The organism is Azospirillum mesophilum, assembly GCF_053470405.2.
Map to the genome: position 1 here is coordinate 1 of NZ_JBPXMQ020000017.1, position 57,671 is coordinate 57,671.

Annotated in this window: 44 protein-coding genes and 2 pseudogenes (1 of these 46 running past the window's edge); 31 read left to right on the forward strand and 15 right to left on the reverse strand. The window is 67.3% G+C overall.

Features of this window, described 5'->3' with window-relative positions; translation table 11 throughout:
• Both ACSVC7_RS17475 and ACSVC7_RS17480 read left to right on the forward strand, forming a co-directional pair.
• On the forward strand, window positions 1-477 hold a 477-nt coding region (locus ACSVC7_RS17475), incomplete at its 5' end, for a transposase (protein WP_483508468.1).
• 23 nt (window positions 478-500) lie between these two features.
• Window positions 501-809: a transposase gene (locus ACSVC7_RS17480; protein WP_483508489.1), complete on the forward strand. Its 309-nt coding sequence runs from the start codon at window positions 501-503 to the stop codon at window positions 807-809.
• Here ACSVC7_RS17480 and ACSVC7_RS17485 read toward each other — a convergent pair.
• Window positions 773-1,144 (reverse strand): hypothetical protein, encoded by a 372-nt coding sequence (locus ACSVC7_RS17485; RefSeq protein ID WP_448205594.1) that lies wholly within the window; start codon window positions 1,142-1,144, stop codon window positions 773-775. The genes ACSVC7_RS17480 and ACSVC7_RS17485 overlap by 37 nt on opposite strands.
• A gap of 600 nt (window positions 1,145-1,744) precedes the next feature.
• Here ACSVC7_RS17485 and ACSVC7_RS17490 point away from each other — a divergent pair.
• The 5 genes from ACSVC7_RS17490 to ACSVC7_RS17510 are packed head-to-tail and all read left to right on the forward strand — an operon-like array spanning window position 1,745 to window position 6,770.
• Window positions 1,745-3,286, forward strand: coding sequence for an AMP-binding protein (locus tag ACSVC7_RS17490; RefSeq protein ID WP_448205595.1), 1,542 nt, complete (start codon window positions 1,745-1,747; stop codon window positions 3,284-3,286).
• Window positions 3,286-4,449 carry an aminotransferase class I/II-fold pyridoxal phosphate-dependent enzyme gene (locus ACSVC7_RS17495; protein ID WP_448205596.1) on the forward strand — a complete coding sequence of 388 codons (1,164 nt, stop codon included), beginning with the start codon at window positions 3,286-3,288 and terminating at the stop codon, window positions 4,447-4,449. The genes ACSVC7_RS17490 and ACSVC7_RS17495 overlap by 1 nt, the downstream gene beginning before the upstream one ends.
• On the forward strand, window positions 4,446-5,777 hold the full coding sequence (locus tag ACSVC7_RS17500; protein ID WP_448205597.1) for an asparagine synthase C-terminal domain-containing protein: 1,332 nt from the start codon (window positions 4,446-4,448) through the stop codon (window positions 5,775-5,777). The genes ACSVC7_RS17495 and ACSVC7_RS17500 overlap by 4 nt, the downstream gene beginning before the upstream one ends.
• Window positions 5,764-6,054 (forward strand): phosphopantetheine-binding protein, encoded by a 291-nt coding sequence (locus tag ACSVC7_RS17505; RefSeq protein ID WP_448205598.1) that lies wholly within the window; start codon window positions 5,764-5,766, stop codon window positions 6,052-6,054. The genes ACSVC7_RS17500 and ACSVC7_RS17505 overlap by 14 nt, the downstream gene beginning before the upstream one ends.
• Before the next feature lie 32 nt (window positions 6,055-6,086).
• A complete protein-coding gene (locus ACSVC7_RS17510) occupies window positions 6,087-6,770 on the forward strand; it encodes a GNAT family N-acetyltransferase (protein ID WP_448205599.1) in 684 nt (227 codons plus the stop codon).
• A gap of 57 nt (window positions 6,771-6,827) precedes the next feature.
• Here ACSVC7_RS17510 and ACSVC7_RS17515 read toward each other — a convergent pair whose 3' ends face one another.
• The 5 genes from ACSVC7_RS17515 to ACSVC7_RS17535 form a co-directional block, all read right to left on the reverse strand.
• Window positions 6,828-7,928, reverse strand: a complete 1,101-nt coding sequence (locus ACSVC7_RS17515; protein WP_448205600.1) for a GNAT family N-acetyltransferase — start codon at window positions 7,926-7,928, stop codon at window positions 6,828-6,830.
• Window positions 7,929-7,971: 43 nt separating this feature from the next.
• Complete coding sequence (locus ACSVC7_RS17520) at window positions 7,972-9,102, reverse strand: GNAT family N-acetyltransferase (protein ID WP_448205601.1); 1,131 nt, start codon at window positions 9,100-9,102, stop codon at window positions 7,972-7,974.
• A 119-nt stretch (window positions 9,103-9,221) separates the two neighbouring features.
• Window positions 9,222-9,485: an acyl carrier protein gene (locus ACSVC7_RS17525; protein ID WP_448205602.1), complete on the reverse strand. Its 264-nt coding sequence runs from the start codon at window positions 9,483-9,485 to the stop codon at window positions 9,222-9,224.
• A 1-nt stretch (window position 9,486) separates the two neighbouring features.
• Window positions 9,487-10,668, reverse strand: a complete 1,182-nt coding sequence (locus ACSVC7_RS17530; protein WP_448205603.1) for a methionyl-tRNA formyltransferase — start codon at window positions 10,666-10,668, stop codon at window positions 9,487-9,489.
• The gene (locus tag ACSVC7_RS17535; protein ID WP_448205604.1) at window positions 10,665-11,687 is read right to left on the reverse strand and encodes an LLM class flavin-dependent oxidoreductase; all 1,023 of its coding nucleotides are present in this window, start codon (window positions 11,685-11,687) and stop codon (window positions 10,665-10,667) included. Before ACSVC7_RS17535 ends, ACSVC7_RS17530 begins: the two co-directional genes overlap by 4 nt.
• Window positions 11,688-12,415: 728 nt before the next feature.
• Between ACSVC7_RS17535 and ACSVC7_RS17540 the strand changes: the two genes are divergently transcribed.
• Window positions 12,416-13,657, forward strand: a complete 1,242-nt coding sequence (locus tag ACSVC7_RS17540; RefSeq protein WP_448205605.1) for a lactonase family protein — start codon at window positions 12,416-12,418, stop codon at window positions 13,655-13,657.
• Between the two features lie 121 nt (window positions 13,658-13,778).
• Here the strand turns inward: ACSVC7_RS17540 and ACSVC7_RS17545 are convergent.
• Window positions 13,779-14,053 (reverse strand): annotated as a pseudogene (locus ACSVC7_RS17545) (ISKra4-like element ISAzba1 family transposase); the annotation flags it as partial.
• 288 nt (window positions 14,054-14,341) lie between these two features.
• Between ACSVC7_RS17545 and ACSVC7_RS17550 the strand changes: the two are divergent.
• From ACSVC7_RS17550 to ACSVC7_RS17620, 15 genes are all read left to right on the forward strand, one after another.
• On the forward strand, window positions 14,342-14,941 hold the full coding sequence (locus ACSVC7_RS17550; RefSeq protein ID WP_448205606.1) for a contractile injection system cap protein: 600 nt from the start codon (window positions 14,342-14,344) through the stop codon (window positions 14,939-14,941).
• Window positions 14,938-16,146: a hypothetical protein gene (locus ACSVC7_RS17555; RefSeq protein ID WP_448205607.1), complete on the forward strand. Its 1,209-nt coding sequence runs from the start codon at window positions 14,938-14,940 to the stop codon at window positions 16,144-16,146. Before ACSVC7_RS17550 ends, ACSVC7_RS17555 begins: the two co-directional genes overlap by 4 nt.
• Window positions 16,147-16,209: 63 nt before the next feature.
• Window positions 16,210-17,991: a contractile injection system sheath protein gene (locus ACSVC7_RS17560; RefSeq protein WP_448205608.1), complete on the forward strand. Its 1,782-nt coding sequence runs from the start codon at window positions 16,210-16,212 to the stop codon at window positions 17,989-17,991.
• Between the two features lie 39 nt (window positions 17,992-18,030).
• Window positions 18,031-18,480, forward strand: coding sequence for a phage tail protein (locus tag ACSVC7_RS17565; protein ID WP_448205609.1), 450 nt, complete (start codon window positions 18,031-18,033; stop codon window positions 18,478-18,480).
• Window positions 18,481-18,485: 5 nt separating this feature from the next.
• A complete protein-coding gene (locus tag ACSVC7_RS17570) occupies window positions 18,486-19,046 on the forward strand; it encodes a phage tail protein (RefSeq protein WP_448205610.1) in 561 nt (186 codons plus the stop codon).
• 28 nt (window positions 19,047-19,074) lie between these two features.
• A complete protein-coding gene (locus ACSVC7_RS17575) occupies window positions 19,075-19,263 on the forward strand; it encodes a DUF5908 family protein (protein WP_448205611.1) in 189 nt (62 codons plus the stop codon).
• 1 nt (window position 19,264) lies between these two features.
• Window positions 19,265-19,963: a CIS tube protein gene (locus ACSVC7_RS17580; RefSeq protein WP_448205612.1), complete on the forward strand. Its 699-nt coding sequence runs from the start codon at window positions 19,265-19,267 to the stop codon at window positions 19,961-19,963.
• Window positions 19,960-21,762: a type VI secretion system tip protein VgrG gene (gene vgrG / locus ACSVC7_RS17585; protein ID WP_448205613.1), complete on the forward strand. Its 1,803-nt coding sequence runs from the start codon at window positions 19,960-19,962 to the stop codon at window positions 21,760-21,762. Before ACSVC7_RS17580 ends, vgrG begins: the two co-directional genes overlap by 4 nt.
• 22 nt (window positions 21,763-21,784) lie before the next feature.
• Complete coding sequence (locus ACSVC7_RS17590; protein ID WP_448205614.1) at window positions 21,785-22,084, forward strand: PAAR domain-containing contractile injection system baseplate protein; 300 nt, start codon at window positions 21,785-21,787, stop codon at window positions 22,082-22,084.
• A gap of 3 nt (window positions 22,085-22,087) precedes the next feature.
• A complete protein-coding gene (locus ACSVC7_RS17595) occupies window positions 22,088-22,516 on the forward strand; it encodes a gp25 family contractile injection system sheath assembly initiator (protein ID WP_448205615.1) in 429 nt (142 codons plus the stop codon).
• 11 nt (window positions 22,517-22,527) lie between these two features.
• Complete coding sequence (locus ACSVC7_RS17600) at window positions 22,528-26,811, forward strand: baseplate J/gp47 family protein (RefSeq protein WP_448205616.1); 4,284 nt, start codon at window positions 22,528-22,530, stop codon at window positions 26,809-26,811.
• Window positions 26,808-29,342, forward strand: a complete 2,535-nt coding sequence (locus ACSVC7_RS17605) for a contractile injection system baseplate wedge protein (protein WP_448205617.1) — start codon at window positions 26,808-26,810, stop codon at window positions 29,340-29,342. Before ACSVC7_RS17600 ends, ACSVC7_RS17605 begins: the two co-directional genes overlap by 4 nt.
• Window positions 29,343-29,399: 57 nt before the next feature.
• Complete coding sequence (locus ACSVC7_RS17610) at window positions 29,400-30,416, forward strand: hypothetical protein (protein ID WP_448205618.1); 1,017 nt, start codon at window positions 29,400-29,402, stop codon at window positions 30,414-30,416.
• Window positions 30,417-30,467: 51 nt separating this feature from the next.
• Complete coding sequence (locus ACSVC7_RS17615) at window positions 30,468-33,587, forward strand: contractile injection system tape measure protein (RefSeq protein ID WP_448205619.1); 3,120 nt, start codon at window positions 30,468-30,470, stop codon at window positions 33,585-33,587.
• Window positions 33,588-33,605: 18 nt separating this feature from the next.
• The gene (locus tag ACSVC7_RS17620) at window positions 33,606-34,976 is read left to right on the forward strand and encodes an ATP-binding protein (protein WP_448205620.1); all 1,371 of its coding nucleotides are present in this window, start codon (window positions 33,606-33,608) and stop codon (window positions 34,974-34,976) included.
• A 34-nt stretch (window positions 34,977-35,010) separates the two neighbouring features.
• Here the strand turns inward: ACSVC7_RS17620 and ACSVC7_RS17625 are convergent, their stop codons facing one another.
• Both ACSVC7_RS17625 and ACSVC7_RS17630 read right to left on the reverse strand, forming a co-directional pair.
• Window positions 35,011-35,802, reverse strand: a complete 792-nt coding sequence (locus ACSVC7_RS17625; RefSeq protein WP_448205621.1) for a hypothetical protein — start codon at window positions 35,800-35,802, stop codon at window positions 35,011-35,013.
• 413 nt (window positions 35,803-36,215) lie between these two features.
• Complete coding sequence (locus tag ACSVC7_RS17630; protein WP_448205622.1) at window positions 36,216-38,930, reverse strand: hybrid sensor histidine kinase/response regulator; 2,715 nt, start codon at window positions 38,928-38,930, stop codon at window positions 36,216-36,218.
• Between the two features lie 249 nt (window positions 38,931-39,179).
• On the opposite strand from ACSVC7_RS17630, the gene ACSVC7_RS17635 reads away from it, so the two are divergent.
• Entirely contained in the window at window positions 39,180-41,618 is a 2,439-nt protein-coding gene (locus tag ACSVC7_RS17635; protein ID WP_448205623.1) for a putative bifunctional diguanylate cyclase/phosphodiesterase, read from the forward strand.
• Window positions 41,619-41,694: 76 nt separating this feature from the next.
• Here ACSVC7_RS17635 and ACSVC7_RS17640 read toward each other — a convergent pair whose 3' ends face one another.
• Together ACSVC7_RS17640 and ACSVC7_RS17645 are read right to left on the reverse strand one after the other, a co-directional pair.
• Window positions 41,695-45,243, reverse strand: coding sequence for a DEAD/DEAH box helicase (locus ACSVC7_RS17640; protein ID WP_448205624.1), 3,549 nt, complete (start codon window positions 45,241-45,243; stop codon window positions 41,695-41,697).
• Window positions 45,244-45,344: 101 nt separating this feature from the next.
• The gene (locus ACSVC7_RS17645) at window positions 45,345-46,190 is read right to left on the reverse strand and encodes a LysR family transcriptional regulator (protein WP_448205625.1); all 846 of its coding nucleotides are present in this window, start codon (window positions 46,188-46,190) and stop codon (window positions 45,345-45,347) included.
• Window positions 46,191-46,311: 121 nt separating this feature from the next.
• Between ACSVC7_RS17645 and ACSVC7_RS17650 the strand changes: the two genes are divergently transcribed.
• From ACSVC7_RS17650 to ACSVC7_RS17680, 7 genes and pseudogenes are all read left to right on the forward strand, one after another.
• Window positions 46,312-46,722, forward strand: a complete 411-nt coding sequence (locus ACSVC7_RS17650; RefSeq protein ID WP_448205626.1) for an alcohol dehydrogenase catalytic domain-containing protein — start codon at window positions 46,312-46,314, stop codon at window positions 46,720-46,722.
• Between the two features lie 93 nt (window positions 46,723-46,815).
• Window positions 46,816-47,352, forward strand: a complete 537-nt coding sequence (locus ACSVC7_RS17655; protein WP_448205700.1) for a zinc-binding dehydrogenase — start codon at window positions 46,816-46,818, stop codon at window positions 47,350-47,352.
• Window positions 47,353-47,372: 20 nt separating this feature from the next.
• The gene (locus tag ACSVC7_RS17660; RefSeq protein ID WP_448205627.1) at window positions 47,373-47,771 is read left to right on the forward strand and encodes a nuclear transport factor 2 family protein; all 399 of its coding nucleotides are present in this window, start codon (window positions 47,373-47,375) and stop codon (window positions 47,769-47,771) included.
• 190 nt (window positions 47,772-47,961) lie between these two features.
• A pseudogene (locus ACSVC7_RS17665) lies at window positions 47,962-48,199 on the forward strand (hypothetical protein); the annotation flags it as partial.
• Between the two features lie 744 nt (window positions 48,200-48,943).
• The gene (locus ACSVC7_RS17670) at window positions 48,944-50,641 is read left to right on the forward strand and encodes a hybrid sensor histidine kinase/response regulator (protein ID WP_448205628.1); all 1,698 of its coding nucleotides are present in this window, start codon (window positions 48,944-48,946) and stop codon (window positions 50,639-50,641) included.
• 307 nt (window positions 50,642-50,948) lie between these two features.
• Window positions 50,949-51,623: a response regulator transcription factor gene (locus tag ACSVC7_RS17675; RefSeq protein WP_448205629.1), complete on the forward strand. Its 675-nt coding sequence runs from the start codon at window positions 50,949-50,951 to the stop codon at window positions 51,621-51,623.
• Window positions 51,613-54,114: a sensor histidine kinase gene (locus tag ACSVC7_RS17680; protein WP_448205630.1), complete on the forward strand. Its 2,502-nt coding sequence runs from the start codon at window positions 51,613-51,615 to the stop codon at window positions 54,112-54,114. Before ACSVC7_RS17675 ends, ACSVC7_RS17680 begins: the two co-directional genes overlap by 11 nt.
• Before the next feature lie 64 nt (window positions 54,115-54,178).
• On the opposite strand, the gene ACSVC7_RS17685 is transcribed toward ACSVC7_RS17680, so the two are convergent.
• The 4 genes from ACSVC7_RS17685 to ACSVC7_RS17700 all read right to left on the reverse strand — a co-directional run.
• On the reverse strand, window positions 54,179-55,213 hold the full coding sequence (locus ACSVC7_RS17685) for an ABC transporter substrate-binding protein (RefSeq protein ID WP_448205631.1): 1,035 nt from the start codon (window positions 55,211-55,213) through the stop codon (window positions 54,179-54,181).
• Window positions 55,214-55,247: 34 nt separating this feature from the next.
• A complete protein-coding gene (locus ACSVC7_RS17690; RefSeq protein WP_448205632.1) occupies window positions 55,248-56,123 on the reverse strand; it encodes an ABC transporter permease in 876 nt (291 codons plus the stop codon).
• A gap of 9 nt (window positions 56,124-56,132) precedes the next feature.
• The gene (locus ACSVC7_RS17695) at window positions 56,133-56,957 is read right to left on the reverse strand and encodes an ABC transporter ATP-binding protein (protein ID WP_448205633.1); all 825 of its coding nucleotides are present in this window, start codon (window positions 56,955-56,957) and stop codon (window positions 56,133-56,135) included.
• Between the two features lie 548 nt (window positions 56,958-57,505).
• A protein-coding gene (locus ACSVC7_RS17700; protein WP_448205634.1) for a VOC family protein crosses the window boundary here: on the reverse strand, window positions 57,506-57,671 show its 3' portion. The gene runs 305 nt beyond the window's last position; 166 of the gene's 471 nt are visible here — the last part of the coding sequence; its start codon lies beyond the right edge, outside the window — the gene reads right to left on this strand; its stop codon occupies window positions 57,506-57,508.

Here is a 57,671-nt window from a genome sequence, read left to right on the forward strand (position 1 = left end):
CTGGTGAACCTGACGTCCCTGCTCGATGACGCCAAGTGCTACGCGCTGGTGCGCCGGCATCGCTGGCCCGATGGTGTGCGCTGCCCGCACTGCGCCAGTGCGTCGGTGGCCCGCCATGGCTTCGACGACACCCGCCGCGCGCGCCAGCGGTATCGTTGCAAGGCCTGTCAGTCCCGCTTCGACGACCTGACCGGCACGGTGCTGGCCGGCCACCACCAGCCGCTGCGCGTCTGGGTGCTGTGCCTGTATCGGATGGGCCTGAACCTGTCGAACCGGCAGATCGCCCAGGAACTGGACTTGGCGGCGAGCGACGTGCAGGCGATGACCGAGCCGTTGCGCGCCGGTCTGGCCGCCAAGGTCCCGCCCCCGCCGCTGAACGGCACGGTCGAGATCGACGAGGTCTACGTCATCGCCGGGCATAAGGGCCAGCCGGCCGCAGTCGCCAAAAGGGGCGCTCGGGACGGCGCCGCCGGCTGAAGGGCGAGCGCGGCCGCGGCACGCTGGCGAAGGACAAGCCGCCCATCCTCGGCCTGATCCGACGCGGCGGCGACGTGGTGCTGCACATGCTGGCCAACGTCCGGCAGGCGACCATCCGGCCCCTCATTCAGGCGTCCGTCGCCGCCGGCACCCTGATCCACACCGACGAGTACGACATCTACGCCCGTCTGGAGACCTGGGGCCATGCGCGCGCACGGCTCGCCGTTGAGCATCCCTTCACGCGCACGGCGGCGGGTTCTCCACGAAGGGAGAGCCCGCCTGTCCCATCGCCCGGTTACGCGGCCTTCCTCAGATCCTCGTCCACCGGATAGGCGACCTCCTCCACGATCACCGGAACCTCGACGACCGCCGTCTCGACCGGTGCGTCGAAGTGGGCCATCGCCACGACCAGTTCGTGCAGGGTGTTGTCGATGCCGGGCATGCCCATCACCTCGTCGTTCGGCGCGGTAGCGGGGCTTTCCGCCCTCGCCCCGGACGTCGCATACAGCGTCACGTCGCCGATCACGCCGACGCGGCCGTCCACCGTTTCGTAGCGGGCGTAGGCGTTGACGACGTGGCCCGCCACCACTTCCGCCGGTCCGTCGCCGACAAGACCGATGCGGGCGAGGCCGGCCTCGGTACCTGCACTCTTGGATTCCGCCCGCACTGCATGGTCTTGGCGTTCTTGATAACAATTTACAAAAAGCATTTCTTTATATCTGAAATTTCGAATTGTGCGTACGCGAGCGGTTAACCTCGACTGGCGCGTCATATTAATAATAACAAACACGGCGGATCAAAGGAAAGCCGAGATCTGTGCTTTGCTCTTGACTTTGCTACTCACGCTAACGATAATGATTTAATTCATCCATATTGCATATACTCTATCATCAAAAGACAGACACTCCACTCGCTCTCTAGATTTTAAGCGCCGACTTGCTCAAAAATGACGACAATGAAACTGTATGGAAAGCTCCCACGCTGCGGATTTTCAGGAAAATTTCATTCTTTCTGCTCTCCGCAAGCCACCCTTTGCATCGTGCATGAAGTTCTCAGATCGGCAGCTTCGCAATTTCGTTGTCCCGTGCAGGGGCGGGAAGACATCCGGAAATTCCTGCCGTACACGAGCGCGCCGTCTCTTCAAGCAGCCCCGCCTGATCGGCCCAAAGGAGCAGTGCGTCGCGTTTTTCGCGGTGCGGTGTGTCTTTGTCCAAGGCGAACTGATGCAGCGACCTGATGCAGCGACCTGACATGGGGGGGTAGGGCCATGACTACCGCCGACACGCAAGGCGTGGAATGGGGCAACGCCGCGGGGATGCTTGCCGCCGCGGCGCGGCGCTTTGCCGAGCGAACCGCTGTGCTGGAGGTCGCTGAGGGCCGAACGACGGACTTTGCGGAGCTGTGGGGAAAGGCGGCCGGACTGGCCCGCCGCCTGCGGCATGCCGGCATCCGGCCGGGCGACCGCGTCGCGATCCTGCTCGAGCGCGGCGCAATGAGTGCGGCGGCCTATTTCGGCGCCCTCGCGTGTGGCGGGGTGGCCGTCATCGTCGACGAAACGCTGAAGGCTCGGCAAATCGACTACATTCTGCGCCACTCCGAAGCGCGTTTTGTCGTCTGCGCCGAGGGATTGCTCGGCCGTTTGCCGGAGGCTATGCCCCCTGCGGTCGAGGTCATCAATGCCGACGACCCGTCGGAGCCTATGCCCGCCGCCGTGGCGGAACTCGCGCCGCGCACCGGCGCCGATATGGCGCACATCATCTACACGTCGGGTTCGACCGGCATGCCCAAGGGCGTGGTGGTCAGCCACGCCAATGTGTGGGCCGGCATGCGCGCCGTCGTCACCTATCTCGCCATCGACGAACACGACCGGATCGCCAGCCTCCTGCCGTTCAGCTTCGACTACGGGCTCAACCAGCTGCTCTGTGCGGTCGGTACGGGCGCGACGCTGGTCGTCGAGCGGACTCCGGTGCCGCAGCGCATCGTCCAGACACTGTTCACCCGCGCGGTCACGGTGCTGCCGGCGGTACCGCCCCTGTGGCTGCAGCTTCTGAACGTCGCGCGCTTTCGCGAGGAGCGGCTTCCGGCGCTTCGCGTGATGACCAACACGGGCGGCCGGTTGCCGACGGACGCTGTGCGCACCCTGCGTACCGCACAGGCCGGCACCGACCTCGTGCTGATGTATGGGCTCACCGAGGCCTTCCGCAGCACCTATCTTCCGCCCGGTCTGGTCGACCGCAAGCCGGACTCGATCGGCCGCGCGATTCCCGGTGCCGAGATCCTGGTGGTGCGCGACGACCTCACTCCGTGTGCGCCGGGCGAGGTCGGCCAGCTCATCCATCGCGGGCCGACGGTGACGCTTGGCTATTGGAACGATCCCGCGGCGACGCACGCGCGTTTCCGTCCCAACCCGTTGCGGCCGGCCGGCACCCCTGACGCCGAGCGTGCCGTCTTCTCCGGCGATCTCGTGCGCATGGACGAGGACGGCGACCTCTTCTTCGTCGGCCGCGGGGACGCCATGATCAAGTCGATGGGCCACCGCGTCAGCCCCGACGAGATCACCGAGGTGCTTTATGCGTCGGGCGAAATCGTTGAGGCGGTGATCACCACCGAGCCGGACGAGATGCGCGGCGATGCCATCATCGCCAACGTGGTGCTCAAGGACGGGGGCAGCCTCGTCCGGCTGAAGCAGCATGCCGTGCGCGAGTTGCCGCGCTACATGCAGCCGGTGCGCTATGCGGCCCACGGTGCGCTCGCCCGCACCGCCAGCGGCAAGCATGATGCCCGAGCGATGTCCTCGGCGGGCGGGTGATGCCGATGATCCCCGCCCCCATCCTCTCCCTGCTCGAACCGCTGGAGACCTTCGAGGCAATCCGCCGAAAGGCGGCGCGCCTTGGCGACCGGCTGTGCGACCTGTCCTACGCCAACCCCTATCAGGGCGCACAGGAAGGCGCGCTGGCCGCACTGCGGGACGCGCTTGAGGAGCGCCGGCTGCTCAGCCTGCAATACACGCCGTTCGGCGGCCAGACCATCGCCCGCCGGCTGGTCGCCGACGCGCTGCGGCGGAGCCATGCCCTGCCTTTTGCCCATCGCGACGTCATCCTGACGCCGGGCGCGATGGCGGCGCTGCAGATCGCCCTGCTGTCGGCGAACGCGCCCGGCGGCGAGGTGATTGTTCCGACACCCTGCTGGCTCGACTATCCGGTCTATGTCCGGCACGTCGGCGGGACGCCGGTCATGGTGCCGCCCGATCGCGACGCCGGGCTTGACCTCGACGCGGTCGCGGCCGCGGTGACGGAGCGCACACGGGCGGTCCTGCTGTCCCATCCGGCCAATCCGACGGGACGCAACCTCGATCCCGCGACCCTGGCTTCCCTTGCGGAGGTGATCGCGGCACGTGGGAAGGCACTCGGTGCCGCCATCACGCTGATCGGTGACGAGACCCACCGCGACTTCACCGCGCCCGGCAGCTACCACAGCTTGGCCGGCCATTTTGCGCGCACGGTGATCGTTTACTCCTTTGGCAAGTATCATTTCCTGCAAGGCCAGCGGCTCGGCTACGCGGCGGTGTCGCCCAGCCATCCCGAGCGGGACGAGATCGGGCTGGAGCTTGAACGCTGGACGCGGATCACCGGCGTTGCGACCCCAACCGCGCTGATGCAGCAGGCCATCCCGCGGCTTCTTGCGCTCACCTACGATCAGGGTTGGCTCGACCACTGGCGCGGGCGGATGACGCGCGGGCTGCGCGCGGCGGGATACCGGGTGGCCGAGGGCGATTCCACTCTGTTCGTCTATGTCGGGACGCCGCCGGGCTTCACCGACTGGGAGTTCACGAACCGGCTCGCCGCGCGCGGCGTCCTCGTCCTGCCGGCCCCGGTGTTCCACCACACGGGGTGGTTCCGGCTGGCGCTCACCGGCTCGGAACCGATGCTTGAGCGGGCGCTCGACGTGTTCGGGAAGGAGGCGGCCCTGTGAACGGCGCAACCATTCCCGGCGCAACCATCCTCGGCACGCCCGATCCCGTCCTCGGCTGGGACGGCACGCGCGCCTATGTGACGGAAGACGTGGCCGCGGGGGTGCCGCCGCCGGCGCGGCTGGGCGGCATGGCTGCGGCGGTCCAGCGGCTCGGCGGGGGCGGGACGCGCGTTTTTCGCGATCGGCTGGGCCTCGGCAAGCTGTTCTGGGTGCGGGACAGGGAGGGCGTTCCCACCTTCGCGGCCCGGCCGGCGCATCTCGTGCGGGCGGGGCACGCCTTCGACGCCATCATGGCGCTGCCGCGCGGGTGCATGGTCACACTCGACGAGCGCGGCCGTCCCGTCCCGGAAGGGGCGATCATCGCGAAGGAGCCCAAGCCGTCCGCTGGGGCAAGCCTGGCCGAAATCGGCGCGCGGATCCGGCGGGAGCTTGACGCCTACATCGCCGCCGTTGCTGCCGCCTATCCGGGTCGGCGTGCCTATCTGTGCCTGTCCGGCGGTCTGGACAGTTCGACGATCGCGGTGGTCGCGCGGCGGCATTTCCCGACGTTGACCGCGGTGAGCTTCGACCTTGCCGGCTCCGGCCGCAAGGGGAGCGAGGACCGCATGGCGGCGCGGCAACTCGCCGCCGATCTTGGCATCCCCATGGTCGAGACGACCGTGACCGCTGAAAAGCTGTTGTCCTATCTCGACCTCGTGCTGGTCGAGGGGATCGACTGGCGCGACTTCAATGTCCATTGCGGCCTGGTCAACGCTGCGCTTGCCGCTGCGATCGTGGAGGATTGCAAGGGCGACGAGGCGCCGCTGGTCGTCACCGGCGACCTGTCCAACGAGTTTCTCGTCGACTACGCCGCCGAGACCTACAGGGGCACGCTCCACTACGAGCTGCCGCGTCTTGATCCCGAGCGGCTGCGTGCGATCCTGGTGCACGGCCTCGACACCTGCCACCGCGAAGGCGGCGTGTTCGGAGCCTTCGGCCTGACCGTGGTTCAGCCCTATGCCGCCTGCGTCGATGCCTATCTGGACCTGCCGACGGATTTTCTCAGGCTCAACGACCGCAAGGAGCGGCTGGTCCAGGAAATCGTCGGCTCGCAGTTGCCGGACTACATCTACCGGCGCCCCAAGGTCCGCGCCCAGATTGGCGATGCGCATGGCGGCGGCACGCTCGCCGCCTGCATCGACAACGGCATCGACGGTTCCTGGCTGCGCCGCCGCTTCGCAGAGCTTCACAACGTCGGCGAGGACAAGGCGCTCGACCGCTTCATCCGGGCCGGACGCTACCGCGCCGCGGTACCTGCGCAAAAGGAGCAAACGCATGGAGATCTCTGACATCGGGCAAAGGCTCGAGCAGTTCCTGCGCGAATCCTACGGGATCGCCGAGGACGATCCCGGTTTCAACCACGCCGTCGACCTGTTCGAGGCGGGCTACGTGGACTCGGTCGGCATCATCGAGACGCTTGCCTACATCACGGATGCCTTCGGCGTCGAAATACCCGACGAGGCGCTCCTGTCCGACTCCTTCGCCTCCATCGGCGGCATGGCGCAGGTCATCGCCGAACTCATCCAGGAGGCGGCGGACGCCAAGCGGGCCGCGCGGGTTTCATAGGGGAACGGATGATGAGCCGCTTTGGAAGACGGTTGCGAAAGCTGGTCACACTGGCGGCGGAGGGCAAGTTTTCCGTTATCGCCAACAAGGTCCGCGAGCGGTTCTGGACCGAGTGGCACTCGGTCGTGCTGCGTCGGGATCTGTCGCAGGCGTTCGAACATCCCAAGTCGCCCGTCGCCTTTTCGATCCGCCTCTACCAGCCAGGCGACGCCGCCATCCTGTTCGATGCCAACTCGCCCGCCGAGCAGGCTGAGCGCAAAAAGCTCGAGAGTTGGGAGAAGCGGGGCTTGAAGCGCTGTTACGTGGCGGTGCTCGAGGACGGCCGCCCCATCTTCGTGCAATGGCTTTGCACGCCGTCCGACAACAAGGCGCTGCGCGCCATTTTCAAAGAGGCGCCGCCCGTCGTCGAGCCCGGAACCATTCTCCTGGAGGGCGCCTACACCCCACCGCGCTTCCGCCGCCTGCCCGTGATGCCCGCGGCGATGGCGCAAATTGCCGAGGAGGGGCGGCGTCTCGGGGCGCGGTGGGCAGTCGTACCGGTCGGCGACGACAACGCCTCGATGATCAAGGCCGCGCAGTGGGCCGGATTCACACCCTGGCGCCTGAAGACCGTCCGGCGTCGGCTGTTTCACTATCTCGTCAGCTATTCCGACATGCCGGCTGAACCGGTGCGGTGCGAGCCCATGGCCCGGGGGCAGTCGCGCCAGCGCGGCTGATGGAAAGTGGCCGCCGCGCAAGGCGGTTGCCGGGCCGCGCCTTCCCGGACCGCGCCTTCACTGTGTGGCGGCTGTCGCCGGCCATGTGCGCGATATGCCCCGGCGCGCCAGCGACGCAATGCGCCTGGACGTGTGGCGCCCGAAATCACGGGCAAGAACGACGGCGCCGCGAATGGAAAGAGGATAGGTGCGAAGGCCGACGTACGGCATTTCCTGGATTGGCCACATGCGCTCCCAGGGTTCTATATCCCCCAGGAACTCGTGACCGGTGAGCCCCTGTGCCCCGGCGTGGCAGAGCGTTTCATGCGTCAGCAAAACACCGGGTGAACAGTCCCGCCAGCGTTCATCGTAGGCCACCTTCAGTTCCCATGACCGCCCGGCGAACTCGACGGTCATTCGGCCGGCCACGATGTCGCCGCCGATTTTCAGAAAATAAATCCGCAGAGCCCCGCGCTTCGCCATCTCCCGTCCGTAGATCATGTAAAAGCGCTCCAGATGCGGATCGGAAAGGACGGCTGTCTTTTGCCGGCCTTTCCAGCCAGATGCCTCGATCCGGAACAAATCCCGCAAAGCGGTCTCAGCAGAATCCTCTCGCGGCGCAAGCGCTTCAAACGCAACGGGGCCCTGGCGTTCAGCCCGTTTCCATTTCCGTCGCAGGAAATAGCGGCTGCTGGCCGACAGACGGCTTTCAAACGCTGCCCTGTCGGACGACAGAGGCACCCAGGCGCACGCCGATGCCGGCCTTATAAAGCATTGCCCCATCCAAGGACGTATGGTCGAGGAAAGATCTCCGACCGGTGAGACGGCGGGAATCTTGTCCAACCGAAGCGGGTAGCCACGGCGCGTGATTTCGCGCAAAAGCACTTGAAGGGAGCCTTCGTCTGTATAGAGCGGTATGCAAGGTTCAAACAGGCGATGACCGAGGAAACGAAGTGGCTTCGCACCCGCCCGGCGAACCGACGCCAGCGGCGCGATGGCACGGATTTCTCCCTGCGAGCGAATGACAAAAACCATAATTCGGTCAAGATCTCCAAAAGCCTCTGCGCAGGCAGAAAACCATTCATGACGGAACAGCGGGTGCTGGAACGGCTCCGCAATGGCGTTCCACTCATCCTTCAAAGCTGCAAGCAAATCTTTATTGTCAATCAATTCCATCATGATTCACCCTTCCGTCTTCTTTTCGGGAGCGCCGCTTCCGCGCCTACACCAAGGCCGGGGATGCGATCGGACTTTTCTCCGTATCCCTTTGATAACTTTCCGAGTGAAGCGGCAGCCACCATTCCCCGTCCATGCGGGTCAGCACGGCCTCTCCCAGTGCGATTGCCGCCAGAATGTCGTGATGACGGGTATGGATCAGGGCCGGAAAGGTGTGGCGGATCTTCGCGCGACGCTCCTTAAGCGGAGCAAGCAACGCCGGCTCCAAACGGCCGATCACCGCGATCCCTTGGTGCGCCTTCACGTGGTGGAACAGGTCATCGAGCACCGTTCCCCCCATGCGCGGCCGGGCCACGACCTGCAGGACATCCGCAATTCCATTCGGCGGCAGAAAGGCTACGTACCAGCCAGCGACTTTGCCGTTCCCATCGCGCACTAGGCGGCGCAACAGCGGCCCACGGCTCGGGAGAGCATCCATCTCGGAGAACAGCCAGCTGACGAAAGGGCGGTCGTAGGCAGGGCGCAGGTTGGCCCAGCCCATGCCCTCCTCCGCATGCTCCACGAGGGCGTCCACGCTCAGAACCTCCGAGAATGTCCGGTCCGGCGCCACCCCACCCCGCCGCTTCACCATCAACGCGTCCAGCGGGGATCCCAACCTGCGTGCCACGGGCTTCAAAGGCGCGAGACGCGCACGGTCGAAGGCAGCCGCCACCGCGTGGGCGGCGGGGCGCAGGGCCTTGACCCACTCCAGGGATGGCAGGTCGACCACGCGACCGCCCAGTCCCACCCACAGCTTTGCGCCGTCAGCGTTGGCACCGTCCGTGATGCTGAGATCCTGTGGGCCGGCCAGATAGGCCCGCAACAGCAGCGCGCCGGCCATGCCCGCCGCCGCCTCCGGTGCGCGCAGCAAGGGGCCGGAACAGCCCAGGCGAACCGGTCGGCCGTTGAAGATGAGACGACGGACTGTCGAGCCGATGAAGCCCTGCAACCGGCCTTGGCGATCTTCACAGACGAGCGCCGGTATCTCCGGATCCGCCCAGGGATGGTCGAGGAAATAGCGGACCAGGGCGGGGGCAAGCAGCGGCGGCGGCCGCTCCGTCTTCGAGCGCATGACCCGCTCGTACAAGGAGGCAACGGCCGGCGCGTCGTCGTGCGTAAAGGGGCGGACGGTCGTCATCCCATCCTCCGCGTGAAGACCCGGCCGTTTCCAGTCGGGAGAAAATGCGGCCGCGGCCCGCGAGGGCCGAAGCCTGCGTGGCGTGTGAACGCAGCGGTCCGATGTTTTCGGACCGCGTATTACTCGGCGGCCTGCGCGAGACTGTTCAGCAGAGCGGCGATGCTGCTGATGCTGCGCAACTGCTCGATCTCAAGAGAGTCCAGCGGAACCGTCATTCCGTACCGCTCCTCCAGCCGCACAATCAAATCAACAAAGATAAGCGAGTTCATCAATCCTTCGTCGATCAGATCGGTTTCCGCGGAAGGCACGATGATATTCAGGTCATCGCGGAACAGGGTCAGCAAAACGGCTTTGGTTTCGGCGTTTTGGGAAAACGTAAGCATATCAAGCCACCTCTCCGGATTTGGTGGTGTCGGGGCGAGCCTGCAATCGGCATCCGCAGGCCAGGACGCCGCCCGCCGCGATGCGTCGTCCGCCAACCACAAGCTGCTCCAGGAGCAAGGTGTCGTCGCGCGCGGCGACAATGGCGGACCCATTGCCGTTCACGGCGACGACGACGCCAGCCGGTGCGTCCGGCACCCGGCCGAGCCGCCGGATCCGCACGACACCCAGGGTATCGTCCCCCAAGCGCAGTTTCGGCACCCCCCAAGGGGCGGCGAACGGCCCCAACGCGCTGGCCCGGACGAAGTTCACGATGGTTGCGGCGGGCCATTCCCAATCAATCCAGCCGCCGTTCGGCGGCTCGCGGCCGTAGACGCGCCGCCGGGCTGGATCGGGGCAACAGTGTTGCACGAGGGGGTGTCGCACGACGGCAGGATCCCGCGCGCATCGTTCGACGAACTCCAGCACGAGCGGCAGGCCCAGCTTTACACACCGGCTGTAGACGATGAGCGCGGTATCGTCCGGCCCGATGGCGAAGGATTTTTCCTCGACGACGGGGCCAGCATCGATCTCCGCCGTCATCCGGTGCAGAGTAACGGCGTGTCGGGTCTCGCCTTCAAAGATTGCCCAACTTGGCGCGTTCAGCCCGGCGTAGCGCGGCAAGGGGCCGGGGTGCAGATTGTAGGCACCCAGCCTTGGCGCCTCCAGCACGGCCGGACAGACGATGTGGAGGGAGTGGACATTGAGCAGCAGGTCCACCCCGGCCGCGCGGATCGTCTCGGCAAACGAGGCATCCTTGACGCACGCTGCCGGCCATGTCGGAACACCGTGGCGCTGCGCAAGCCTTTCCACGCCGGCGGCATCGGCGGACGTGACCGCGACGCCGGCGATGCGGTGCGGCGTTCCGAGCAAGGCCTGGAGAAGCTGGAGCCCCGCCGCTTCCTCCACCGCGAGGAACAGTGTCAGCGCCTTCGAAGCGGCGGGCTTCCGGCATCCGCGCACGCGGTCTTCAGCGGTCACGCCGACATGGGTCACGCCGACATGGGTCATGCCGACAGGGCCGGCCGCCCCGTCGGTGAGGGCAACGATGCCGGAATCCCCGCGGCCTTGCCCCGTGACGGCAGCGGCGGCGTGCGGACGGGCCCGCACCGCGTGTGCAGCGCGATCGTGAGCCGGCGTGCTCATCCGTCCACCATCGCGCGCGCCGCCACATCGAATGCCGCGCGAATATGATCGTACTCTTCGGCCGATGGGACGATGTCGAGGATCACCGTGCGATAGCCCTTCGACAGATAGCGGGCGAGTTCGTGCCCCACCTCCTCGTAGCTGCCGACCAGATAGGGGCAAAAGGTCTTGTAGTGATGGAACGGGCCGAGCCAATACGGGCTCTGTGAGCCATCGGGACGGTCCGACAGGCCCGAGAGTTCCTTGTGCCAAACGCTGTCGCTGACGCTCATGGCGACGCGGTGCATGATGGCGCCGTGGCGGGTGTCGGGAAAGCGTTCGACGGCGATGCGCCACGCCTCGTCGGCATCGGCGCGCGCGATGATGCCGACGCGGATGCCCAATGGCACCGTGGACACGTCGCCGGCCTCGATCTCCTCGTCCGCTGGTTTGGGATAACGGATCGCGGTGGCCCCAATGGCTTCAGCCGCCCGCATGCCGGCGTCCGACGAGCCGGAAATCAGAATTTCCGGCCGCAATTCGGGAGGCAGCGGCACGGCCATGGAGAGTTTGTCGACGCGGTAGTGCTTGCCGTCGGCGGTGACCCGCGCATCGTCCTCCAGCAATCGGCGAAGGATGTGCGTGTATTCGACCGTGCGCTCGTACCGTTCGTCGTGCGGCGTCACGTCGCCGAGCGCCAGCAGGTCGTTCTTGAACCCACCGGCCAGCATGTTCAGCGCAACCTTCCGGCCATGCAGGAAACCCAGCGAGGCCACCATTTTGGCGGCCGTGTAGGGATGCATGTAGACGGGTTGAACGGCAACAAGCGGCGCCAGGCTTTCGGTGCTCAGGAGCACGCTTTGCGCCACGAGCCACGGGTCGACCAGGCCGTTGTCGGTATACACGAGCATCCCGACACAGCCCGCCTCCTCGCTCCAGCGGGCGTGCTCACCGACCGTGCGGAGGTAGTCGGCTGCGTTGACGTCTTTCGATTGCGGACAGGTTGAATAAAGTTGAAATGATCCGTTGTGAGCAGGCATTGGGAGGCCTCTCAGCATAGTTCTCGATCAGGATACAAAAAGACAGCCAAAGCGTGAAGTTTGGATTGCGGCTGCTTTTTGATTATGGTGGCCGTCGGCCGGGCCAATCGGCCCCTGTCCGAACAATTATCGCAGACCGCGGAAAACAATGCGAAAGCGCGAAGGTCGAGAACAACCGCACCGAACCAAGTACTACCACTGCTGGATTGGTGGTCTATGTGCCTACCATCGCGTTTTACTAATAGTGGTAGAAGCGGCAATTCGTGGGAAACTCTTCCGAGCGCGACGGGACCGCTGAGAGATCGGGGTCATCATGACGAAACAGGCATCACCCAAATACGCCCCTGAGGTGACTTTGATGAGATGAACCTGTCCGTTATCTGGCACTGCCGTGCCGAAAACGGGGGACGTCCATCTCATCAAGGTCACGGAACGCCTTTGGTTACCGTCCCCTGTAATGGGAAAAGCGCGCCGGAATGAGCCGGGTCACGTTCGGGCTGCAACCGGATGGCACGCCCTGGGTTCCCGAGATCCACCTTCGCAGATCACGGCACCTGCCGCTTCGGCGTTCCAGATGTACATTCGAAAGATCTGTCTCTATAGGTTGACGCATGGGTGTTCCGGCCGGACCCGGGGCGCGCCGTCATTCCGCAGGGAGGAACGCCATGCATCACGAACCGCTCTCCGAGACATCCGGCGATCGGCGAGTGCCGGCCACGGACAGGGGCATGCCGCGCCGCCGGTTCTGCCGGACCATGGCGGGTCTGATCGCCGGCTCCGCTTGCGCGGGCGTGCTGGGGGCGCAGGACGTGGAGGCGCAGCCGGTCGGTAACGAACGCCTCGGCGAACAGGGAGCAGCAAAGGGCATGCCGGAGTCCCGCACCCCCTATTTCGCCTATGTCGGGTCCCGGACGACCCGGGAGCGCAACGCGCGCGGCGAGGGGCTCAGCGTGTACCGGGTCGATCCGGCCGCGGCCACCTGGACGCCGGTGCAGGTGCTGCGCGATCTCGTCAATCCCTCCTTCCTCTGTTTCGACCGGCACCGCCGGTTCCTCTACGCCGTGCACGGCGACCGCAGCGAGATCAGCGCGTTCCGCATCGACCCGGCCTCGGGAGAACTGACGTTCCTCAATCAGGAGTCGACGGGCGGAAAGAACCCGGTCCACCTCTGCGTCGATCCCGGCAACCGCTTCGTGATCGTCGTCAACCACATCACCTCGTCGCTCGCCGTGCTGCCGCGTGAAGAGAACGGCTCTCTGGGCAAGCTGTGCGACCTCGTCACCTTGACGGGCAAGATCGGCCCGCACCGGGTGGAGCAGCCCTTTCCCAAGCCGCATCAGGCCCTGTTCGACGGGACGGACCGCTGCATCGCAGTTCCCGACAAGGGCCTGGACCGGACCTTCGTCTTCCGCCTCGACGCGGCGACCGGGAAGCTTTCGGAAGTTGAAGGGACGGCGGCGGAGTCCCGCGAAGGGGCGGGGCCGCGCCACATCGCCTTCCACCCGTCGAACCGCTTCGCCTACGTCGTTAACGAACTCGACTCGACGGTCACGGCCTGCCGCTTCGACGCCGGGACCGGAGCCCTCGTGCCCTTCCAGGTGCTTCCCACCTTGCCGGACAGCTTCGTCGGGAACAGCCGGGGCGCGGAAATCGCCGTGGCGGCGTCCGGCCGCTTCGTCTTCGCCTCCAACCGCGGCCACGACAGCATCGCGGTGTTCGCGGTGGACGACGCCACCGGGCGGCTCACCGCGGCGGGCTGGCACCTTTCCGGCGGACGGACGCCGCGCTTCTTCGCCCTCGGCCCGGCCGACGACACGCTGTTCGCCGCCAATGAGGACAGCGACACCATCGTCGGCTTCCGCATCGATCCGCGCACGGGCGGGCTGGATCCGCTGGGGACGGTGGCCCGCACGGGCAGCCCCGTCTGCATCCTCTTCAATCCCGCGGGCGAGGGGTCGGTGAAGGGATAAGTCACGCCATCCGCGCGGCGCGCCCAGCCGAAGCGGAGGATGGCCCGAACGAACGAACGGCGCGAAATCGACCTATGAGACCGTCGCAAAGCTGGGGGGCCTTCACGCCGCCCACCGGAAAGGTCGCCGTGGAGACGGGCTCGCCCCGGTGTCGGGCGCGGCGTCGTCGATGATCAGGTCGGCCTGTCCGGCAACGTAGGTTTCCAGGGCGCGCCGCAGCGTTGCCACCGTCCGGGCCGGCGGGCTGCTGGCGGCTTCCAGGCTGGCTTCCAGGCTGGCGTCGAGGCCAGCCAGGAGGTCGCCGATCAAGGTCAGCGCCCGTTCGGTCTGGCCGTGACAGAGCCGCCAGCGCAGGCGGGGCACGGCGTCGGCCAGCATCGTCGTCCGCTCCGCGGCGGCTCTGAAGCCTGTCCGGGGAACGCGGACCAGCACAGTCTCCTGGAAATGCCCTTCGCGAACGCGGTTGCCGATTCGGCCACCGCAGCCGGTGTACAAGGCGCGAATAGCCGCCGATCTTTTCAGCTCTTGCGCGCTTCTCATACAATGGCATGCATCATTCGGCTCGATTTCAAAAGAATATGGACAATTTTTCCAGTAAAGCTCACCATATGGTCTACGTAAATATACATACAATATTCGGCCGTAGGTGATGCCGGCGCTTCATCCAAGCAGGTAACGGTCCATATGGATGCGATTCGTAACGTTCTTGAAATCATTCGGCAGAACGCCAATGAATCTTTGCAAAACGCTGACCGCAGAGCGGATGACTGGATTGTCTTAACAAACGCTATAGGCCATGACGGTGTTATAAACGAAGGCGCTCGCCAAAAATTGGTTATGAGCTTATACAACATAACACGCGAGACCACTGTCAGTACCTACAATTCTGTACAATCAAGTGGCAGCTCTTACTTTTCCGCGGCTCCGCCCCTTTACGTCGATCTCGACATCATTTTTATGGCAAATTTTGTTGAGACGCACTATCCGGCGGGGTTGGCCGCAATTTCGCGACTGGTGTCCTACTTCCAGCAAAATCCTGCGCTTACCCACGCCACGGCACCGCGGCTCGATCCTGCTGTCGACAAGATCAGCCTTGAACTCGTCAATTTGAGCCCGGCGGATGTCAACCATGTGATGGGCATGCTCGGCACGAAGTATTTGCCAAGCGTCTTTTACAAGCTGCGCATGATCCCGTTCCAATCGCCCGCCATGCAGTCGCGCAGCTACCCGGCCCAGGGCACCGCGGTTCCCGAGGCGCCGAACAGCGGCGAAGCGGGCCAATGAGCGCGCTTGCCCGGCACTTCCGACCGATACCGGCCCGCGTCGGCGGCCGAGGAGGCTTTTACCAAGAGCTGTTCAACATGGCGTTCCGCCATGGCTATTACAGTGACGGCACCGATGGCGATGGGGGGGCCTGCCCCGACTTCCGCGTCTACCCGACTCCGGATTGCGCCCAGTTGATGGCAACCTTGGGATTGTTGTTCAAGCCCGGTGCCACCGGATTCCAGGTCCTGTTCGACGTGTCCCGTGTCGGCGCCCTGATCGACCACTTGCGGCGGCACAGCCGGGAAGCCGGCTGCTGGGTGCGGCTCACCTTCCTGCTCGAAACGGTCAACCCGCATTTCGTGGGCATCACCGATCTGCCGATCGATGCCCGCCCGACCGGGAAGAACCTTTACGGCTGCAACAGCCAAGCGGTGGACGATGGAACCCGGGTTCGGTTCTGTGGCCGCCGTTGCATGGGGGCGGAAGACCTTTTCGCCGTGGCCGATCCGGAATGCGCCCTGCGGTTGCCCGACCCGAAACTGGCGCCCGACACCGAGGCGGTGCGGATCACCGACATCGCAGGCGTGCCGATCCCGGATCCGCCCGTTTCCTTGTCCGCTCCGGCCGGAAGCGCGATCCGTTCCGGCCTGCGGAAACTGGCATACGGCCTTTACGAAATCACCGGAGATCCTTCGAGGACCGGGATTTCCGGCCGGAAAGTGATCCACACCGGCGGCACGCCGGCGCCGTTCGGCCTGCTTGACCTGCTGTTCACGCAGCCGCGGCGCGACATGGAAGGCGGCGTCTACCCCGTGCCGCCGCTCTTTGACGAAAGGACGATCGCGGCCGACGAGGTCGGTGGCATTGCCTACACGCTGCCCTTCGCCGCGCGCTCCACCGAATGGCGATACTACGTGGTGTCGCAAAATGGCGGGGCGCGCTTCGAAGACCTCCGGGTCGAGGGATCGGGAACGGCGTTCGAGCGTGCGCCGGACCCCGTCCTTCTGCCCAACGGCGCCACAGCGGTGCTCTTCACCTCGCGGAATCCCGTGCCGCTGCGCCGGGTTTCCCCCCAGCGGTTCCGCCTTTCGGGCCGGCGGCGAAACGCGGACGGAAGCGAGACGGAGATCCGCATCGACTGCCTGCCGGCGGCGCCGGCAAACCCCGTCTGGCCGGGGCCTGCCCCAGGCAGCGCCGTCTCGGAGATGTTCGTCTACACCTGACCCGCCCGTACGACCGGGGACCGTCATTGGACACCCCGACAACCCACGACCGTGAGGAAACCAATGGCCAAGTCCATGTACAAGAGCCGATCCACCCCCGGCGTCTACATCACCGAATTTCCGGCCTTCCCGCCGTCGGTGGTCGGCGTGGAAACCGCGATCCCGATCTTTGTCGGCTACACGGAAACCGCCAGAGACCCAAGCAGCCACAACCCGCTCTATATGCAGCCGGTCCGGATCGATTCGTTGGCCGACTACATCAGCTATTTCGGCGATGGGCCGCACATTCGCTACCAGCTGAAGAAGATTGATCCCGGAACGGGCGACTATGATTTCCAGGCGACCGACGAAGAAAACAAGACCGCAAACTATGTGATCGAGCCTATGACGGCTTCGCATTTCAATTTGTTTCTCGCAATGCGTCTTTTCTACGCCAACGGTGGCGGAACATGCTTCGTCGTCTCGGTAGCCAACTATCAGGGAAAAAAGGACGTCAACCCTCAGGGCGATGCCGTGGCGGTCAGTGCCGAAGCGCTGGTTGAGGGACTCAAGCAAGCGGAGCTGGCAATCGGACCGACCATGATCGTGGTGCCGGACGCCTGCTCATTGGCGAAGGTTCCAGACGAAAAAAAGGTTCCAAACGACAATAATTCTGTGGAATCCCAGAAAGGAAATGAGAAGACGGAGCACGGTGGAAATAAGACGGATACTCCAGCGGACAGCATCGATACTGCCGACTACGAGAAAGTCGTCCGTGAGATGATTGATCAAGCCGCACGCCTGCAAAACCGTGTTGCAATCCTCGATCTTCCCGCCGCCCTGGATCCTAAGACCTGGACCAAAACTGGGTTGGTCAACGCGCGAGAAGCCTTTTACAAGGCCGTCGAAGTGTCGTCCGGCGACCTCAGCTATGCTGTGGCCTATGCTCCGGCACTCAATGTCTCGGTTCTCGGTCCGAACGATGTAACCTACAAGAATTTATGCAATACCGTCAAACATGGTGATGAAAGTCCGACCGCAATAGCTGCGCTATTGATATCTCATGCAAAACATGAGTACAGCCCCGACAAAATAGACAAAGAGTTAGAGGATAAAATCAATACATATTTTTCTGAAACTCCCAAAAAGGATGGAGAATCAAATAATAATAATAATCATAATAATGATGATGGCAAGAAAAAAGAAGACATCAAATCGCAAAACAATTATCTGATCAATGCGTTGCCGTTGATGCGCAGGATATTGGAAATTCTGCTCGCCAAGCTCAACGTCGCTCCTCCCAGTGGTGTGATGGCCGGGCTGTGGACGATGAACGACACTACGCGCGGCGTGTGGAACGCGCCGGCCAACATGGCCCCCGCTTGCGTGATCGGACCGAAGGTCGTTCTGAACGACAGCGATCAATCTGATTACAACGTTCCCCTGAACGGAAAGGCGATCTGCCTGCTGCGCTCCTTCCCCGGCCGCGGCACCGTCGTCTGGGGCGCCCGCACGCTCGACGGCAACAGCAACGATTACCGCTACATCCAGGTGCGCCGGACGCTGATCTACGTCGAGCAGTCGATCAAGGCGGCGATCCAGCCCTTCGTCTTCGCCGCCAACGAAGGCCGGACCTGGGTCACCGTCACCAGTCTGATCTCCAACTTCCTGACCGACCTGTGGACGCGGGGCGGCCTGATGGGCGACAAGCCGTCCGATGCCTTTTCCGTCCAGTGCGGGCTGGGATCGACCATGACCGCACAGGACATCCTGAACGGCTACATGATCGTTTCGGTCAAACTCCAGATGATCCACCCCGCCGAGTTCATCGAATTGACCTTCACCCAGATGATGCAGGGCGCCTGACCGGCGCCCTTCCAACCGGATATTTGAGGAGAGAGCACCATGGCCGGCGAAGAGCAGAACAACATCTGGCCCCTTCCCAAGTTTTATTTCTCCGTCAAGGTCGGCGACCAGACCATCAGCTTCCAGGAGGTGTCCGGCCTCGATTCGGAAGCGCGCCCGATCGAATACCGGCACGGCGACAGCCCTAGCTTCTACCCGATCAAGATGCCGGGCCTGGGCAAGGTCGGCAACGTGACGATGCGCAAGGGCATCTTCGTCAGCGACACCAAACTGTGGGAGTGGTTCAACCAGATCGCCATGAACACCATCAAACGGCAAACCGTGGTCATCAACCTGCTCGACGAAAAAGGCGCGCCGAAGATGGTGTGGACGCTGCAAAACGCGTGGCCCACCAAAGTCACCGGCACCGACCTGAAGTCCGAAGGCAACGAGGTGGCGGTCGAAAGCGTCGAGGTCGCGTACGAAACCTTGACGATCTCGGCGCCCTGACGGCCATGAGACTCCCCAATGACCTCTATCCGGCGCCCGGCTTCCGCTTTTCCGTCGCCGTGGCGGAAAGCGGAAGCTTGGCACAGCAGGCTTGTCCGGCGGACGCCAGCTTCCAGGAGGTGTCCGGCCTGGAAGCGCGGATCGATACCGAGGAATTGGTGGAGGGCGGCGAGAACCGCTACGTCCACCAGTTGCCGACGCGAACCCGCTCACCCAACCTGGTGCTGAGGCGGGGCTACGTCACCGCGCCGTCCTTCCTGTCGGAATGGGCGGCGCAGACCATCGGTTCCACGCTGTTCCTGCCGGTCCGGCCGCTAACCCTGCTGGTGCTGCTGCTGGACGAGCGCGGCCAGCCGCTGGTGGAGTGGAACGTTGCGCGGGCCTGGCCCGTGCGCTGGGTCACGGGCCCGTTCGATTCCATGAAGAACGAGGTGCTGACCGAGGTGCTGGAGTTCTCCTGCGCCTACATTACGCGCAAATCCCTGACCAGCGCAGCGTTCCCCGCTCCCCAGCCGTCCGCAACGCGGCTTCTTGCTCCGCTGGTGGACACGATGCTGATGTCCTGATCCGCGGACGGAAGAGAAGAAAAAGCCAATGCCTCTGGAAATCAACGAAATCGGCGTTCATCTGGCGGTCGGCGGAGCGACGTCGGAGCAGCGCGGCAAGGAGCCGGAAAACGGCTGCTGCGAGGCGTCCGGCCTGTCGCCCTCCCAGACGGACGCGCTGGTGGAACGGACCGTGCGCGAGGTGCTGCGCAGGCTGCAGGCGCTGGGGGCGCGGTGACATGACCAGCGGCCTGGAGAAGATGACCATCATCGCTTATGAGGATGAAAGCTTCTCGATTCCCGCCGGGCTGCCTTTCGTCGTGTTTATCAATCCGGCATCCTACAAGTGCGATTACGAGATCTGCTTCAACACCACATCGGCACAAGGCAGCAGCACTCCGTCGCATGTGTTCAACCGGATGGGGCCGGCGAGTATTTCCTTCGATCTCGCCTTCGACGCCACCGGTGTGGTTCCCAGCCTTTTTCCCGGCCTGCCGGACGCGCCGCCGGACGGCGTGTTCGGGATCATCGAACTTTTCAAGCGACAGGTCCTGAAGTTCGACGGAAGTATCCACAGTCCGAGGTACGTAAAGCTGTTCTGGGGACAGTTGCTGTACAAATGCCAACTGAAGACCCTGTCCATCGACTACACGCTGTTCCGCCCGGACGGGGTGCCGCTGCGGGCTAAGGCATCCGTGCAGTTCGTCAGTTTCACCAGCAAGAAACAGGCGGCCAAGGAGGCGAACCGCAGTTCGCCCGACCTCACCCACGTCGTCACCGTAAAGGCCGGCGATTCCCTGCCGACGCTCTGCTACCGCGTTTACGGCAGCAGCCTCCATTACCTGCGGGTGGCGGAGTTCAACGGGCTCAACAGCTTCCGCCGGCTGGTTCCCGGCACCCGGCTTCTCTTCCCTCCCCTTCCCGGACCGAATCAATGAACGCTCCTTCCCCCGTACAGGCCGCCGGCGCCCTGGCGAGCTTCGCAATCACGGCCGGCGGACAGCCGATCGACGACTCCTGGCAGGTGGTCTCGCTCGACGTGTGGACCGGCGTCAACAAGGTGCCGAAGGCACGGCTGGTGCTGATCGACGGCAGCGCGGCGGAGGGGCGCTTCCCCGTCAGTGAATCCAAGGCCCTGATCCCCGGCGCGACACTGACGATCGCGCTCGGTTACGACGGAAGCAACGAGGCCGTGTTCAGCGGCGTCGTCTACCGCCAAGGGCTGGAGGTCACGCAGGACGCCGCGCCCCGTCTGGTCGTCGAAGCCACCGACAAGGCCATGGCGATGACGCTCGCCCGCCACAGCGCCATCTTTCAGGACGTCACCGACAGCGGGGTGATCGACGGCCTGATCGGGAAGGCGGGGCTCGGCAAGTCGGTCACCGCGACCACCATCCGGCACCGCTCCATCGTGCAGCACGACTGCACCGATTGGGACCTGATGGTGATCCGGGCACAACTGAACGGCATGGTGGTGGTCGCCGACTCCGGCACCATCACGGTGAAGCCGCCGGACACCACGAAGGCCCCGGTGCTGTCCGTCACCTTCGGCGAATCCCTGCTGGATTTCCATGCGGAGATGGACGCCGCCACCCAGTACGGCGCCGACGCGTTCCAGAGCGTCGCCTGGGACCCCGCCAACCAAGCGCTCGCCACATCCGGACCGGCAACGGCCCATGTGAAGGAACCGGGCAATCTGTCCTCCGCCACGCTGGCCAAGGTGTTCGACGTCGCGCAGACCGTGCAGCAGACCGGCGGCAGCTTGGGAACCGAAGAGCTGACCGCCTGGTCCTCAGCCGCCCTTCTGAAATGCCGGCTGTCCAAGATCCGCGGGCGGGTCCGTTTTCAGGGCAGTGCCCTGGCCAAGGTCGGATGCATGATCGCCCTCAAGGGACTTGGCGACCGCTTCAACGGCAATCATTTCGTTTCCGCCGTCCACCACAGCGTCGGCGATGGGTTTTGGCAGACCGAGGCGGACATCGGCCTGTCCCCGGCGTGGTTCACCACGGCCGCTCCGGACATACCCTCTCCCGGTGCGTCGGGCCAGTTGCCCCCGATCGGCAACCTGCAGATCGGACTGGTGAGCAAGCTCGATCAGGATCCGGACGGGGACTGCCGCGTCTATGTGGAACTGCCGCTGCTGCAGGCGGGAGGGACGCTCGGCGTCTGGGCCCGGCTGGGCAGCTTTCACGCCTTCGGCGGGTCCGGTGCGGTGTTCTATCCGGAGATCGGGTCGGAAGTGGTGGTCGCCTTCATGAACGGCGACCCGCGCTATCCGGTGATTGTCGGCAGCCTCTACAGCACGAAGAACCCGCCGCCGGTCGCCCCCTCCGCCGAGAACAACCGGAAGAGCATCGTCACCCGGTCCCAACTGCGCATCGACTTCCTCGACGACAAGAAGGCGATCGAAATCCTTACCCCGGGCGGCCAGAGCGTTCGGCTCGACGACGAGGCCCGGACCATCACCATCAAGGACCAGAACGGCAACACGGTGACGATGGCCCCCGGCGGCGTGACGGTGGACAGCGCGGCCAAGCTGACCCTCTCGGCGAAGGGCGATATCGCGATCGCCGCCGGTGGCAACCTGTCGATGACGGCCAACGCCAACGCTACGCTGGACGCGCTGCAGATCAAGCAGACGGCCAAGACCAGATTTGGCGCCCAAGGCGGTTCGGACGCGGCGCTGACCTCATTCGGCATCCTGACCATCCAGGGCGCGCTCGTGAAAATAAACTGACCGAAGGGAGAGGGGGTCCGCCATGCCTCCAGCCGCACGCATCACCGACTTTCACAGCTGTCCGATGGTGACGCCCGGTTTGCCGCCGGTTCCCCATGTCGGCGGCCCGATCGTCGGCCCTGGCGCGCCGACGGTGCTGATCGGCGGTCTGCCGGCGGCGCGGGTCGGCGACAGCTGTGTGTGCGTCGGACCGCCCGACAGCATCGTCAGGGGGTCGTCCACCGTGCTGATCGGCGGTCTGCCGGCCGGCCGCATGGGCGACCCTACCGCTCATGGAGGTACGGTGACGCTGGGGTCGCCAACCGTGCTGATCGGAGGCTAGGCCATGGCCGGCATGGACAACGCCGCCATCCTCGGCACCGGCTGGACGTTCCCGCCAACCTTCGACCGCGCATCGGCCTCGGTCCTGATGAGCACGGGCGTTGAGGACATCCGCGAGAGTCTCTGGATCCTCCTGTCCACCAGCCTGGGCGAACGGCTCATGCAGCCGGCCTTCGGATCGGCGCTGTGGAGGTCGGCTTTCAGCGGGCTCACCCAGACTTTGGCGACACAGATCCGGGACATGGTCGCCCAAGCGATCCTGGAATGGGAACCGCGCATCGACGTCGAGGGGATCGCCGTCACGGACCTGGAACCGGAGCGGGGGCTGATCCACATCGATGTCGCCTTCCGGGTGCGGCTGACCAACACGCGCAGCAATCTGGTCTATCCCTTCTGCCTGCTGGAGGCGACCTTGCCTCCACCGCCGCCCTGAACAGGCCTGTCATGGACTCGTCAGCCTTCGGACCGATCTTGAACGCGGCGGTCAACCAGCAGGACCGCCGACGTGCCGCGCCGGCGCCGGACATGGTGCGTTTGGACACGGTGCGTATGGACGGGCGCGGCCTTGCCGAACGGCTGGCCTTTGCCGCCGAATATGGCCGTTTGATCACCTTCCACGATCTGGCCGACCAAGCGGACGGCGACTGGTCGGCGTTCTTCGCGTCCGATCCCAGCATCGCGCTGGCGGTGCTGATCGCCCTCGACCTTCCGGCCATCGAGGACCGGTTCCGGCGCGGGTTGCACGACCTGCGTCGCCTGGAGGGACGGAGCCAGCGCCGGTCAGTGCTGAAACGGCTCGTTGAGGAACTGGTGCGGTTGCTGCGCCTCCTGGACGACGGCCACAGCGCGCTGGGGAAGGTCGGCCGCGAATTCGCCCGGACCATCCGGGCCGAGATCGCCGACGCGCTGGCCCCGCGGCTGCTGCCGGTGGCGGTTCATCTGGCCGCCGCGCCGGATTGGGGACCCAAGCTCAATCTGGAAGGATTTTCGGTCCATTGGGGGCTGCGCGCCATTCCGAACGGCTTGCGGGCTCTGCCCGGATTCAGCCGCGACTGGCTCGATGGCCTGATCCCCCTGCTGGAGGACCTGACCGACGCCTTGCTGGGAACGCTGCGCCGGATCGTCGCCGAGGCTCGGACGGAATTCGAAGCCTCCCTGCAGACGCCAGATCATGCGCCGCAGGCCGCCCTCTGCATCGCCTTCGCCACCCTGTACGGCGACGCGCAGGGGGCGGTGAACGGCTTTGCCGACCGGCTGGTCGATTTCTACCACGGCCGCATCCTGCGGCAGGACAGCCGGGCCGCTCTGCCCGCCCGGGTCTTCCTGACCTTCACCGCCGCCAGGGGCGTGACGGTGGGCTCGGTGCCCGAGGGGACCCGCTTCCCCGCGGGACCGGCCGGCGCCTACGCGGCCGAACGGTCGCTGGAGGTCCACACGGCCGCATTGTCCACGCTGAGGACCCTGCGGGTGGTCCGCGCGCTTCCGGTCACCGGCGGCGAGGCCTGCGGAGACGAAGCGACACCGGAGACGCCCGCGCCGGCCCGCGTGCTGTGCGGCACGTTGTCCCTGTCGGACAAAGCGCCGCGCCTCGCCACCCCGTTCCCGTTGTTTGGCGCGGAGGATGGGGGAGGGTCGGATGCGCACACCTCCACCCCCGCCAGCCTGGGCTTCGCGATCGCCAGCCCGGTCCTGATGCTGACCGGCGGCGCACGGACGGTGCGGGTCCGCCTGACCATCGCCCGCTCCAGCCTGCGCACGGTCACGCCGCTGCTGGAATCCATCGGAAGGCGCGCCGGGACCGGCAACAACGGCTCCCTGCTCGCCCTGATTCTCCAGTCGGCCTTTCGCCTGTACCATTCGACGGGCGGCGGCTGGGTGCCGGTCGCCGGGCACAGCGTCGCGCCCCCCGCCAGCCCCGCCCTGGCCAACCCCACCTTGGAGGACGGCGCCGGGGAGGCCGCGCAGGATACGACCTTCACCCTGGCCTTCACCTTGCCCGATGGAGCGCCCCCCTTCGTCGCCCCATCCACCCTGCCGGTCACGAAGGACGCCATCGCCCCTGCTCCCGGCATGCCGGTGCCGGACGCGGACCGGCCGGCACTGCTCGCCGTCTTCGGACAGGAAGCGGTGCCCATCGGACAGAATGGACGGACGGTCACCGTTCACCCCTATGCGGTCCTATCGCAACTGCGCCTTTCCCGGCTGAGAGTCGAGGTGGAGGTGGCCGGTTTCACCGGCCTGACGCTGTCGTCCGCCGCCATCCCGCCCGATCCCGGCACACCCTTTGCGCTGTTCGGCTCCCCGCCCGTTCCGGGGGCCGGCGTCGACATCGCCGCGCCGGAACTGTTCGCCAAGCGGTTGAACCGCCTGGACATCGGCTTCCGCTGGTTCGGGCTGCCGCAGAACGCCACAGGGTTCCAGGGATATTACCAGGGCTACGTCGTCGATGCGGACGGCACCCGGCTGCCGCCCGGAACGCTGTTCACCAATCGGTCCTTCCGAGCCGCGTTCTCGGTGTCGGGATCTGGCTGGTGGTGCCTGGAGCCGACGGCCGGCGGAGTGCCGACGGCCTGCCTGTTCCGCACCGACGAGACGGGCGCGGAGCCGGCGGCGGACGCGCCGGTTCTACCGGAAACCGTCTTTTCCGGACTGAAGCTGACCGAGGCCAAGGCCCCCGCGGGTTACGATCCCGCGGCCAGCGTCCTGCGCGTGACACTGTCGTCGCCGCCCGATGCCTTCGGAGACGCGATCTACGCCCGCAACGTCATGGCCGCGGCGTTGCGGACGCTGCCGTCGATGGCGGCGCGCGCGGAGGCCTGCGCCTGCGCGTGCGCCGACAGCGCCGAGGTGGCGGAGGCCGCTTCCCTGTTCGACCCGTTGCAGGCGGCCAACAACGACGCACCCGACGATTCCCGACGCGAGCAGGTTTCCGCCGCCCTCGTGCGGTGCCTGTCCATCCTGAGCGTGACGGCGCTCAAGATGGTGAACGACGGGCTCGTCAAACTCGATCCGGAGGCCGCCGGGATGCTGCGGTCCGGCCTGGTGAAGATGCTGTCGACGACGAACGGCGGTTCCCTGTGGCACCGCCTGTCCGGCAACGGCGGGCGGCAGACGTCGGCCGTCATCTGCTCCAACCTGCTGGGCTGGATTTCCCACAACGCCTCCATTCCGGAAGCCGCGGGCGACCTCGACCGCGCGAAGGCCGTTCTGAACGCGGCGGCGACCGTCGCCCAGGCGTTCCACGCCACCGTCGGCGAACCGGCGCCGGTCGCCCGCCCCGTGCTGGCCGCCGCCCTGCTGGCCGCGAAGTCGCGGCTGACCCAATATCACGCGGTCAGGCTGCAAGCCTGCCTCGATGCCGACGCCGCCGACCGTCCGGGCATGTCCCACCCCAACCCGCCCTGGCTGCCCCGCGTGTCGGCGGTGACGGTCGATTACGGTGCCGCCGACGCGGCGCCGGACGGCATCGCGTGCGCCTTCCACCACATTCTGCCCTTCGGCGGGACGGAGCCCGCCGATTGGATCGCGGAGAACCATACGGTCCCCCTGCTGGCCCCGGTGGAGGCGGAGGGCACGCTGCTCGTCGGGCTGGGCGGGGTGCCGCCGGAGGGGCTGCCGGGAACGTTCCCGCGCCTGACCCTGCTGGCCCAACTGGCTCCCGGCAAGGGTGGCTGGAGCGACCGCCCGGCGCCGGTGCGCTGGGAGAAGCGGACGGCCACGGGCTGGACACCCCTGACCGCACAGGACGGCCTTGAGGAGGACGGCACCGACGGGCTGCGGAACAGCGGCATCGTCACGCTCGGCCTGTCCGGGTTCACGCCGGCCGAGGAGGGGCTGGCGTGGCTGCGGCTGCGCGTGGATCGCGACGCCCATGCCTTCCCGCGGCTGGCCGGGCTCACCCCCAACGCGCTGACCGCCGTCTGGGTCGGGCCGGAGGGGGCGGAGCGGCTGGACGAGCCGCTGCCGGCCGGGACCATCACCGCCAGCGCGCCGGCCCTGCCGGACATCGCCGCCGTCGCCCAGCCGATGCCGTCCCTGGGCGGCCGGTCGGTGGCGTCCGGCCCCGCCTTCCGCACCTGGATGGCCGAACGGCTGCGCCACAGGAACCGCGCCATCCAGGACTGGGACTACGCGCGGCTGGTCCTGGCCGACCATCCCTCGCTCTGGCAGGCGGCGGTGGTGCCCGCCGGCACCGGCGGGACGATGCCGGGGCAGGTCCGGCTGGTGGTGGTGCCCGGCCCCGACATGCCGGACGCCGGCGACGCCACGGCCCCGCTCGCCGGCCCGGCGGTTCTGGCCGCGGTGAGGGAGGGGCTGGCCGCCCGGATCGGCCCCTTCGTCGCGCTCAGCGTCGAGAACCCGTCCTATGTCCGGATCACGGTGAAGGCGACCCTGGTCTTCCGCGACGGCGACACGCCGGCCGCCCTGGGGCGCCGGCTGAGCGGGGAACTGGTCGCCTGGCTGTCGCCGTGGCCGCCGCCGTCCGAACTGGGCGAGCGGCCGTCCGGCTACTGGACGAAGGCCGCCATCGCCGACTTCATCCGCCGCCGGCCCTATGTGGCGGCGATCCACGACTTTTCACTGGCGTACGATCCGCCCGACGGCCCGCCGGACGGACAGCGGGGCTGCCATTACCTCACCTCGGCGCTGGTGCACGCCATCGAGGGCACCACCGAACGATCCGCGCGGCTGCCCGCATGGGCGGAAGGAGCGGAGGACGTGCCATGACCGACACCCCCGGCACCGGCCGCAAGCCCTACACCCTGCCCGCCGATCCGCTGCCCGCGGAGATGGACTACGCCGCCCTGTGCGCGAGGGGCCTGGACCTCGTCCGCGCGCTGGCGGGGGATTTGTGGACGGAATTCAACGCCTCCGACCCCGGCGTGACGACGCTGGAGCAGCTCTGCTTCGCCCTGACCGAGCTGACCTACCGCGCCGCCTATCCGGTGGAGGACCTGCTGGCCGATCCGCGGACGGGTCGGGTGGAACCGTGGCGCCAGGGGCTTTATCCCGCCCACGCCGCCCTGACCACCGAACCGGTGACGGTGGCGGACTGGCGCCGGCTGATCCTGGACCGGGTGTCCACGCTGGGCAACGTCTGGCTGACCCCTCTTCCGCCCGAGCGGACCGGCGGGGTCCGGGGGCTGTACGACATCCACCTCGCCATCACCCTCCGCGACCCCTGGGGCCACCCCCGCGACCGCGACGTGGCGGAAAGCGTGCGGGCGGAGAAGGCCGCGGTCCGGCGCGTGCTCGACGTCTTCGCGGCGCACCGGGCGCTGTGCGAGGACGTGGCGTCGGTCCATGTGCTGAAGCGGCTGCCGACGCACGTCGCCGCCACCGTGCTGATCGAGGACGGGGCCGACGCCGATGCGGTGATGGCGGAGCTGCTGTTCGCGCTGGCCCTGCGGCTGGCGCCGGAGCCGGCGCGGATCCCGCTGGACCGGCGGCTGGCCGCCGGAGCCTCCAGCGCCGAGCTGTTCGACGGGCCGCTGCTGCTGCGCGGCTTCATCGACGACGGTGCGCTGGCCCCGCTGCCGGACGCGATCGTGGTGGACGATCTGCGGTGGACCATGGCGGCGCTGCCCGACGTGGTGCTGGTGCGGGACCTGACCGTGAGGCTGGAGGGGACGGAGGAGGAGCACCGCCGCGGCGCCAGAATCCCCATCCCGCACGGCTGCCTGCCCGAGCTGGTCACCGCCCCGATGACCGGGGCGCCGGCGGTGGGCTGGACGGCGGCCGGCTGGACGGTGGGCGGCTGGACGGTGGACGGCGTGCAGCCGATCCGCCTGTTCCGGGGAGATCACGAATGCCGCCCGGACCCCGCGCGGGTGCGCCGGCTGCTGGACCGGCGCTGGGCGGAGCACCGGCGCGGCGTCGACCTGTGGGGCAGCGTCCGCAAGCACCACAGGCCGCCCGAGGGGCGCCGCCTGGACCTTGCCGCCTACAGCTCGGTGCAGGATCAGTTCCCCGCCGTCTACGGCATCGGCGCCGGCGGGCTGCCGGCGGGCTCCTCCCCCCGGCGGCGGGCGCAGGCGAAGCAGTTCAAGGGCTACCTGATGGTCTTCGACCAGATGATGGCCGACGGGGCCGCCCAGCTGGCGTTCCTGCGCGACCTCGTCTCACCGCAAGCCGGGAACGGCCGGGTCCACGCCCACCAGTCGCTGGCGGACATCGTTCCCGACGCGGCCCCCCTGCTGCGACCCGACTACGCATCCAGGCTGCCCGACATCGTCCAGCACGGCGTCCCGGTGCCGGAGCGGCAGGCCGCCATCCTGGAGTTCCTGCTCTCCCTCTACGCCGAACGGCTCGACCCGCCGCCCGGAGCGCCGCCCGGAGCGCCGGTCGAGGCGCTGGTGCGCGCCCGGCAGGAGCTGCTGCGCCGCGTGGTGCGCGCCGCCCGCAGCCGCGGACGCGGCCTCGATTACCGCCGCCCGATCCGGCATCGCGGCGCCACCGGCCTGGAGATCCGCTGCCGCGTCCAGCTCGACCTGATCGACGCCGCGGCGGCGGAACGGCACGGCGGCGGCGACGCCGTCCCGGTGGACGACCCGGCCAGGGCCACCCTGGGCCACCCGCTGCCCGCCCATCTGCTGGAGGCGGTGGAACACCATTTCCTGCCGGTGGAGTTGATGCTGGAGGACCGGATGGCGGAGGAGGAGGCCGACCCGATGCCGCCTTCCGAGTCGTCGCCGCTGGCCGGCCAGTGCGTCGCCAGAGCGCTGCTTCCGGCGCTCGCGGAGCCCGGCCGCTACCGCTTCGGCTTCGCGCCGGACCGCTCCAGCGTGCTGGTCGTCTGCCGGGCGACCGACGGGCAATGGTGGCTGCTGGGCGAGCATCACAGCCCCTCCGCGGCCCTGACCGCCACCGAAAAGCTGGTGCGCGCCGCCGCGCACAGCCACCACCGCCCCCTCTTCATCGTCGAGCACACGCTGCTGCGCCACGCGATGGACCTGACCGGCGGCCCCGGCACCGACCACGGCGACGCCTACAGCTTCCGCATCACCGCCGTGGTCGGCGCCACGCCCGAGGAATCGGCCGACCGCCGCTGGCGCGAAATGGTGGAAACGGTGCTGCGTGATAATACTCCTGCGCATATTTACTTGGATGTTCTCTACCTGGATGTTCCCCTCCTGCGGCATTTTGCAACGCTGCGCAACCGGTGGCTGGACGCCCTGAGGGAGCCGCGCCATGCTCACCGGGCAGAGGCGTGCGAGAGGTTGGAGGGGTTTTTGGGGAGGTTACCGGTACAGAAATGACGGTGCCGATGGCGGCAATCATTAAATGTGACACCACGCAAAAAAGGGGAAAATACTATGCCTCGGTCACATCGTACTGCAACCCGCAAGCGTAAACAGGATGAACTCATTAGCAGAAAAGATGAGAAGAATGAATCTGGTAAAATTGAAGGCCGATCAATTGTAAAACCAAAGAGAAGAATCAACGGATCAGCCCAGCTATGTCAGAGCGCTAAGTTACCAGTGCCAAGCGTAGCGCCAATACCAAAGCCAAGCTCTCCGTCGGTGAGATTGGCGAGTTTTCCTGGAGAAGAATTGGGAGGCCATGAAGAAGAGCGGCCTTCAAAAAAGAGAAGTGTTAGCGTTGAAGATAAAAGAAAGCCATTTAGAGAGATAAATCCTGCTGAGAAATCTCAAGCCAATGTGTCTATGTATAGGAGCAGGAGGAAGCAGCAAAAGATTTTATCAAAATCGCGTAATTTCCGCGTATCAGGTAAAACACACCAAGCAGAGCACGTAATTGGGTACAACCCACTTGTTTTGGGTACAGGTTTGGCTCGCCCGCGTAATAAAAAAAGACGGGATAACTCATCAACAGAGCGCGAGAGTCCATGGCAAAGACTTGTAGCAAAACGCATTGAGGATAATGCGCCAGCATATCAAGAAATACTTGAATGCCATCGGTCTCATATTGGAACAGGAAATAAAACAGACGAGTCTGGCTCAAAAAGTGCAGAATATCGAAAGTGGCAGCGAGCTCAGCTTGAGAGCGGTAATCCCAGCGCAGCTATTCAGCTTAATCAGCTTTATTACGCACATCAGCGTAATTTCCAAGAGCATTATCGAGGAAAAAAGACGACTACGGAAGGGTTGATTGCCCACGACTCATACGATCAAATGGTTGAAAATATGACTGGTGTGGAATTTGCGTCAAAAAGCGATGGCGCCTTGAAAGTTTATGAGGTTCCAGTCAGCGCAGAAGACAAGGCAGAGATGTCTTTGGCGCGTAAAGTAGCAGAAACTGGAAAATGGGAAATATCAGAAGAAGACATTGAGCGTGAAATCGGGAGATTTGATAAGCACGTAGCAGAATAATCTTCAAATTTTCATGGCGACGTTAGGATTGAGGCGACCTCGGAAATTATTGTGAGCCCCACCAACCACATCCGCCGCCTAGCCCTAGACGCCGCTCTCCCCGATCTCGACCAGGCGCTGGCCTTGCGGTCGCGCCTGGAGGATCTGGCCCGCACGCTGATGCCGCGGGTGCTGGAGCGCGTGCTCGACGCCGTGGCGCCGGCCGGCCGGCATGTGCGGGTGGATCGGCTGGACCTCCACCTCGGGACGGTCGCGCCGGAGCGTCTGGAGGCGGACGCCCTGGCCGCCTTCGAGCGCGCCTTGACCGACGCGTTGGCCGAGGCGCTCGCCCGTGCCGCCGCGGGGTCGGCTGATGGTCCGGAACGGTCGCTCAGCCCGGCGCAGGCGCGGATGGAACTGGCGGAGTCCTTCCTGACCCGCGGCCTGTTCCCCTTCTGGGCCGGGGCGGACGCGCCGGATCCGGCGGTTCTGCTGCGCGAACTCGCGGTGGAACAGCCGGCGGCGATGGCAGCCCTGCTGCGCCGTCGGGGCGGTGAGCGGGTGGTGCTGGAACGGCTTGTGCTCCAGATGGGGGAGGACGGGCTGCGCCGGCTGCTGGCGGCGCTGGCGCCCGCGGACGCCGCGGTCATCCTCGCCTATCTCGCCGACCTCAACCTGCTGCACCGGGAGCAACCGCTGATGCCGCTGACCGTCCCGGCGGCGGAGCGGCTGTTCTGGATGCTGACCTTCGACTATCTGGTGCGGGAGGCCGGGTCGCAGTTCAACCGGCGCAGCTTCCTGCGCTCCCTGCTGGTGGGCGCCGCCGACCGGGAGGGGCTGGACTATGCCGTGCTGCTCACCCTGCTGCGCGAGGCGGTGGAACGGACCCTGCGCCGCCGCCCCCTGGGGTCGTCGCTGCCGGCGGTGCTGCGCGAACTCCTCGACGAGGAGCCGGTGGCGGATGCCCCGGACGGGGAAGTCGCGGCGGACGGCCCCGGCCCTCCCTCCAGCATTCCCTTCGCCGCCGGTCCCGCCGCGGGCGATCCGGCCGCCATGCCCTCCACCGTCGCGATGGCGGAGGACGAGGAGGAGGCGCTGCTGGCCCTGCTGCGCCGCAACCTGCGCAACCGGGCGGCGCTGACGGCGCTGGTCGCGCGGCTGTCCCCGGCGCTGTTCGCGCGGCTGGTCGAACGGCTGGAGCCCGCCCACGCCGCCCTGATGCTCGCCTTCCTGGCCGACCTCGCCCGGCTCCATCGCGAGGAGGCGCTGCTCCTGCTGTCGGCGGAGGGGTTCGCGCGGCTGACGCAGGTGTTGACGCTGCTCCACCTGCTGCGCGACCCCGGCACCCAGTTCAACCGCCGGAGCTGGCTGCGCGCGGTGCTGGAGGGCATGGCCGCCGAGGAGGGCGTCTCCTACGAAGGGATGCTGGCGGTGCTCGTCCGCGCGGTCGCCCTCACCGCCGGGCGCCGACCCGCCGCCACCGCGCTGCCCGGGCTGATCGCGGAGCTGGCGGACGAGGCGGTGACCGTCTCCGCCCTGCCGCTGCGGGAGGTGCCGCGCGCGCGGTGGGACGGCCGGCGGCTGGACCGGCGCGCCCGGATCCGGCATTGGCTGGACCATGGCGCCGCCCCCTGGTGGGCGCCGGAGCCGCGCTCCCTGAAGCGCTCCGTCGCCGCGCTGCCCGACCTTCCCCTGGCCGACCTGCTGGCCGTGTTCGACAGCCCCGACCCCGAACGCAACGCCGCCCGCCTGCGCCGGGCGATGGCCGCGCTGGACCGGGACCGCGGGCTCCTGCTGCTGCGGCGGCTGGCGCCGCGGGCCTTCGCCCCCGGCGGGCCGCTCGCCGCCTACCGGTCGGCCCGGACGCCCGCTTCCCCGTCCGAAGCGGAGGAGCGGGCGCGGCAGGAGGCCATGCTCGCCACCGTCGCGGCACTGCTGTCCGGCCAGTCGCCCGCCCCTCGCCCGTCCGCACCCGCGCACACCCCGCCCGCCGAACCGCCGGCTCTGCCCCCTCCCCCGCCGCCCGGTGCGGCGGCCGTGGAGCATGCCGCGCTGCTGGCCTGGCTGGCCGGGGACGGCGCCGAGGAGCCGCCCTGGGGCGACGACCGGCTTGCCCGCGCGCTCGCCGACCTGCTGGACTCCGGCCGCGACGACGAGGCGCTGGACGCGGTCCTGCGCGCCGGTCTGGGGCGGCCGGACGTGCGGGCGCGCTGGATCGCCCGCCTTCCCGATACGGTCCTCGGGCGGCTGCTGCATCGGATCGAGCCGGCGCTCGCCGGCTTCCTGATCGAGGCCGTCGCCCTGCTGTCCGCAGCCTGGCGCCAAGCGACCCCGGCGGAGCGGAACGGCGGGACGGAAGGCGGCGGAATCCCCTGGGCGGCGCTGCTGGCCCGGCTCGCCGCCACCCCGCCGAAGCGCCGCTCCGCCCGCGCGCTGATCCGGGAGCTTGTCCGCGACCTGACCGGGAACGACCCGGAGCGGGAGGAACCGCTGCTGGAGCGCGCCCGCTTCCTGGCCGGGGAGGCGGGTCACGCCCCCCTGCTGGCCGCGCTGAGCCCGGCCCCCCACGCACCCGCCGCAGCCCCGTCCCGTCCCGCTCCGCCACCCACCGGCGCCCCGGCGCGCAAGCCGCCCCGCCCCGCGCCGGGCAGCGGCGACGTCCCGCCATCGGCTTCGGGAGAGCCGATCTATGTCGGCAACGCCGGCCTCGTCCTGCTCAACCCGTACCTCCCCGCGCTGTTCGACCGGCTGGGCGTGCTGACGGTGGGGGAGGACGGGGTGGCGCGCGTCACCGGGCTGGAGGCGACGTCCCGCGCCGTGCATCTGCTGCAATATCTGGCCGACGGCCGCTGCGACCGGCCCGAGCCGACCCTGGTGCTGAACAAGCTGCTGTGCGGCCTCGACCCCGCCATCCCCGTGGAGCCGGCGATCCAGCCGACGGACGAGCAATTGGGCCTGTGCGACGGGCTGCTCGGCGCGGTGATCGGCAACTGGCCCATCATCAGGAACACCTCCGTCGCCGGGCTGCGTGAAACCTTCCTGGCGCGCGAAGGGCGTCTGGAGCGGGGCGCCGACCGCTGGACCCTGACCGTGCAGCGCAGGACCGTAGACGTGCTGGTCGATCAGGTTCCCTGGAGCTTTGCCGTCCTGTACCACTCCTGGATGCGCGCCCCGCTGCACGTGTCCTGGTAGCCGCCCGGTGAGGAACCCATGAGCCATGCACCCCACCTTCCTTCCTCCGCCGGGCACGAGGCCAACGCGCGGTTCATCGACCGCGAACTGGCGTGGCTGCGGACGGTGATCGAGGTGCGCTTCTCCGGCGACGAGGCGGTGGCGAACGGCGAACTGCCCGATCCGCCCGCCCTCGACGGAGGAGCGGAGGGCGCCTACGCCGACGGCCTGCGGGCGCTCGGCCTCGACACGGCGGAACGGCTGGTGGTGGTCCTGGCGATGACGCCCCATCTTGCGCCCGACCATCTGGACCCCTTCCTGCTGCGCAACCAGTCGACCGACCGCCGCTTCAGCGAATTCGGGGGCGTCATCGGGGAAACCCACATGGGATTCCTGCCGACGGCGGAAACCGCCATGTTCCTGCTGGCCGGCCGCAGCCGGGTGCGGCGGCTGGCTTTCCGGCATCTGTTCGCCCCCACCCACCGGCTGGTGGTCGACGGGATGCTGCACCTCGACGCGGAGCATCCCGACGAACCGCCGCTGGCGGCGCTGTTGCGCCCGTCCGCCGTCTTTCTGGAACGGCTGCTCTCGGGCGAGGAATGCGATCCGCCGCCCCGACCGGACTTCCCGGCCCAGCGCATCACCACGACGCTGGAGTGGGACGACCTCGTGCTCGACCCGCTCACCCTGCGTCAGGTCGGCATGGTCGAGAGCTGGCTGCGGCATTCCCACACGCTGATGCAGGAATGGAAGCTGTCGCGCCGGCTGAAGCCCGGCTACCGCTGCCTGTTCCACGGGCCGCCCGGCACCGGCAAGACGCTGACCGCCTGCCTGCTCGGCAAGATGCACGGTCTGCCGGTCTATCGGGTGGACCTGTCGCGCATCGTCTCCAAATGGATCGGCGAGACGGAAAAAAACCTGGGCACCCTGTTCGACCAGGCCCAGCACCGCAAGTGGCTTCTGTTCTTCGACGAGGCGGAGTCGCTGTTTGGCAAGCGCACGGAGTCGCGTTCCTCCAACGACCGCTCGGCCAACCAGCAAATCTCCTACCTGCTGCAACGGCTCGAAGATTTTCCCGGGCTGGCCGTTCTGGCCACCAATCACCGGTCCCATATGGACGAGGCGTTCAGCCGGCGCTTCCAGTCCTCCATCCTTTTCGGCATGCCGGACCCCGCCGCGCGGCTCCGCCTGTGGCGGGAGACCTTCCGCAACGACGCCTTCGTCCTGGCTCCCGACGTTGACTTCTACCGACTGGCGGGCGACTACGAACTGTCCGGTGGCAACATCGTCAACGTCCTGCGCTACGCCTCCCTGCTGGCGGTCGAGCGTCGGCCCCCCGTCATCCGCGCCAACGATCTGATCCTGGGCATCCGGGAGGAATTGCAGAAGGAAGGGCGCTATCTCGGATGACGGGGAAATTTCTCGCCTATAAACTCACAGGCTCTCACCCCAACCGACGCGTGGACACCGCGCCAAGTGCGCCGCGCCATTCCCGCAACTCGGTCTCGACACGCTCGACCGCCCGTTGGTCGCGATACCTTTTCCGAGCCCGGCCGGGATCGCCCCGCATGGCCATGGCTTGCAGCCGTTCGGCGACCTCGGGTTCCGACGAAACGGCCTGGCGCCACCGTTCCAGACGGATCTCCGCCACGGCGTCGACAATCGCCTGCAGTCCCGGCATGCGGCCCAATTTGCCGACGCTTGGCGCGAGGCGCGCCGCCACCGCCAGGGCAACGTCCTTGGGGATGGCGGGGAAAGCCTTTTGCACGATGTCGGCGACCGAGAGCTTGAGCGCGTCACCGCGTTCCCGCCCTTCCGCGCCCCGGACAGCGCGGGCGACCGCCCTGGCCTGCTTTTTGGCGTGCCACGCCAGGATGTCCGCGGCAACCGCCCGGCTGTCCTCGTCCATCCAGACGACCGGCTTCGCCGCGCCTTGAAGAACGTGTCGCACCGGCTCCGGAAGTTCGGGGTCCTCGCCGGTGGCTTCGGTCACCAGATGCAGCTTCGTCAGCGACCGCAAGGAGCGCATCCGCGCGTCCTCGCCGCCGACGAGGTCGTCCTGAACAAAGACGTCGCCCTCCACGAGGGATTGGAGCAGTTCCAGGTCGTTGTGCGTCCATCGGCGGGCGGCCACCAGCCGCTCTCCCTGAGCCCGCAACGCCTCGCGAACCGCGGCGCGGCCATTCGCCGGGACCACCGACAACACCTGCCACGTCCGCCCGTCGAAGCGGGCCATGGTCCATTGCGTTCCGTTGACGACGGGTTGGTCGGTGACGAAACCGGTGCCTCCCTGCCCCGTCGCGATGTTCCATTCATCGCTGACGCGCAGGCATCCTTCGGGCGGGCCTTCTCCAGGCTTTGCGGGTTTCGAATAGAAGCTGTGGGCCACGGGGCTTTTCCGGACGAACCGCCATCCGGATATCTCGGCGGCAAGGCTGTCGGGCATGCTCGCGGGGCGATTCCAATCGCCCAGCTTCGAAGCGGGTTCCGGTGACATGGGTACTCCTTCCGCAGCCACCTTAACACAGCGGAAGGCATTGGTGCATGGAGGACGCGGCAGGATGGCTCGTCCGGACAGGCACCTTGATCGTGGCATTGGCGCGCAAGCGGCTGGCGGCGGCATAATCACGCCCGTTCTTCCGCGTCCTGCTAATCGGCGGCCCTCATGTGGCGCTCCATGGCGCTGTTCAGTTGACGCGGGGTCACCGGCTTGTGCATCAGCCCAAGGCCGTGGAGCGCGGCGTCACGCTGGCATTCCGGCCCCGTTTCGCCGGTCACGATGATGCCGGGAACGGGCGTGCCGAACAGTTTCCGGATCTCCAGGATGGCGTCGGTGCCAACCCGTCCATCCCGCAGACGGTAATCGGCGATGATGATGTCCGGCGTACGGCTGGCCGCCCGCAGCTTCTCCAAGGCCTGCTCGGTGGACCCGGCGATCAGGACGTCGTAGCCCCATTCCTTGAGGATCGCCTGAAGCCCGAGCAGCACGATCGCATCGTCATCGACGACCACGGCGAAGCGCTCGTCGCCACTGCTGGCAGGAACCGGCGTGATCCGACCGCGTTCCATCAGAACCCGGGCTTCTCCAAGCGGGACGACGACGCTGAAGGTCGAGCCCTTCCCAGGTTCGGAGCGCACCGACACGGGATGGTCCAGCAGGTGGCTGATCCGCTGAACGATGGCCAACCCGAGGCCGAGGCCCTGCGTGCGGTCGCGTTCCTGGTTCCCGACCTGATGGAACTCCTCGAAGATCCGAGGCAGCTGGTCATTCGGGATGCCGACGCCGGTGTCCGAGATGTCGATGCGCAACCGGCCCCCGCTGGCTTCACAGCTGACCTCGATGCGACCATGCTCGGTGTACCGAACCGCGTTCTCGACCATGTTGCGGATCATGCGGCCGAGCAGGACCCGGTCCGTGCGGACATGAAACGGGCACGCCGCCATGGTCCATTCCAACCCCTTGCTCTTGGCGACCGCCGCGTAGCCCGCGGCGATGTGGTCGAGCAGCAACGACACCGGAAAGTCTTCGATGGACGGCTTCACCACGCCCGCGTCCAGGCGCGACACGTCGAGCAGGCTGTCGAGCAGCGACTTCAGGACATCCAGGCCCCGTTCGAGATTTTCCAGGGCCTCGCGGCCATGCTCGCTCTGAACGTGCCCATGCAGCGCTCCGGCGAACAGGAACAATGACTGCATGGGCTGGCGCAGGTCGTGGCTGGCGGACGCCAGGAACGTCGATTTCGACGCCGCGGCCCGCTCGGCCTCCTCCTTGGCCGCGATGAGGCCGGCTTCCGCCGCCTTCTGTGCGGAGATGTCGCGGAAATACACCGCAATGCCGCCCTCGGCGGTGGGGTACACGCTGAAGGCCGTCCACCGCTTCAGGATCGGCGAGATGAACTCGAACTGGCGCGGCTGCTTCTCGTTCATCACCGCAACGTAGTTCTGGTGCACCACCGTTCCTTCGACTTGCGGGAACGCCGAGAAGAACCAGTGGCCGACGAGATCCGCCGCAGGCTTCCCGAGCACCTCTTCGGCACGCCGGTTCACGTAGGTGAACCGCCACTGGCTGTCGAGCGCGTAGAAGCCGTCGGTGATGCTCGACAGAACCTCTGCAGCCTGATGCCGCGCCGCCGTCAACTCCGCTTCGGCCGCCTGGCGCTCGGCTTCCGTGCTGCGGAGTTTGTGGCTGGCCCGGTCCAGCACCGTCGCCAGATGGTCGACCTCATGCAGGCCGGTTGGCTCGTGCCGGATCGGTTTGCCGTCGCCGAGGAGGTTGGCCGCCGGAATCAGCGTGTTGATGGCCTGCGACAACTGCCGCCCGGTGCGCACCGCGGCGGCAAGGCCGATCGCCAGCAACGCAGCGGCGATCGCGGCCAAAACCAGAATGTTGCGGTTGATCGACGCAACCATTTCCGCCTTCGGCATCCCCACCGCCAGATACCAGCCGTATGTGGGGGAACGGGCAAAGGCAACCCGGGTCGGAATGCCTTCCAGCGAGACGGCATCGATCACCCCTGCCCCTTGCGCCAGCGCGGCCTCCGCCAAGTCGCGCGAGGCCACCCTGCCGACCCATGCCTCGGATTGGGCCGAACGGGCGACCACCTGCATCTTGTGGTCGAAGGCGCCGACCAGCCATGAATTCGGCAGCCCCGTCGTGCTGACCATGCTCTGGAGGGACTTGGGCGTCAACCCCATGCTCAAGGCGTACCGGACCTCCCCCGGCTTTCCTCCCGGCTTTTCCCCCGGCTTTCCGAAGACCGGCACCGTGACCGCGAGTGTCAGCGTCTTCGTCACCGGGCCGATAAACATATCGGAGGCGTTTGGGCGACCCGTCTCGAAGACCCGCCGGACCGAGAGGCCCGGTTCGGTGCCTGCATCCATATCCGGCAGCGCCTCGCCGAACGGGCGCAACGTGTTCACGACCTGCCGGAGGTCGGGACGCGTGAGGACCACCCACATGCCGTCCTCGCGAACCGCGGCTCTGGCGTGCTGCCAGAAGGCCTCCTGCTCGCCGCCGGCCAGATGCGGCGAGGCGGCCAGCACCTCAAGGCGCCGGACGATGGTGTTCAGTTCGCGGTCCATGGATCCGGCGAGCGCTTGCACGGTGCGCAGGAAGTTCTCCTCCGCGCGCTGCCGCTCCCGGGCGTAGTCCAGGAAAACCGCCGCGCCGCAGGCCAGTACAGCGGGGATCAGGAGCCAGAAGGCAAACAGGACGAGACGGCGTCTGACTGGCATGGTGCCCCCGAGGTCGAAGAAAGGCGACGGCGTGGTGAGATGCCAGTCGAACAGGAGTGCGCCGTGGATCGCGGGCGGAGACCGGCTTTGGACCGGAACTCCGACACCGTACGTTAACAAACCAAGCATTGAACGTACACCTTCCGCCTATTCTTCCCCACAGGGGCGGTGGCGTACGAAAGATGCACGATCACCGGATGGCCGCCACCGTATGGCCGCCCCTCGCATGGTCGCCGCAAATTGTCGCTGGGCGGGACAGCCTCTTCTCGGGCGGGGTGAGCCTCCGCTAGGGTGGATGAGGTTTGTGCGGGGCGGTTGCCGGCTGGGATGATGCCCGGGCGGAACGCACCCCGCTCCCATTCACTGGCGTTGAAGACCTTGGCCTACTTCCAGAATCTCAGCCTGAAACTGAAACTGACGCTTGGCGCCATCCTGCTGGGCGGAATGCTGCTGCTGGGGCAGTCGATCCTTCAGTTCTACGTGTTGCGCAGCGAAGTTCTCGATCGGATCGAGGCCCAGCAATTCGACCTGCTTTCCGAACTGGCCGCTCACATGGACGGTCAGATCTCCGAACGGCTGGCGGCGCTGGCCCAGGCGGGCACGGTGGTCCCCCTCCCGCTGATGTCCGATCCGGCCGGGCTGGAGCGCCACCTGCGCGAGGAGACCGCCCTGCTCAGCCTGGTGGATGACCTGTACGTCTTCGACGCCGCCGGCACGCTGCTGGTCGATTGGCCGAAGAAGTCCGGGCGGCGCGGCCTGGACATGAGCAACCGCGACTACATCCAGCAGGTGCGCGCCACCCTGCGCCCGGCGATATCCCGGCCGATCCTGGGCCAGGCCACACGCCAGCCGATCATCGTGCTGGCCGCGCCCATCCTGGACGCCGACGGCCACCTGTCCGGCATCATCGGCGGTGTGCTCAACCTCTACAAACAGAACCTGATCGGGTCGCTGGCCGAACGCCGCGTGGGGGAGAGCGGCTATTTCTATCTGGTGACCCAGGACCGCACCACGGTCGCCCATCCGGACCGGAGCCGGATCATGCAGCCCATCACCAAGCCGGGCGAAAACGCCCTTCTCGACCGCGCGTTCAATGGGTTCGAGGGGACGGAAGAGGGGCTGAACAGCCGTGGGCTTACGGGGCTTTTCACGTTCAAGCGGCTCGCGACCACCCGCTGGATTTTGGTGTCGGTGATTCCCATCGACGAGGCGTTCAGCCCGATCTACGTCATCCAGCGGCGCATGATCGCCACCACCCTCCTGCTGATCCTGGTGGTCGTCCCGTTGCTGTGGGCCTCCGCCCGGTACTTGCTGAAGCCGCTGCTGGTGCTGGCCGAAGCGATGCACGAGCGCGCCGCCCGAATGCGCCGGCGCGAGCAGGCGACGGCGGTGGACGAGAGCGGCAGCCAGGAGATCCGCACCGTCGCCCACGCCTTCAACGAATTCCTGGAAGCCCGCAATCAGGCCGAACTGGCGTTGCAGCGTCTGGCGCACCATGACGCCCTGACCGGTCTGCCCAATCGCATCCTGCTGGCCGACCGCATGGAACAGGCGCTGGCGCAGGGCAAGCGCACCGGCCGGACGGTCGCGATCGGCTACCTGGACCTGGACGGCTTCAAGCCGATCAACGACCGCTTCGGCCACCACATCGGCGACATCCTGTTGCAGGAGCTGGCCCGGCGCATGACCGACATCATGCGGGCCGGCGACACCCTGGCGCGCCTGGGCGGCGATGAATTCGTCGTGCTGCTGCCCGGCCTCGACGGGACGGAGGATTGCCACATCTGCCTGAACCGGCTGCTGGCGGCGGTGCGCCAGCCCATCCACATTCCCGAACTGACCGAAGCTCTGGCCGTCACCGCCTCGATCGGCGTCACCCTGTATCCGCTCGACGACGCCGACCCCGACACCCTGCTGCGTCATGCCGACCACGCCATGTATCAGGCCAAGAACAAAGGGCGGAACTGCTACCGGCTGTACGATCCGGAGGAGGAGCTGCATGACGTCGCCGGGCAGGCCAACCGCGATCGCATCCGCGCCGCCCTGCACTCCGGCCAGTTTGAACTTTACTATCAGCCCAAGGTCAACATGCGCCTGGGCACGGTGGTCGGCGCCGAGGCCCTGATCCGCTGGAACCATCCGGAACAGGGATTCCTGCCTCCCAACGAATTCCTGCCTCTGATCGAGAGCGCCAACCTGGAAACGGAAGTCGGCGAGTGGGTGATCCGCGTCGCCCTGGCCCAGATCGCCGCCTGGCTGGCGGACGGCAACGTCATCACGGTCAGCGTCAACATCGCCGCCTCCCACCTGCTGCGGCCGGATTTCCCGACACGTCTGGCGGCGGCGCTGGCCGACTTCCCGTCGGTTCCGCCGCAGCTGTTGCAGATCGAGGTGGTGGAAACGGCCGCTCTTGAGGACATCACCCACGCCAAGCTGACGCTGGACGCCTGCCGGCGTCTGGGAGTCGGCAGCGCGCTGGACGATTTCGGCACCGGCTATTCCTCGCTGACCTATCTGCGCCACCTGCCCATCGACACGCTGAAGATCGACCAGTCCTTCATCCGCCACCTTGAGGAGGACGCCGATGACCTGACCATCGTCAAGAGCATCATCGTTCTGGCCCAGGGCCTGGGCCGCGCCGTGATCGCCGAAGGGGTGGAAAAGGTCGAGCACGGCGCCACCCTGCTGACGTTGGGGTGCGAGCTGGGCCAGGGCTATGGCATCGCCCGGCCGATGCGGGCCTCCGCCTTCCTGCCGTGGATGCGCGGCTGGGCGCCCGATCCCGCCTGGCGCGTCGCTCCGATTCCGATGCTCTGACGCTCCCGGCGGTGCCGATGTTCCGCAGCGCCCTGGCCTCGGCCATGCGCCCGGGCAGGCCGGCCCCGCCCTGGCGTCAGGCGTCGATGGGCGCCAGCAGGAAGTCCACATCCTCGGCGGTGAGCAGGCGCTCCGCGCCGCCCGCCTCGTCGTAGACGGCCTCGCCCAGCTGGCGCTTGCGCTCCTGGAGCTGGACCATGCGCTCCTCCACCGTGCCCACGGTCACCAGCTTGTAGACGAAGACCGGCTTGTCCTGGCCGATGCGGTGGGCGCGGTCGGTCGCCTGGGCCTCCACCGCCGGGTTCCACCAGGGGTCGTAGTGGATCACCGTGTCCGCCGCCGTCAGGTTCAGCCCCGTCCCGCCGGCCTTCAGGCTGATCAGGAACAGCGGCACCTCGCCCGCCTGGAAGCGCCGCACCGGGGTCTCGCGGTCGCGCGTGTCGCCGGTCAGCTCGACGAAGGGGATGCCCTGCCCCTCCAGCTCCGGCTTGACGAGATCCAGCATCGAGGTGAACTGCGAGAACAGCAGGATCCGCCGTCCGTCGCCCAGCAATTCCGGCAGCATTTCCAGCAGCCGCTCCAGCTTCGCCGAGGCCGCCCCCTTGGCCACCCGCTTGCGCGCGCTCTCCAGCTTCACCAGCCGCGGGTCGCAGCAGACCTGCCGCAGCTTCAGCAGCGCGTCCAGGATGGTGATGTGGCTGCGCGCCAGCCCCTTGCGCGCCACCTCCTCCCGCACCCGCTGGTCCATGGCGAGGCGGATCGTCTCGTACAGGTCGCGCTGGGCGGCGTGCGGCTCCACCGCCTCCACGATCTCCGTCTTGGGCGGCAGCTCGGATGCCACCTCCTCCTTGGTGCGGCGCAGCAGGAACGGGCGGACCCGCCGGGCCAGCACGCGCTGCCGGTCGGCGTCGCCCCGCTTCTCAATGGGCGTGCGGAACTGCCGGCGGAAGCCGGTGCGGTCGCCCAGCAGCGACGGCACGGCGAGCGCGAACAGCGACCACAGCTCGTCCAGGCTGTTCTCAACCGGCGTTCCGGTCAGGCACAGCCGCTGCCGCGCCTCCAGCGCCAGGGCCGCCTTCGCCGCCTGCGCGGCGGGGTTCTTCAGGTACTGCGCCTCGTCGAAGATCGCCAGATGCCAGGGCTGCGCCTCCAGCACCTCGCGGTCGCGCGGCAGCAGGGCATAGGAGGTCACCACCAGGTCGAAGTCGCCGAGCGCGCCGTGCGCCGCCTTGCGCTGCGGCCCGTGCAGCACCAGCGTCCGCAGTTCCGGCGCGAAGCGCTGCACCTCCGCCCGCCAGTTGCCCAGCACGCTGGTCGGCGCCACCAGCAGGCTGGGCCGGTCGAGCCGCCCGGCCTCCTTCTCCGCCAGCAGGTGGGCCAGCGCCTGCACGGTCTTGCCCAGCCCCATGTCGTCGGCCAGGATGCCGCCGAAGCCGTGCGCGGCCAGGAACTGCAGCCAGTCCAGCCCGGCCTTCTGGTAGGGCCGCAGGGTCGCCCGCAGCCCCTCCGGCACCGCCGTGGCGGGCACGCCGCCGGACGCGCGCAGGGCCTGGGCCATGCGCCGCACCGCGTCGGCACCCAGCAGCGGAATGCCGGCAGCGGACGCGGCCTCCTCCAGCGCGGCGAGGTCGCCCAGATGCGTCCGCCCGATGCGCAGCTCCCCGCCGGCCCCGCCGTCCGGCTGCAGGCCGAACAGCTCCATCAGCACGCCGATCAGCGGGCGCAGGCGGTCGACCTCCAATGGCAGGAAGCGGGTGTCGTCCACCGCGACGAACAGCACGCCGTCCGGCGCCATCACCTCCAGCACCGCGTCGAGCCAGCGCGGCGAGCCAGCCCGGTCGCCGTCGCCCTCATCGCCGGGCAAGTCGTCAAAGAACGGGTCATCGGGGTCGAAGCGGCCCAGCGCCTCGATGACGCTGCGCAGCACGGGCAGCAGGTCGATGCGTTCGCCCCCGATCTCGACGCCCAGCGACAGGCCGAACCAGTCGATGCCCGTGCCGTCGCCGATCTCGAACGCCCAGTCCGCAGGCGCGTCCAGGACCTGGATGGGGAAGTCCGGGTCGATCTCCACGCCCCAGCCCTCGGCGCGCAGGCCGGGCAGCACCGCGTGGACCAGCTCCAGCCAGACGGATCGTTCTTCCAGCGCATCGCCGGACGCCACGAACAGCGCCTTCTGCACCGGCGGACCGCCGCCGACGCTGAGCGGCATCGCATTGGGGATCAGCCCGGCCTCGCGCAGACGCTGGGCGGCCTTCGCCTCCTCCTTCGGCTGGCGGTCGGCCGTGACCAGGACGCCGTCCTCCATCCATTGCAGCGGCGTCGCCGGCCCGTTCGGAGCGACGCGCGCGCCGGCGTAGTCGAACGCCAGTTCTGCGGCGGGCACGCCGCCCACCAGGGCGGAGCCGTAGGCGCCTGCCCCATAGCCGTAGCCATGGCCATAACCGTAACCGTAGCCGTACGGCATCCGGGCGAGCCGCAGGCGCAGCAGCGGCCGGGGCGCCACGCGCCGCCTTTCCGTGCGGACCGGCGGGTCCGGCAGGACCGGCAGCCGCTCGCCGAGCCGCTCCGCCGCCACGCGGAAGGCGGCGACCTCGCCCGGCGGCAGCGGCGGCGCGCCCAGCAATGTGGAGGCGACGTGCGGCGCCATCGCGGTGTCGATGGGGCCGCACTCCCCGCTGTCCTCGTCGAGGTAGAGGAGCGGCACGGTCGGCAGCGCGATGATCGAGGACGCGCCCAGGGCGATGGCGAAGCGCTGCCGCCCGGCGGCGTCACGGTCCCAGCGGGGAGTCCCCGGCCGCGCCGGGCCGGCGCGCAACGGGCGCCCGGTGCGGAGGTCGCCCCAGTACAGGCGCCCGGTGCGCAGCATCCGCTCGATCAGCCAGGGCGCCCACTCCGCCGACAGCACCAGCGCGTTGGTGCCGTAGCCGCCGGAACTCCCGGTCTGCGCCGCAACGGACAGGATGCCGCGGTCCGACGGGGTGATGAACTTCGCCGCCGGCATATTGCGCAGCTGGTAGCCGTCGTAGGCCTTGGCGTCGTTGGCAAACCCGCCGTCCTTGCGCAGCGAGACCGACAGGACGCGGAGCGTCAGCCGGCTCCCGCCGTCGGTCCCCTCGTCCAGGGCCAGCACGTAGAGCAGACGCTTGCGCACCGTTTCGGGGTAGGTGTCACCGGCGTCCCGCGCCGCCGCCTCATCCAACCGGGACAGCAGCGTCAGCAGCGGAACCGACAGTTCGGACGTCCGGGCCGGCTGGATGGAGGTGGGCTGGGTGGAGGTGGACTGGGCGGCCTGGGTTGAAACGGACGGGGGCACGGCACGGTTGGGCGGCGTGTCTCGCCTCAGCGCCCAGGCGATCACGGCGGCGGCGACGTGCTTGCAATTGTAGCCAACCGGGCAGTCGCACCCGCCGTCCACCAGCTGGACGGCGTCGCCCTTGATCGTCACATCGATCTCCTGTTCGTAGGGCCGGCGTTCCGAGCCCTGGACACTGGCGGTGAGGGATACGACGTCCTTTTTGCGGGCGACCGCGTCGAGCGTGATGACACGGCCGTCCCGCTCATAGCGCTGCCCCCGCTCGAAGGAGCCGGCATCGAAGAAACGGCGCAGGGACGACAAGGGAATCACAGGCAACCTCCCAAAGCGTACGGCGGCGCGCCGGGTCCGGGGCGCGCATTATCGGCCACACCCAGCCGCAGGACAAGCCGGCCATGGTCAAAGGGCCCTGGTCAAAGGGAAGACCTCAGCGCTTCCGTCAGATGATCCGCGATCAGGCGCACGCGGCGCGAGCGCCGGATGTCCGGATGCATCACCAGGAAAACGGGGCGCACCGGCGGAGAGGGAGCCGGGTCCAAGGCCTTCAGGCTCTCGTGGGGAAGGGCCAGGAAGTCCGGGAGAAGGGCGATTCCCAGCCCGGCCAGAGCCGCTTGCAGCATTGTCGCCATGTCGTTGGACCGTACGCTGAAGCGCCGCCCGGCGGCATACCCGTCGAGCCACAGCTTCTGCGGCAGGTCCGGCATGCTGTCGTCGAACCCGATGTAGACCCGATCCTCCTCCGGACGCCCGACCGCCTCGGCAAGGCCGTAGAGGCCGTAGGAAATCTCGCCGAGCGAGCGCACCACCAGGCTCGCCCCGGTCGGGCGGCCGAGACGGACCGCGATATCGGCCTCGCCGCGGACCAGATCCGCCTCCCGCCGCTCGCCGACCAGTTCGAGCGCGACACCCGGATGGGCATGCGAGAAGGGGCGCAGGCTGGGCAGGATCAGGTGATTGAGAAGCAGCGGCGGCGCGGAGATGCGAACCGTTCCGGACAGGGAATCCACGCCGGAGGCGGCGCGGCGCAGGGTCAGCACCTCCTGCTCGACCGCTTCCGCCCGGCCGAGCAGGTCCGCGCCTTCCGCCGTCAGCGTCCACCCCCGCGCCAGCCGGTCGAATAGCCGGACCTCAAGCTCGGCTTCCAACTGGCCGACCCGGCGGGCCACCGTCGAATGCTCAACGCCGAGCGCGCGGGACGCGCCCGACAGGGTGCCATTGCGCGCCAGCGCCAGAAAATAGCGGATGTCATCCCACAGCATCGTGGGGTCCGGGTGTCAGGGGGGCTCCGGTCCGATCATTCATGCACAGACACTGCCAATTTATTCCGACTTCCGGTTTTCTATACGCGGAATAGGGTGGCCGCGCCAGGAGGGAGCGACCATGAAGGCCATCGGACTGTACAAAGCCCTGCCCATCGAAGACCCGGACTCGCTGATCGAGCGCGATCTTCCCAAGCCGACGCCGGGAGACGCCGATCTCCTGGTCCGTGTCGAGGCGATCTCGGTCAATCCGGCCGACTTTCGCGTGCGGCGCCGGAAGGCCGACGACGGGACCTTCGCCGTGCTGGGCTGGGATGTCGCGGGCGAGGTCGTCGCCGTGGGACGTGCCGTACCGAGCTTTTCAGGAGGGGGCTTTTCCGTCGGTGACGCCGTCTACTATGCGGGCGATCTGACCCGTCCCGGCGCCAACAGCGAATTCCACGCCGTCAACGCCGCCATCGTGGGGCATCGGCCGAAATCGACCACCGTCGCGGAAGCCGCGGCCTTGCCCCTGACGGCGCTGACCGCCTAGGAGGCGCTTTTCGAACAGCTGGGGCTGTCGCTCACCGCACACGCCGGGGACCGGACGCTGCTGATCGTCGGCGGCGCCGGCGGGGTCGGCTCGATCGCCATCCAGCTCGCCCGCCTCGTCCCTGGACTGACGGTCGTCGCCACCGCCTCGCGTCCGCAATCGCGCGCCTGGTGCGAACAGTTGGGCGCCCATGCGGTTATCGACCATTTCGGCGACATGGCGGCTCAGCTGGCCGCGCTGGGCCGGCCGGCGCCGGAGTTGATCCTCCTCCTCAACGATCCGGATCGCCATTACCCGGTGCTGGCGGAGGTTTTGGCGCCCCGGGGCCGCATCTGCTCGATCGTGCCCTTCGACCAGCCGCCCGACATGAACCTGCTCATACGCAAGAGCGCGAGCTTCCTGTGGGAGTTCATGTTCACGCGGCCGATGTTCGCCACACCCGACATGGCCCGGCAGGGCGCGATCCTGAACGCGGTCGCCGCCATGATCGACGATGGCCGCCTCGTTTCGACCGCGACGGAGACGCTGGGCCTCATCAACGCCGCCACTCTGCGCGCGGCCCACGCCCGGCTCGAAAGCGGCCGAACCCTTGGGAAGCTGGTGCTGTCCGGCTTCCACCCCGTTGCCTGAAACCGCAGGAGACCACGCCGATGAGCACGCAGACGACCGTTCAGACCTTCCTGAACCACATCCTTTCCGGTGCGATGGACCAGGCGCTCGCCATGGTCGATCCCGACGCGCGGTTCATTTCGACGCGCCCCGTTCCCAATCCGAACAACCCGCTGCACGGCACCTTCGTCGGGGTCGAGGGCGCCCGTCGGTTCTTCGGCGGCTTCGGCGAGCTTCTCGAACCGGGCGAATTCAACGTCGACGCGTCCTTCGCCGACGGTGAACATGCCGCGCTGTACGGAACGCTCCACCACAAGAGCCGCAAGACCGGGAAGCCCTTCTCCAGCGATTGGGCGCTGATCTGCCGCGTGAAGGACGGCCGTATCGCCCTCTACCACTTCTACGAGGACACCGAAGCCCTCAGGGATGCGCTGTCCTGACGGATGGTCCGGCCAGGAACCGGCGTTCGGCAACCTCGAAGCCGGGGTTGCCGACATGCCGCCGTCTTGCGAGGACTGAGAACAGCTCGCCGGGCATTGTCACGGCAAGGGTGGCAGCCCGCCGGTCATGACGGTATCCTCGCCGGGTGTCGCTCCTCTCGTATGCGGCCGCCTTTCGCACATTCGATCTGACCACCGGGGCGAGCCCATTTCTACGGCGACGACCGAAAGCACGGTCCAGCGCCTGCTGCACCGGCGCATGGGCGCCAATCAGCCGATGCGCTGGTCGCCGCGTGGCGCTCACCGGATGCTGAAGGTCCGCACCGCGGTGATGAATGGGAGTTTGCCGCGGAGCCCGCAAGGGCCAGCGCAGCGACCACGCCGCCGCCGAGCCATACGCCCATCGTCCATTCCGCCGTGCGGCGTGACGGCCCCCCAGCTTTGCGACGGTCTCATACCGTCGGCACCTGAAGGCGCCGCCGGCATGACCCTTTCGATCAATGCTAACGCATTGATCTGCCGGGTTTCACGGTTGGAAAATGATGGAAGCGATCATTTTCCAACCGTATCACTGGTCAAATTCGCGCATTTCGTTCGTTCGGACCTGAGGGGGTGGGCCGCAAAGGGTGCGTCCCTATGGGCCACCACGGCGCTGCCGTACCGCTGCCGTACCGGGGCGCCACCCTGGCGGCGTACGCCAACGCCATCGCCGCCGGGATCGACTGATCGAACGCTGGCCGCAAAGCGCGCCGCGCGATCGCCTTGACCGGGTCGGTTGGCAGGCCGGCGAGCAAACATCGGCTCCAGGCCGCGCAGGAGTCGCCGTCACGATGGGCAGAGCGCCCTGACGCCGTCCCGTACTCGCAAATACAGAGCGGTGCTCTTGATTTCTTGGAACGCGCCCGAACGCTCCAGCAGTAATGCCTATTTCTGATGTGGGAGCACGGAATACGAAACAGTAATCGAAATCGGCGGATGCGAGCCGAATAAACGCCATTTGTAATTTTAGCATGCGTCGTGACCTTGGGATTTGGATGAATGCTCCGGAAAACAAACCTCAACATCGGCGTGCCGCAATGTGATAGGTTGGCCCACGGCATTACTCGGAAAACGAAGCACGGCAGGAACGCGCCGATCTCCAGAGGCGAGGGGGAAACGGGATGCAGCAGCCCATGCAGGTCACGATGCAGGACAACGTCGCGGCTCTGTGCGGCGACCGCCGCGTCGCGGCGGTGGTCGACATTGTCGAGCGGCTGTCGTTCGCGGGTGACGTCCAGGACATCATGGAGATCGTGCGCACCTCGGCCCGGCAACTGACGGGCGCCGACGGCGTCACCTTCGTGCTGCGCGAGGTCGATCAGTGCTACTACGCGGACGAGAGCGCGATCAGCCCGCTGTGGAAAGGGCAACGCTTCCCCATGCAGGCCTGCGTGTCCGGTTGGGCGATGTTGAACGGCCGGCCCGCCGTCATCCCGGACATCTACAAGGATCCGCGTGTCCCGCACGACGCCTACCGGGCGACCTTCGTGAAGAGCATGGTCATGGTGCCGGTGCGGCCGGAAGATCCCGTCGGTGCCATCGGCGCCTATTGGGCCGATCCGCACGCCGCGTCGGAGGAGGAGGTCGCCATTCTCCAGGCGATCGCCCGCTCGACGGCCCTGGCCCTGACCAACGTTCAACTGGTGGCTTCCCTGCGTGAATCCGCCCGGCGCGCCGAGGCGCACGCGGCGGAACTGGCGCGCGCCAATGAGGCCAAGACGCAGTTTCTCGCCTCGGCCAGCCACGACCTGCGCCAGCCGGTCCAGTCCATCCTCATGCTCACCGCGACCATCGGCCCGCATGTCGGTGACGGCGGCCAGCCGCATTACCAGCAACTCCAGCAGAGCCTGGGCGTGCTGAAGGGACTGCTGGACAGTCTGCTGGATGTGTCCAGGATCGACGCCGGGCTGGTGGAGTCCGAGGTGAAGGACATCGCCCTGGCGCCCGTATTCGATCAGATCGAAACCGCGTTCCGGCAGAACGCGGAGGCCAAGGGACTGGAGTGGCACATCGTGCCGTCGGCCGCCGCCGTCCGGACCGACCCGCTGCTGCTGCTGCGCATCCTGCACAATCTGGTCGAGAACGCCGTCCGCTACACCGACGAGGGGCGCATCCTGATCGACAGCCGCCGGAAGGGCGAGGTCATCCGCATTGAGGTCCAGGACACCGGCCGAGGCATCCCTGCCGACGTGCAGGACGCGATCTTCAACGAATTCTACCAGGTCGGCAATCCGGAGCGCGACCGCAGCCAGGGGCTGGGCCTGGGTTTGGCGATCGTGAAGAAGCTGGCCGGGCTCCTCGATCACACGGTCGGGGTCGCATCGCGCGCCGGCGAGGGTTCGACCTTCTGGGTCGAGATCCCCATCGCCCGGGCGCAGCAATTGCCGATCTTGCGGGCGCGCCCGCAAACGCTCGACGGCGGCGGGCGCCTCATCGTGCTCGTCGAGGACGACGTCATCGTTCGCATGGCGCTGCAGGCCATGTTCGAGGGGTGGGGCTTCACGGTGATCGCCGTGGAATCCGGTGAAGAGGCCATCGCGCAACTGCGCGCCAGCGGGAAGGCGCCCAGCGTCATCCTGGCCGATTATCGGCTGCGCGAGCGGCGTTTGGGGACGGATGCCGTCCGCTGCATCGAGGCGTACCTGGGGTGGCCGGTGCCTGCTCTGATCCTCACGGGTGAGATCGGTGGCGCCTGCGACAAGGACGCGGCGGCGAGCGGGTATCCGGTTCTCCGCAAACCGATCACGCCCGATCAACTTCAGGCCGCAATTCTTCAGCGGATAGCGGAGGTGAGCCTCGGCGGCGTGGCGTGCGTTCACAAAGCGAATTGAGGAAGGCTTGCCGCGGACGCTGGTGCGCAAATCGCGCGTGAGGGCGGTGTCCGCCGACGGCCAGCGGTGCTCATCCGCCGACGCGGCAGGGCTTCTCCGTCCTGCGCCGGAATCAAAACTCCGGACATCTCGCTGCGCACCGTGACCGGCCTGGGCACCACTGCATCTGGATACTTTTCTCCTTTCGGCAACGGCTGCCCAAATCGGCGGGGAAGACCGTCTGCTTTGCGCCTTCCCGACCAGGGAAATTTGATGGTGCAGACGGCGCGCGTTGTATGATTGTGGAACTGTCCACGAGAGAGCGTCGATGCGAATACTGGTTATCGAGGATGCCGAGGACCTAGCCGACGCCGTCATCGACAGCCTGCGCAGCCTTGGGCACGCCGTCGACTGGGCGGCCGACGGCCACCAGGCCGATGAGCTTTTGCGCACGGAGACTTACCAGCTCATCATCCTCGACGTGATGCTGCCGGGACCCGACGGCCAGACCCTGCTTCGCCAGCTGCGCCGCCGGGGGGACCGGACGCCGGTGCTGGTCACGACGGCACGCTCGCAGATCGACACGAAGATCCACCTGCTCGACCTCGGTGCCGACGACTACATCGTGAAGCCGTTCGATCTGCGCGAGTTGGAGGCGCGATGCCGCGCCCTGCTGCGCCGGTCGCACGGGATGGCGTCGTCGGAGGCCACCTTCGGGAATCTGGTGTTCGACGCGGCGGCGCGGACGGTCTCGATCGCCGGTCAGCCGCTCGACCTCAGCGCGCGGGAGTTCCGGCTGCTGGAGCTGTTCCTGGGCAACCTGGGTCGCGTGCTGACCAAAAGCGCGCTGATCGAACAGCTCTTCGACCTGGAACAGGCGGTCACCCCGAACGCGGTGGAGATGTCGGTCTCCCGCCTGCGGCGCAAGCTGGAGGGCGCTTCGGTGGTGATCCGCACCGTGCATGGCGTCGGCTATGTCGGCGAAAAGCAAGATGCCGATTGAAGGGCAGGCAGGCGGCCATACAGGCGGGGGCTCGCTGCGGCGCCGCCTGCTGAGCCGGATGTTCCTCGTGCTCGGCGTCGTGACCCTCATCCTGTTCCTGTTCGTCCGGTCCTACGCGCGCGATGCGGCCGACAGCGCCTACGACCAGCTTCTCTCGGCGTCCGCCCTGTCCATCGCGGACGCCATACGGGTGGAGAACGGCGCCATCACGGTGGACCTGCCCTATTCCTCGCTGAGCGTCCTGGGCACGGCTCGGCACGACCGGGTCTTCTACAAGGTGCTGGCGCCGGGCGGGCTTCTCGTCACCGGCTATGAGGATTTGCCCGGCGGCGCGGTGCACGACGACACGCCGGTGTTCCAGAACGCGGTCTACAGCGACGAGCCGGTTCGGGTCGCCGTGACGGGCCGCTTCATCAGCGGGGTGCCGCGGTCGGGATGGGCGACCGTCGTCGTCGCCCAGACGCGCGAGGCGCGCGATCTGCTGGCCTCACGCCTCGTGGCCAACGCCTTCGCGCCCATCGCCTTTGCCGTGGTGGTCGGCGCCCTCCTGCTCTGGCTCGGCGTCCGGCAGGCGCTGGCCCCCTTGAGCTTCCTGGAGGCGCTGATCCGGGCGCGGCGCCCGCAGGACTTCACCCCGATCGACACGCCCGTGCCGACCGAGGTCGGGCAGCTGCTGGGCGCCATCAACCAGCTGATGGTCCGCTTCAAGGCGAACCTGGACTCCACCCAGTCCTTCCTGGCCGACGCCGCGCACCAGATCCGCACGCCGCTGGCCGCGCTGCGCTCGCAGGCCGAGCTGGCGCGCCGCGAGGGCGACGTCGAACGCCTGCGCAACCGCGTCGAACGCATCCACCGCAACGCCGTGGAGGCGAGCGAGCTGACGACGCAGCTGCTGAACCACGCCACCGTGGTCCACCGCGCGGAAGCCGTGCAGCCGCAGGAGGTGGACCTCGACGCGCTGCTCGGCCAGATCGTCCAGCAGACGGCCGGCCGGCCGGAGGCTCCCCCCATCAATCTGGTGCGGGAGCCGGCCAGCGGGGGCGCCATGCTGCACGGAGACCCCGTGACCCTGCGGGAAGCCCTGACCAACCTGCTGGACAACGCGGTCAAGTACGGCGGCCCCGCCCCCATCGACGTGCGCGTGCGGTCGGGAAGCGGCGGCTACGGCCCCTTGGTGGAGATCGCCGACCGCGGGCCGGGCATTCCGGACGAGGAAAAGCCGGCGGTGCTCGAACGTTTCGGCCGCGGTCGGTCGGCCAAGGGGACCGCCGGCAGCGGGCTCGGGCTCTCCATCGCCGCGGTGGTGGCGGAGGCGCATCAGGCCGTCCTCTCCCTGCTCGACCGTCCGGGCGGCGGGCTGATCGTCCGGCTGGAGTTTCCGGGAGAAGACCCGACGGGCAAGGGAAACCCCGGCGCGCTGCCGGGCGGGCGTGTGATGCCCCTGCTGCTGCTCGGCCTCCTGCTGGCCGCCGCCCGGCCGGCCTTGGCCCTGGAGCCCGTCCTTTACCCCGCGCCGGGTGAGGGAACGGAGCGTCTGCGCATCGACGCGGCCACCGACCGACCGGCGATCGAGCCGCTGATCCGCGATTTCCAGACGATGAACCCGACGGTCATCGTCGAGTACCGGGAGATGAACACCGGGGAGCTTTACGACTCCGTCGTCAAGCACGGCGCCGGCGACGTGCCGGATCTCGTCATCAGCTCCGCCGCCGGCCTTCAGGTGAAACTGGTCAACGACGGGCACGCGCGCCGCCACAGCTCCCCCGCGACGGAGGCACTTCCAGACTGGGCCAAATGGCGCAGCGCCGCCTTCGGCTTCACGCAGGAGCCGGCGGTCATCGTCTTCAACCGCGACCTCGTCCCGGAGGACGAGGTGCCCCACTCCCGCGAGGAGCTGATCCACCTGCTGCGCGACCGGAAGGAGCGCTACCGGGGCCGGGTGGTGACCTACAACATCGAGGACAGCGGCATCGGCTACCTGTTCGCGACGCAGGACTCCGTCCTGACCAGCCAGTTCTGGCAGCTCGCCGACGCCCTCGGCGAAAACCAGGCCAAGCAGATGTGCTGCACCGCCGACATGGTGGGCGCCATCGAGCGGGGCGAGAGCCTGATCGGCTACAACCTGCTGGGTTCCTACGCGCGGGAACGGCAACTGCACGGCGCGCGCATCGGGATCGTCCTGCCGTCCGACTACGCGCTGGTCATGACCCGCGTCGCCCTCATCCCGCGGCGGGCGAGCGCCCCGGAGCTGGCCGGACGCTTCATCGACTACCTGCTGTCGGAGCGTGGGCAGGCGGTGATCGCCGCCAACACCGCCTTCTACTCCATCCTGCCGACCGTCGGCGGCCCGATGTCGGCGACGCACCTGCAGGAGGAGATGCGCGGCCCCACGCAGCGGATCGGCCTCGGCCCCGCGCTGCTGGTCTTCATGGACCACCTGAAGCGCGACCGCTTCCTCCAGCAGTGGAAGGCCTTCCTGCACCAGCCGTAAAAGAAAATGGCCCGGGAAGGACCCGGGCCAGTTCGTTGGGGACGCGCTGTTCAGAAGAACGCGTTCAGCTGCCGGGCAGGGAATGGACGTTGGCGATGAACAGGTCCTGCCAATTCGCCGGCTTGTTCTTGATGGTGCCGACGCGGCCCATGAAGTTGGCGAACTGCATGACGCCGTTGGGGGTGGTCGAGAACTTGGTGTCCGGGTCCTTGATCATCCGCTCCACCTCGTCCGGCGACAGCTTGGCCTTGGACGACTGGACGTAGATCGCGGCGGCGCGCCCCGGCTCCTCGGTGATCAGCTTGTCGGCCTCGTCGAGCGCCGCGACGAAGGCCGCGGTCAGCTTCGGGTTGGCGTCGATGAAGCGCTTGGGCGCGTAGACGAGGTCGAGCGAGATGTTGCCGAGCACGTCCACGGAGTTCATCACCCGGTGCACCTGCGGGTTTTCCAGCTCCATGAAGGAGTAGGGCGGGGAGCCGAGGTGGCTGTTCACCTCCGTCTTGCCCGAGACGAGCGCGGTGTAGGCCTCCGGGTGCGGCAGGCCGACCGTCATCGGGTCGAGCTTGGCGTAGCTGTCGTCGCCGAACTCCTTGGCGACGGCCATCTGCAGCACGACGGCGGACAGCGAGGTCTTGATGCCCGGCAGGGCGATCTTGTCCTTCGCGCCGAAGTCCTTCAGCGACTTGATGGCCGGGTTGTTGGTGTTGAGGTACAGCGAGGTGGCGCTGAGCCCGGCCAGCGCCGAGACCTCCAGCTTCGCGTTGCCCTTCACCTTCGACCACAGCGTCAGGAAGCCGGGCACGCCGATGGCGGCGATGTCCAGGTTGCCGGAGATCATGGCGTCGTTGATGACGTTGCCGCCGTCCAGCTCCAGCCAGCCGACCTTGACGTCGCCGAGGCCGGCGGCCTTGGCCTGCTTCTCCAGGAGCTTCTCGTGCTCCATGACGATCATCGGCAGGTACAGGATGCCGTAGCCCTTGGAGATGTGGACCTCCGAGGTCTCGGCGCGGGCGGTACCGGTTGCCAGCGCCCCGGATGCCATGGCAACGAGCGCCGTCGCCAGCACGCCGACCCGGCGCAGGGTCGCGAATGCGGTCATATTGGGTCCTCCCGAAAAGGCTTTTTTGGATGGTTCAGTGCTGCATGCCCCAGCGGCGGATGGTGCGCCGCTCGATGGTGGCGAAGACGCCGTTCTCGACGACGAGGCCGATCAGGATCACCGTGAACAGGCCGGCGAAGACGTTCGCCGTCTCCAGCTGGTTCCGGTTCTCGAAGATGTACCAGCCGAGCCCGCCGGAGCCGGAGCTGACGCCGAACACCAGCTCCGCCGCGATCAGCGTGCGCCAGGCGAAGGCCCAGCCCACCTTCAGGCCGGTGAGGATCGACGGGAACGCCGCCGGAATGAGGATGTGGCGGACGAGCCCCAGGCCGCTCAGCCCGTAGTTCCGCCCGACCATGCGCAGCGTGTTGGAGACGGAGCGGAAACCGGCGTGCGTGTTCAGCGCGATGGCCCACAGCACGGAATGGACGAGCACGAAGATCACGCTGCCCGACCCGAGCCCGAACCAGATCAGCGCCAGCGGCAGCAGCGCGATGGCCGGCAGCGGGTTCAGCATGGAGGTCATCGTCTCCAGCAGGTCGGTGCCGATCTGCGAGCCGATGGCGACGGTGGTCAGCAGAGCCGCCAGGATGATGCCCATGGCGTAGCCGATCACCAGCGTCTGGAGCGAGACGAGCGTGCGCGCCGGGATGACGCCGTTGCCGATGTCGGTGGCGAAGGCGTCGAGCATCGCGGAAAAGGGCGGGAACAGCAGCGGGTTGTCGAGCCAGCGGCCGTACACCTCCCAGATCACCGCGAGCACGAGCAGGATCAGCCCCTTGCGCAGAAGCGGGACGCGGTACAGGCGCTCCCACACGCTGAGTGGCTTCTCGACCTCCGCGGTGACGGTGGAGTGGGACACGTCCCGGATGATCTCCGGGCGTTCGACGAGGACGGATTGCGCGGTCATGGCGGGGCCTCAGTGGACGAACAGCATGTCGTTGATGCGGGCTTCCAGCTCCGCCTGGGCGGCGGTGCCGAGCTGATCCGGCGGGATGCTGTTGAGTTCGGCCTTCACCTGGCCCGGGTGCGGCGACAGCAGCAGGATGCGCGTGCCGACGCGGATCGCCTCTTCGATGGAGTGGGTCACGAACAGGACGGTGAACTTCGTGTCGTCCCACAGGCGCAGCAGCTCGTCCTGCATGCGGCGGCGCGTCAGCGCGTCGAGCGCGGCGTAGGGCTCGTCCATCAGCAGGACGTCCGGCTCCATGGCCATGCCGCGGGCGATGGCGACGCGCTGCTTCATGCCGCCGGACAGGGTGTGGGGGAAGCTGTGCGCGAACTTCGCCAGACCGACCTTGTTGATGTAGTAGTCCGTACGCTCGGCAGCCTCGGCCCCCTTGGCGCGGCCGCTGGTGGTCAGCGCGAACATCACGTTCTCGCGCACGCTTTTCCAGGGCAGGAGCTGGTCGAACTCCTGGAACACCATCATGCGGTCGGGACCAGGCTTGGTCACCGCGTGCCCGTTCAGGCGGATGGCGCCCTCCACCGGCTCCAGATACCCGCCGATGGCCTTCAGCAGGGTGGACTTTCCGCAACCGGAGGGGCCGAGCAGGACGTAACGGTCGGATTTGAAGACCTGGAAATCGACCCGGTAGGTGGCCGTGACCAGGTGATCCGCCGTTTTGTACTGCAGCGTGACACCGGAGACCTCCAGCAACGGGCTGGCCGGGACGGCGACCGCCGCAGGGTAAGGGGGCGCGCCCGCGACAGCGGGGCGGACGTTCGGCGACGTCCTGCTCATCGTTTCCTCCAAGGCAATTTCTTGGTTGCTCAAGCCGCGAACTGCGGGCCTTGCGGACATTATGCGCAGGAAGTCTGACGGTTTCCTGACGGCCAGCTCGGCGCGATGCGCACCAATCCGTAACACCAGCCGGGAAGGGCCGCAGCGCTCGTGTTTGACGGGCGGAAGGCGTTCCTTCGACGGTGTGTGGCGAACAGCCCTTCAAGGAACGGTTTTCCGATCCTGGTGAGGACAAAGCTTTACAACGGCAGCGTGGGAACGGCGTTGATCAGGGTTGCGCGTGTAGGGGTGCTCCGGGGCGGAGAACAGCCGCTCGCACGGGCCTTCCTCGACGACCGCGCCGGAGGCCATTACGACGACCCGGTCGGCGATGGCCTGGACCACGGCGAGGTCGTGGCTGATGAACAGGTAAGTGAGGCCGTGGCGCGCCCTCCGAATTCGTTACGACGCTTTCAATGGCCGGCTTGGTCAAAGATTTCTTCGAGCGAACCGCGATCACGCCGCCGCCCGCGATCACGCCGCCGCCGATGAAGGCATTCCCCTCCCCTTCAGGCTGAATGGAAGGCCGCTTCGAGCGCCGCGATGTCGATTTTCCTCATCCGCATCATGGCCGCCCGCGCGCGGGAGGCTGCCTCGGTGTCCGGATCGTTGAACAGCCGTGGCAGCGCCTCCGGCACGATCTGCCAGGAGACGCCGAACCGATCGGTGAGCCAG

Bases quoted from the DNA above. Each gene is read 5' to 3' on its own strand.
- ACSVC7_RS17590 (WP_448205614.1), top strand. From the start codon at position 21,785: ATGCCTCCAGCCGCACGCATCACCGACTTTCACAGCTGTCCGATGGTG.
- ACSVC7_RS17575 (WP_448205611.1), top strand. From the start codon at position 19,075: ATGCCTCTGGAAATCAACGAAATCGGCGTTCATCTGGCGGTCGGCGGA.
- ACSVC7_RS17595 (WP_448205615.1), top strand. From the start codon at position 22,088: ATGGCCGGCATGGACAACGCCGCCATCCTCGGCACCGGCTGGACGTTC.
- ACSVC7_RS17690 (WP_448205632.1), bottom strand. From the start codon at position 56,123: ATGACCGCGCAATCCGTCCTCGTCGAACGCCCGGAGATCATCCGGGAC.
- ACSVC7_RS17580 (WP_448205612.1), top strand. From the start codon at position 19,265: ATGACCAGCGGCCTGGAGAAGATGACCATCATCGCTTATGAGGATGAA.
- ACSVC7_RS17505 (WP_448205598.1), top strand. From the start codon at position 5,764: ATGGAGATCTCTGACATCGGGCAAAGGCTCGAGCAGTTCCTGCGCGAA.
- ACSVC7_RS17680 (WP_448205630.1), top strand. From the start codon at position 51,613: ATGCCGATTGAAGGGCAGGCAGGCGGCCATACAGGCGGGGGCTCGCTG.
- ACSVC7_RS17625 (WP_448205621.1), bottom strand. From the start codon at position 35,802: ATGGCCCGCTTCGACGGGCGGACGTGGCAGGTGTTGTCGGTGGTCCCG.
- ACSVC7_RS17645 (WP_448205625.1), bottom strand. From the start codon at position 46,190: ATGCTGTGGGATGACATCCGCTATTTTCTGGCGCTGGCGCGCAATGGC.
- ACSVC7_RS17660 (WP_448205627.1), top strand. From the start codon at position 47,373: ATGAGCACGCAGACGACCGTTCAGACCTTCCTGAACCACATCCTTTCC.
- ACSVC7_RS17525 (WP_448205602.1), bottom strand. From the start codon at position 9,485: ATGCTTACGTTTTCCCAAAACGCCGAAACCAAAGCCGTTTTGCTGACC.
- ACSVC7_RS17565 (WP_448205609.1), top strand. From the start codon at position 18,031: ATGGCCGGCGAAGAGCAGAACAACATCTGGCCCCTTCCCAAGTTTTAT.
- ACSVC7_RS17490 (WP_448205595.1), top strand. From the start codon at position 1,745: ATGACTACCGCCGACACGCAAGGCGTGGAATGGGGCAACGCCGCGGGG.
- ACSVC7_RS17685 (WP_448205631.1), bottom strand. From the start codon at position 55,213: ATGACCGCATTCGCGACCCTGCGCCGGGTCGGCGTGCTGGCGACGGCG.
- ACSVC7_RS17570 (WP_448205610.1), top strand. From the start codon at position 18,486: ATGAGACTCCCCAATGACCTCTATCCGGCGCCCGGCTTCCGCTTTTCC.
- ACSVC7_RS17560 (WP_448205608.1), top strand. From the start codon at position 16,210: ATGGCCAAGTCCATGTACAAGAGCCGATCCACCCCCGGCGTCTACATC.
- ACSVC7_RS17495 (WP_448205596.1), top strand. From the start codon at position 3,286: ATGCCGATGATCCCCGCCCCCATCCTCTCCCTGCTCGAACCGCTGGAG.
- ACSVC7_RS17670 (WP_448205628.1), top strand. From the start codon at position 48,944: ATGCAGGTCACGATGCAGGACAACGTCGCGGCTCTGTGCGGCGACCGC.
- ACSVC7_RS17620 (WP_448205620.1), top strand. From the start codon at position 33,606: ATGAGCCATGCACCCCACCTTCCTTCCTCCGCCGGGCACGAGGCCAAC.
- ACSVC7_RS17675 (WP_448205629.1), top strand. From the start codon at position 50,949: ATGCGAATACTGGTTATCGAGGATGCCGAGGACCTAGCCGACGCCGTC.
- ACSVC7_RS17520 (WP_448205601.1), bottom strand. From the start codon at position 9,102: ATGACGACCGTCCGCCCCTTTACGCACGACGACGCGCCGGCCGTTGCC.
- ACSVC7_RS17600 (WP_448205616.1), top strand. From the start codon at position 22,528: ATGGACTCGTCAGCCTTCGGACCGATCTTGAACGCGGCGGTCAACCAG.
- ACSVC7_RS17610 (WP_448205618.1), top strand. From the start codon at position 29,400: ATGCCTCGGTCACATCGTACTGCAACCCGCAAGCGTAAACAGGATGAA.
- ACSVC7_RS17550 (WP_448205606.1), top strand. From the start codon at position 14,342: ATGGATGCGATTCGTAACGTTCTTGAAATCATTCGGCAGAACGCCAAT.
- ACSVC7_RS17630 (WP_448205622.1), bottom strand. From the start codon at position 38,930: ATGCTTGGTTTGTTAACGTACGGTGTCGGAGTTCCGGTCCAAAGCCGG.
- ACSVC7_RS17530 (WP_448205603.1), bottom strand. From the start codon at position 10,668: ATGAGCACGCCGGCTCACGATCGCGCTGCACACGCGGTGCGGGCCCGT.
- ACSVC7_RS17540 (WP_448205605.1), top strand. From the start codon at position 12,416: ATGCCGCGCCGCCGGTTCTGCCGGACCATGGCGGGTCTGATCGCCGGC.
- ACSVC7_RS17535 (WP_448205604.1), bottom strand. From the start codon at position 11,687: ATGCCTGCTCACAACGGATCATTTCAACTTTATTCAACCTGTCCGCAA.
- ACSVC7_RS17605 (WP_448205617.1), top strand. From the start codon at position 26,808: ATGACCGACACCCCCGGCACCGGCCGCAAGCCCTACACCCTGCCCGCC.
- ACSVC7_RS17650 (WP_448205626.1), top strand. From the start codon at position 46,312: ATGAAGGCCATCGGACTGTACAAAGCCCTGCCCATCGAAGACCCGGAC.
- ACSVC7_RS17695 (WP_448205633.1), bottom strand. From the start codon at position 56,957: ATGAGCAGGACGTCGCCGAACGTCCGCCCCGCTGTCGCGGGCGCGCCC.
- ACSVC7_RS17515 (WP_448205600.1), bottom strand. From the start codon at position 7,928: ATGATGGAATTGATTGACAATAAAGATTTGCTTGCAGCTTTGAAGGAT.
- ACSVC7_RS17555 (WP_448205607.1), top strand. From the start codon at position 14,938: ATGAGCGCGCTTGCCCGGCACTTCCGACCGATACCGGCCCGCGTCGGC.
- vgrG (WP_448205613.1), top strand. From the start codon at position 19,960: ATGAACGCTCCTTCCCCCGTACAGGCCGCCGGCGCCCTGGCGAGCTTC.